This window comes from bacterium (assembly GCA_028820935.1).
GTDB lineage: Bacteria > Actinomycetota > Acidimicrobiia > Spongiisociales > Spongiisociaceae > Spongiisocius.
This window is the reverse complement of the sequence record JAPPHZ010000030.1, coordinates 113,646-159,898: the sequence shown is the minus strand read 5'-3', so window position 1 is coordinate 159,898 and position 46,253 is coordinate 113,646. Positions and strand designations below refer to the sequence as shown.

At 66.5% G+C, this 46,253-nt stretch carries 45 protein-coding genes and 1 pseudogene (1 of these 46 only partly in view); 14 read left to right on the top strand and 32 right to left on the bottom strand.

Translation table 11 applies throughout. From position 1 onward, the window contains the following. Together OXM57_08460 and OXM57_08455 are read left to right on the top strand one after the other, a co-directional pair. The coding region (locus OXM57_08460) for a sulfatase-like hydrolase/transferase (protein ID MDE0352710.1) at window positions 1-1,920 on the top strand (1,920 nt) is incomplete at its 5' end. 298 nt (window positions 1,921-2,218) lie between these two features. Then, complete coding sequence (locus OXM57_08455; protein ID MDE0352709.1) at window positions 2,219-4,117, top strand: ABC transporter substrate-binding protein; 1,899 nt, start codon at window positions 2,219-2,221, stop codon at window positions 4,115-4,117. Between the two features lie 135 nt (window positions 4,118-4,252). Here OXM57_08455 and OXM57_08450 read toward each other — a convergent pair whose 3' ends face one another. From OXM57_08450 to OXM57_08435, 4 genes are all read right to left on the bottom strand, one after another. Next, window positions 4,253-5,425 (bottom strand): ABC transporter permease, encoded by a 1,173-nt coding sequence (locus tag OXM57_08450; protein ID MDE0352708.1) that lies wholly within the window; start codon window positions 5,423-5,425, stop codon window positions 4,253-4,255. A gap of 25 nt (window positions 5,426-5,450) precedes the next feature. Next, window positions 5,451-6,617, bottom strand: a complete 1,167-nt coding sequence (locus tag OXM57_08445; GenBank protein ID MDE0352707.1) for an ABC transporter permease — start codon at window positions 6,615-6,617, stop codon at window positions 5,451-5,453. Continuing rightward, window positions 6,618-7,343, bottom strand: coding sequence for an ABC transporter ATP-binding protein (locus OXM57_08440; protein ID MDE0352706.1), 726 nt, complete (start codon window positions 7,341-7,343; stop codon window positions 6,618-6,620). A gap of 428 nt (window positions 7,344-7,771) precedes the next feature. Beyond that, complete coding sequence (locus tag OXM57_08435; GenBank protein MDE0352705.1) at window positions 7,772-9,085, bottom strand: amidase; 1,314 nt, start codon at window positions 9,083-9,085, stop codon at window positions 7,772-7,774. Window positions 9,086-9,244: 159 nt separating this feature from the next. Between OXM57_08435 and OXM57_08430 the strand changes: the two genes are divergently transcribed. Beyond that, window positions 9,245-10,081 (top strand): phytanoyl-CoA dioxygenase family protein, encoded by an 837-nt coding sequence (locus OXM57_08430; protein MDE0352704.1) that lies wholly within the window; start codon window positions 9,245-9,247, stop codon window positions 10,079-10,081. Window positions 10,082-10,164: 83 nt separating this feature from the next. On the opposite strand, the gene OXM57_08425 is transcribed toward OXM57_08430, so the two are convergent. Continuing rightward, window positions 10,165-10,410 (bottom strand): type II toxin-antitoxin system prevent-host-death family antitoxin, encoded by a 246-nt coding sequence (locus OXM57_08425; GenBank protein ID MDE0352703.1) that lies wholly within the window; start codon window positions 10,408-10,410, stop codon window positions 10,165-10,167. A 141-nt stretch (window positions 10,411-10,551) separates the two neighbouring features. Here OXM57_08425 and OXM57_08420 point away from each other — a divergent pair, with 141 nt between their 5' ends. Beyond that, entirely contained in the window at window positions 10,552-10,734 is a 183-nt protein-coding gene (locus OXM57_08420) for a hypothetical protein (protein MDE0352702.1), read from the top strand. A 432-nt stretch (window positions 10,735-11,166) separates the two neighbouring features. After that, a complete protein-coding gene (locus OXM57_08415; protein MDE0352701.1) occupies window positions 11,167-11,814 on the top strand; it encodes a pyridoxamine 5'-phosphate oxidase family protein in 648 nt (215 codons plus the stop codon). A 16-nt stretch (window positions 11,815-11,830) separates the two neighbouring features. On the opposite strand, the gene OXM57_08410 is transcribed toward OXM57_08415, so the two are convergent. The 9 genes and pseudogenes from OXM57_08410 to OXM57_08370 form a co-directional block, all read right to left on the bottom strand. Beyond that, the gene (locus OXM57_08410) at window positions 11,831-13,453 is read right to left on the bottom strand and encodes a gamma-glutamyltransferase family protein (protein ID MDE0352700.1); all 1,623 of its coding nucleotides are present in this window, start codon (window positions 13,451-13,453) and stop codon (window positions 11,831-11,833) included. Window positions 13,454-13,537: 84 nt separating this feature from the next. Then, window positions 13,538-15,016 (bottom strand): aminomethyl-transferring glycine dehydrogenase subunit GcvPB, encoded by a 1,479-nt coding sequence (gcvPB, locus tag OXM57_08405; protein ID MDE0352699.1) that lies wholly within the window; start codon window positions 15,014-15,016, stop codon window positions 13,538-13,540. Continuing rightward, window positions 15,013-16,377: an aminomethyl-transferring glycine dehydrogenase subunit GcvPA gene (gene gcvPA / locus OXM57_08400; GenBank protein MDE0352698.1), complete on the bottom strand. Its 1,365-nt coding sequence runs from the start codon at window positions 16,375-16,377 to the stop codon at window positions 15,013-15,015. The genes gcvPB and gcvPA overlap by 4 nt, the downstream gene beginning before the upstream one ends. A gap of 7 nt (window positions 16,378-16,384) precedes the next feature. After that, window positions 16,385-16,789 (bottom strand): glycine cleavage system protein GcvH, encoded by a 405-nt coding sequence (gene gcvH, locus OXM57_08395; protein ID MDE0352697.1) that lies wholly within the window; start codon window positions 16,787-16,789, stop codon window positions 16,385-16,387. Then, window positions 16,789-17,904 carry a glycine cleavage system aminomethyltransferase GcvT gene (gene gcvT / locus OXM57_08390; GenBank protein MDE0352696.1) on the bottom strand — a complete coding sequence of 372 codons (1,116 nt, stop codon included), beginning with the start codon at window positions 17,902-17,904 and terminating at the stop codon, window positions 16,789-16,791. Before gcvT ends, gcvH begins: the two co-directional genes overlap by 1 nt. Window positions 17,905-18,072: 168 nt before the next feature. Then, window positions 18,073-18,294 (bottom strand): annotated as a pseudogene (locus tag OXM57_08385) (isoprenylcysteine carboxyl methyltransferase). 15 nt (window positions 18,295-18,309) lie between these two features. After that, window positions 18,310-18,555: a hypothetical protein gene (locus OXM57_08380; GenBank protein ID MDE0352695.1), complete on the bottom strand. Its 246-nt coding sequence runs from the start codon at window positions 18,553-18,555 to the stop codon at window positions 18,310-18,312. Window positions 18,556-18,592: 37 nt separating this feature from the next. Then, on the bottom strand, window positions 18,593-19,813 hold the full coding sequence (locus tag OXM57_08375) for a CoA transferase (protein MDE0352694.1): 1,221 nt from the start codon (window positions 19,811-19,813) through the stop codon (window positions 18,593-18,595). A gap of 30 nt (window positions 19,814-19,843) precedes the next feature. Then, window positions 19,844-20,728 (bottom strand): fructose bisphosphate aldolase, encoded by an 885-nt coding sequence (locus tag OXM57_08370; protein MDE0352693.1) that lies wholly within the window; start codon window positions 20,726-20,728, stop codon window positions 19,844-19,846. 76 nt (window positions 20,729-20,804) lie between these two features. On the opposite strand from OXM57_08370, the gene OXM57_08365 reads away from it, so the two are divergent. Beyond that, window positions 20,805-22,097 carry a hypothetical protein gene (locus OXM57_08365; protein MDE0352692.1) on the top strand — a complete coding sequence of 431 codons (1,293 nt, stop codon included), beginning with the start codon at window positions 20,805-20,807 and terminating at the stop codon, window positions 22,095-22,097. Here OXM57_08365 and OXM57_08360 read toward each other — a convergent pair. Further along, window positions 22,094-23,623, bottom strand: a complete 1,530-nt coding sequence (locus OXM57_08360) for an ATP-dependent DNA ligase (protein MDE0352691.1) — start codon at window positions 23,621-23,623, stop codon at window positions 22,094-22,096. The genes OXM57_08365 and OXM57_08360 overlap by 4 nt on opposite strands. Before the next feature lie 332 nt (window positions 23,624-23,955). Here OXM57_08360 and OXM57_08355 point away from each other — a divergent pair, with 332 nt between their 5' ends. After that, window positions 23,956-24,459 (top strand): hypothetical protein, encoded by a 504-nt coding sequence (locus OXM57_08355; GenBank protein MDE0352690.1) that lies wholly within the window; start codon window positions 23,956-23,958, stop codon window positions 24,457-24,459. An 11-nt stretch (window positions 24,460-24,470) separates the two neighbouring features. On the opposite strand, the gene OXM57_08350 is transcribed toward OXM57_08355, so the two are convergent. Both OXM57_08350 and OXM57_08345 read right to left on the bottom strand, forming a co-directional pair. Further along, window positions 24,471-24,746 (bottom strand): hypothetical protein, encoded by a 276-nt coding sequence (locus OXM57_08350; protein MDE0352689.1) that lies wholly within the window; start codon window positions 24,744-24,746, stop codon window positions 24,471-24,473. 202 nt (window positions 24,747-24,948) lie between these two features. Further along, window positions 24,949-25,794 carry an LLM class F420-dependent oxidoreductase gene (locus OXM57_08345; GenBank protein ID MDE0352688.1) on the bottom strand — a complete coding sequence of 282 codons (846 nt, stop codon included), beginning with the start codon at window positions 25,792-25,794 and terminating at the stop codon, window positions 24,949-24,951. Window positions 25,795-25,935: 141 nt separating this feature from the next. Here OXM57_08345 and msrA point away from each other — a divergent pair, with 141 nt between their 5' ends. Both msrA and OXM57_08335 read left to right on the top strand, forming a co-directional pair. Further along, entirely contained in the window at window positions 25,936-26,580 is a 645-nt protein-coding gene (gene msrA, locus OXM57_08340; GenBank protein MDE0352687.1) for a peptide-methionine (S)-S-oxide reductase MsrA, read from the top strand. Continuing rightward, window positions 26,577-27,050: an FABP family protein gene (locus tag OXM57_08335; GenBank protein ID MDE0352686.1), complete on the top strand. Its 474-nt coding sequence runs from the start codon at window positions 26,577-26,579 to the stop codon at window positions 27,048-27,050. Before msrA ends, OXM57_08335 begins: the two co-directional genes overlap by 4 nt. A 20-nt stretch (window positions 27,051-27,070) precedes the next feature. Here the strand turns inward: OXM57_08335 and OXM57_08330 are convergent, their stop codons facing one another. Next, window positions 27,071-28,078 (bottom strand): proline racemase family protein, encoded by a 1,008-nt coding sequence (locus OXM57_08330; protein MDE0352685.1) that lies wholly within the window; start codon window positions 28,076-28,078, stop codon window positions 27,071-27,073. Window positions 28,079-28,157: 79 nt separating this feature from the next. On the opposite strand from OXM57_08330, the gene OXM57_08325 reads away from it, so the two are divergent. Both OXM57_08325 and OXM57_08320 read left to right on the top strand, forming a co-directional pair. Beyond that, entirely contained in the window at window positions 28,158-29,309 is a 1,152-nt protein-coding gene (locus tag OXM57_08325; GenBank protein ID MDE0352684.1) for a PLP-dependent aspartate aminotransferase family protein, read from the top strand. Window positions 29,310-29,678: 369 nt separating this feature from the next. Beyond that, the gene (locus OXM57_08320) at window positions 29,679-31,436 is read left to right on the top strand and encodes an acyl-CoA dehydrogenase (GenBank protein MDE0352683.1); all 1,758 of its coding nucleotides are present in this window, start codon (window positions 29,679-29,681) and stop codon (window positions 31,434-31,436) included. A gap of 39 nt (window positions 31,437-31,475) precedes the next feature. Here the strand turns inward: OXM57_08320 and OXM57_08315 are convergent, their stop codons facing one another. Beyond that, window positions 31,476-32,159: an enoyl-CoA hydratase/isomerase family protein gene (locus OXM57_08315; GenBank protein MDE0352682.1), complete on the bottom strand. Its 684-nt coding sequence runs from the start codon at window positions 32,157-32,159 to the stop codon at window positions 31,476-31,478. Window positions 32,160-32,253: 94 nt separating this feature from the next. On the opposite strand from OXM57_08315, the gene OXM57_08310 reads away from it, so the two are divergent. Together OXM57_08310 and OXM57_08305 are read left to right on the top strand one after the other, a co-directional pair. Continuing rightward, window positions 32,254-33,546 carry an O-acetylhomoserine aminocarboxypropyltransferase gene (locus OXM57_08310; protein ID MDE0352681.1) on the top strand — a complete coding sequence of 431 codons (1,293 nt, stop codon included), beginning with the start codon at window positions 32,254-32,256 and terminating at the stop codon, window positions 33,544-33,546. Window positions 33,547-33,552: 6 nt separating this feature from the next. Next, window positions 33,553-34,347: an alpha/beta hydrolase gene (locus tag OXM57_08305; GenBank protein MDE0352680.1), complete on the top strand. Its 795-nt coding sequence runs from the start codon at window positions 33,553-33,555 to the stop codon at window positions 34,345-34,347. 64 nt (window positions 34,348-34,411) lie between these two features. Here the strand turns inward: OXM57_08305 and OXM57_08300 are convergent, their stop codons facing one another. The 5 genes from OXM57_08300 to OXM57_08280 all read right to left on the bottom strand — a co-directional run bounded on the left by OXM57_08300 (window position 34,412) and on the right by OXM57_08280 (window position 38,118). Then, window positions 34,412-35,119: a ribonuclease HII gene (locus tag OXM57_08300; protein ID MDE0352679.1), complete on the bottom strand. Its 708-nt coding sequence runs from the start codon at window positions 35,117-35,119 to the stop codon at window positions 34,412-34,414. 62 nt (window positions 35,120-35,181) lie between these two features. Continuing rightward, the gene (locus OXM57_08295) at window positions 35,182-36,252 is read right to left on the bottom strand and encodes a spermidine/putrescine ABC transporter substrate-binding protein (GenBank protein MDE0352678.1); all 1,071 of its coding nucleotides are present in this window, start codon (window positions 36,250-36,252) and stop codon (window positions 35,182-35,184) included. Window positions 36,253-36,543: 291 nt separating this feature from the next. Beyond that, complete coding sequence (locus OXM57_08290; protein MDE0352677.1) at window positions 36,544-37,581, bottom strand: transporter substrate-binding domain-containing protein; 1,038 nt, start codon at window positions 37,579-37,581, stop codon at window positions 36,544-36,546. After that, the gene (locus tag OXM57_08285; GenBank protein MDE0352676.1) at window positions 37,566-37,889 is read right to left on the bottom strand and encodes a histidine triad nucleotide-binding protein; all 324 of its coding nucleotides are present in this window, start codon (window positions 37,887-37,889) and stop codon (window positions 37,566-37,568) included. The genes OXM57_08290 and OXM57_08285 overlap by 16 nt, the downstream gene beginning before the upstream one ends. Before the next feature lie 25 nt (window positions 37,890-37,914). Beyond that, window positions 37,915-38,118 (bottom strand): hypothetical protein, encoded by a 204-nt coding sequence (locus OXM57_08280; GenBank protein ID MDE0352675.1) that lies wholly within the window; start codon window positions 38,116-38,118, stop codon window positions 37,915-37,917. Window positions 38,119-38,193: 75 nt separating this feature from the next. Between OXM57_08280 and OXM57_08275 the strand changes: the two genes are divergently transcribed. Next, on the top strand, window positions 38,194-38,712 hold the full coding sequence (locus OXM57_08275; GenBank protein MDE0352674.1) for a hypothetical protein: 519 nt from the start codon (window positions 38,194-38,196) through the stop codon (window positions 38,710-38,712). Here OXM57_08275 and OXM57_08270 read toward each other — a convergent pair. The 8 genes from OXM57_08270 to OXM57_08235 form a co-directional block, all read right to left on the bottom strand. Continuing rightward, window positions 38,672-39,442: an SURF1 family protein gene (locus OXM57_08270; protein MDE0352673.1), complete on the bottom strand. Its 771-nt coding sequence runs from the start codon at window positions 39,440-39,442 to the stop codon at window positions 38,672-38,674. The two genes, OXM57_08275 and OXM57_08270, sit on opposite strands and share 41 nt — an antisense overlap. Window positions 39,443-39,548: 106 nt before the next feature. Further along, complete coding sequence (locus tag OXM57_08265; GenBank protein MDE0352672.1) at window positions 39,549-39,905, bottom strand: single-stranded DNA-binding protein; 357 nt, start codon at window positions 39,903-39,905, stop codon at window positions 39,549-39,551. Between the two features lie 114 nt (window positions 39,906-40,019). After that, window positions 40,020-40,649 (bottom strand): hypothetical protein, encoded by a 630-nt coding sequence (locus tag OXM57_08260; protein ID MDE0352671.1) that lies wholly within the window; start codon window positions 40,647-40,649, stop codon window positions 40,020-40,022. Between the two features lie 508 nt (window positions 40,650-41,157). Beyond that, entirely contained in the window at window positions 41,158-42,195 is a 1,038-nt protein-coding gene (gene recA / locus OXM57_08255; GenBank protein MDE0352670.1) for a recombinase RecA, read from the bottom strand. 297 nt (window positions 42,196-42,492) lie between these two features. After that, window positions 42,493-43,038, bottom strand: coding sequence for an RNA 2',3'-cyclic phosphodiesterase (gene thpR / locus OXM57_08250; protein ID MDE0352669.1), 546 nt, complete (start codon window positions 43,036-43,038; stop codon window positions 42,493-42,495). Next, entirely contained in the window at window positions 43,035-44,282 is a 1,248-nt protein-coding gene (locus OXM57_08245; protein MDE0352668.1) for a competence/damage-inducible protein A, read from the bottom strand. The genes thpR and OXM57_08245 overlap by 4 nt, the downstream gene beginning before the upstream one ends. Then, window positions 44,279-45,646, bottom strand: coding sequence for a 30S ribosomal protein S12 methylthiotransferase RimO (rimO, locus tag OXM57_08240; GenBank protein MDE0352667.1), 1,368 nt, complete (start codon window positions 45,644-45,646; stop codon window positions 44,279-44,281). The genes OXM57_08245 and rimO overlap by 4 nt, the downstream gene beginning before the upstream one ends. A 43-nt stretch (window positions 45,647-45,689) precedes the next feature. After that, a protein-coding gene (locus OXM57_08235) for a VanW family protein (protein ID MDE0352666.1) crosses the window boundary here: on the bottom strand, window positions 45,690-46,253 show its 3' end. It continues 966 nt past the right edge of the window; the window shows 564 of its 1,530 coding nt (coding positions 967-1,530); its start codon lies beyond the right edge, outside the window; the stop codon is at window positions 45,690-45,692.

The following is a 46,253-nucleotide window of genomic DNA, read 5'->3' as shown; positions in this document are numbered from 1 at the left end:
GCGGTGGGGAAGTGGCACCTGACACCCCGCTTCGAGCGCAATCAGGCAGGCCCGTTCGAGCATTGGCCCCTCGGTCTCGGCTTCGAGCGTTACTACGGCTTTCTCGGCGCGCTGACCGATCAGTGGAATCCACATCTCGTCTGCGACAACCGCTTCGTCGAACCGCCGCTCACCCCGGAGGAGGGCTACCACCTGACCGAGGACCTGGCGTCACAGGCGATCCGGCTCATGCAGGATCAGCAACAAGCAGCACCTGACAAGCCGTTCTTCCTGTACTTCGCCACCGCGGCTCCTCACTCACCTCATCAGGTCCCGGACATCTGGATCGAGCCCTACCGGGGACGGTTCGACGACGGGTGGGAGGCGGCGCGTTCTCGCACCTTCCTGAGGCAGAAGGAACTGGGCGTTGTACCGCCGGACACCACCAACACCGAGCGCCCCTCCTGGGTGGCCCCATGGGAGGATCTTCCGCTTGAGGAACGTCAACTCTATGCACGCATGATGGAGGTGTACGCCGGGTTCGTCACCCATACCGACGCCCAGATAGGGCGCCTCATGGGGTTTCTCGATGCAATGGGCATAGCGGACAACACCCTGGTGATGTTTCTGTCCGACAACGGCGCCAGCGCCGACGCAGGGCCCCACGGCATGGTTCGCCGCTACGGGCAAGGACCACGCAACGCCGACATCGACTCCATGGTGGGCCATCTCGACGACCTCGGGGGGATAGGGGTAGCGAGTGACTACGCCTGGGGGTGGGCCTGGGCCGGCAACACCCCGTTCCGGCTCTGGAAGCGATACACCTGGCTCGGCGGGGTCCGGACTCCCTTGGTCGTGAGGTGGCCGGCGGGCATCCCGGCCGAGCACAACGGCGACGTGCGCCAACAGTTCTGTCACGCCATCGACCTGATGCCGACGGCTCTCGAGGCGGCCGGAGCCGACCGTCCCGCCGTGCTCGACGGCGTCGGTCAGCAGCCCCTCCACGGAGAGAGCCTCCTGCCCACGTTCCGTGACATGGACGCCCGGATAGAGCGGACTCCCCAGTATTTCGAGATGTTGGGGTCCCGCGCCATCTACCACGAGGGCTGGAAGGCAACCACCGACCATGTCGGCAGCATGCTTCAGGCCGAGCGCGAACTCATCGAGGGCAGCGATGACTTCGAGTCGGACCGGTGGTCGCTATACAACCTGGAGGAGGACTTCTCGGAGGCGAACGACGTCGCGGGGGATTACCCAGAACGGTTGAGTGACCTCGTTGATCTCTGGTGGCGCGAAGCCGACCGGAATCAAGTCTTGCCGCTCATGGATGGTTTCTGGGACGCGAACCAGGCCGCGGCCATCGAGCCACCCCCGCATGTCGGCCGGCGTCGATACGTCTACCTGCCCGGGGGAGGGCCCATCCTCACCTCCGCTCTCGTGTCCAGCTTCCGCCTCGTCGCCGACATCGAAATAGGCGGAGATCGGAATGCCGCCGGAATCATTTGCTCTCAACGACTCGGCATGATGGACCACTTCACCGACCAAGGGTGGGCTCTCTACTTCCTGGACGGCCACCTTGTCGTGACCTTCAACCTACAAGGCACGCCAGAACGGCTCACGGTCAGCGAACCGATCCCAGCAGGCACGCACAAGCTCGAGCTCCTCCACACCGAGGGCTCGGCTGTGAACGACCACACCATCACTTTGGCATTGAATGGTCGAGAGGTGGGCGCCCTGGACCTGTCGGACAGCCCTCTAGCCACCCAGTTCCGACTAGGGCGGCTGCTAATCGGTCGGGACTACGGGACACCAGTGAGCGACGACTACCAGCCACCCTTTCCCTTCACGGGACACATTCAACGCGTCGTCTGCGACGACCTCAGCCAACCGGAGCCCGAAGACCTACGTGGACGAATTATCAGCGCCGTAGAGAATGACTGATTTGCTACAACCCGTGGTCACCTTCTGCGCTGCCTCTGCCATTCGCTCCGGTGTATCCTCGTGCGATTGATCGATTTTGCATGCGCAGGGCTGAAAGTGGGACGTCATTGGCAGTCTGGAGGATTCTGAGGTGTCAGAACACAATGTTGGCAAGTTGAGTGGAGTGGCGACTTATCGGGCTCGGTTAGGGTTATGTAGCGTTCTTGTTGGGCTGCTGGTCGTGGTCTCTGTTGCTTCGAGTGCGCAGGCGACAGGTGAAGAGTCCGGTGAAAACGGCAGCTCGTCTATGGATGGGACGGTGGTGGTAAAGCCCGGTGACACGCTGCGGAAGATCGCTATGGAACACCTCGGTGACGAGAACCGCTGGCCGGAGATCTACGCGATCAATGAGGGCGTCGTCCAAGCCGACGGTAGAGCACTGACTGATCCCGATCTCATACATATCGGTTGGGTACTGCGGATCAATCAAGCTGTGGGATCAGATAGTCGATCCGAACTTATAGCCCGGTTACACGAGAACGCCGAGCATTTTGAGTATTCCATAGGGGTACCTGGTGGCACGCTGACGATAGCGACCATTTCCGAGCCGCTCACGTTCAATCTGGCCCTCGCCAATGACACAGGCTCGACAGGAATACTCGGGTACCTTTTCGAGGGCCTGACCGATACGTCTTGGTTGACCAACCAGGTGGAACCGGGGTTGACTGAGGCTTGGGAGGTGTCGGACGACGGTCTGAAGTGGACCTTCAACCTCCGTACAGACGTGGCCTGGCATGACGGAGAGCCCTTCACCGCTCAAGACGTTGACTTCACGTTCAACCGCATCATTTACAACGACGATATCCCTGTTGGCGCGAGGTCCGTGTTCACATTCAGACACTTCGACGCCGCGAGCGGCGCGTGGGAGGAGTCGAGGATGATTGTCAAAGCACTGGACACACACACTGTCGAGTTCGTTCTTCCCAGACCGTTCGCGCCCTTCCTCCGGTCCCTGGGAACACCCATCTACCCGCGGCACATACTTGAGAAACACGTGGACGACGGCACCTTCTCCTCAGCCTGGGACATCGACACCCACCCTGCAGAGGTCATAGGGACCGGTCCCTTCCTCATCGAGGAATACCGCCCCGGCGACCGGGTCGTGCTCAAACGCAACCCGCACTACTGGATGAAAGACGAAGCAGGGAACAATCTTCCCTATCTCGATCAAGTCGTGCGTCTCATAGTTCCAGACCTTGAGGGCGAGCTAGCTAGCTTCCTGTCCGCCGAGTCCGATGTACACGGTGTATCCGGTGACGAGTTTGCCCGACTCGAGCCGCTCCAGGAGAGCCAGAACTTCACCATTCACCGGCGAGGACCCGGGTTCGGCACCACGTTCCTGGTATTCAATATGAACCCCGGCACGGATCCGGACACCGGCGGTCCTTACGTTGCGCCCAGAATGCTGGAATGGTTCAGAAACAAGCAGTTCCGCCAAGCTGTCGCCCACAGCATCGATAAGCGCACGATCATCGACGGGATCCAGCATGGCCTCGCCTATGAGCAATGGTCCCCGATAAGCCCCGCCGCCGGGGACTTCCACAACCCGGACGTCCGCAGGTACGAGCACGACATCGCAAAGGCCAACCAGATCCTCGACAGCATCGGTTGGACCGATACCAATGGCGACGGCATACGGGAGGACACCGACGGCAACGACATCGAGTTCAGTCTGGTGACCAACGCCGGTAACAGCGTCCGCGAAAGGGTCACAACACTGATCCAACAGGGCATGGAGGCGATAGGTCTCAGGGTGAACTACCGGCCGGTCGCCTTCGGTGACCTCGTCAAGCAGCTGACCGATTCCTATGACTGGGAGGCCGTCGTGATTGGCCTCAGCGGTGGTTCAGACCCCTACAGCGGGATCGACACCTGGCATAGCAGCGGTGGGCTTCACATGTGGCACCCCAACCAACCGCAACCGGAGACGGCATGGGAGGCGACAATCGATGACCTCTACATCGAGGGCAGCCGGGAGCTGGATCGTGAAAAGCGTGTGGACCTCTACCATCGAGCCCAGGAAATCATCGCCGAGAACGTGCCACTCATCTACACGACACTGGCCGAGCGTCTGACAGCGACGCGAAACGTCTTCGGTAACACAACACCAACCCTCTACGGTCTCTGGGACATTCGCTACCTCTACCGAACCGACTAGCAAGGCCGACCGAGACAACCGTTGGCTACGAAAGGGCAGGTTCCGGCTCGTAGTGGTCGTTGACGACACTCCCTCGTCTAACCGCAAACGGGTGCTGCTGAGATGGCAATCCGCTTGTGGTCGAGGATTCGGTGGTCAGGACACCCTGGGTGACAGGCGGAAGCGCACGAAGGCGATGGCCAGGAAACACACGCCGAAGGTGGCCAAGGCCGCCATCTCCAGGACCACGTCGCCTCCTTCGGCGCCGAAGAGCATCAGCTTGTTGAACGCCGAGTTCGCCCAGCCGTGCGGCGTGACTTTCGCGAGACTCTGCATCCACTCGGGCGTGATGAACAGGGGCCACCAGCAGCCGCCGATGGGGGCGAGCACCAGCGACGCCAGCACAGCCGCCGAGTTGGCGCTGGTCTGTGTGCGCACCAGGGCTGCCAGCATCACGCCGAACGCGGCCGAGGTGAGCACCATCAGCACGGAGATCAGGATGACGGCGGCAGGGGAGAAACCGAGGTCTATGCGGAAGGCGACGAGGCCGACTCCCCAGAGCACGGCGAGCTGCATCGCGCCCCGGTAGACGGAGCCCAGGTACTTTCCGGCCACCACCGACTCTCGCCGCGTACCGTTGGCCATGAGCCGCTCCATCGTGTGGTTCTCCCGCTCCCTCGTGATCGCCTCGGCGGCCAAGGCCGCGGCGAAGAACACGAACATCGTGAGGTAGCCGGGCACGGTGAAGTTGCCGGCGCTGAACGACTCCACGGGGCCGATCTGCTCGGTCTCGAAGCGGAGCAGGGTGCGGTCCTGCCCGAAAGCCACCATGTCCTGCGGCAACGCTTCCACCCCAGCAATCTGCACGATGGCCTGGACGGCCGTCCTCGTGTTGGAGGAGGCCGCGGTTACAGCGTTGGCGAACCCGACGAGCGCAGCTTCCGTTTCCGGGTCGCCGATCTGTGCAACGACCTCCAGCTTCGTGGGACGGCCTCCTACCAGACTGGAAGTGAAGTCGGGGGGAAACGCGACGAATCCTCCGATGTCCCCATCCTCGGTGGCCTGTACCGCCTTGCCGTACTCCATGACGATGAGGTCGACGGTGTTCTCCTCCGCGAGCCCCTCGATGATCTGGTGGCTGATCCCTTCCTCCTCCTGGGTGGCGACAGTGATCGAGAGCCGCTCGTCTCCGGGGCCGACGTTGCGCAGCGCAAGGGAGAAGGCGAGGACGAAGATGAGCGGGAAGAGCAGTGCGAACGCGAGTCCTAACCGGTCCTTCAGGAACACCCGCGTGTCCTTCGCGGCGATGATGAGCGACTGCCTCAGCACGATTCTCAAGTGCCCGTCCTCCCTTCTACGCCGTGCGGAAGGCGACGCGGGCTACGACGAAGCCGATCACTGCGATGCCTCCCAGGATGGCGGCTTCCGGTCCCTGCTCGGCCAGCCCGCCGCTGCCCGCGAGGATGTCGCCCATGGCGTCGATGGCGTACTTGTTCGGCGTGAGCCTGCTCAGGAACCCCAGCACCCCTGTCTCTCCCACGCTGATGAAGGTTCCGCCAAAGACGGTGAGGATCATGGTGAGGAAGACCGACCCCCACGACGCCTGTTCCTGGGTCCGTGCAAGGCCCGCGACCACCAGGCCTAGCGCGCTGACCGCCGCGGCGATCAGCAGGCTGAACACCACCACCTGCGCGAACGCGACGGCGCCGCCCACCCTGAGGACGGCAAAGGCCAGGGAGAGGAGTATCAGGGCCTGCACCATCGCCCTTCCGACGCTCGCGAGGAACTTGCCCGCGTAGAGCTGGTTCACCGAGAGCCGGGTTGTGAGGAGACGTTCCAGCGTCCCCGTATCGCGCTCCACAACAATCGATGCGGCCGAGATGGTGGCGGCGAACATCAGGAACATCGTCAGCACGCCCGGGATGAGCCTGTCCAGCGCGTTCTCTTCCTCGCCCACGGCCCGGATCTCGACCCCGATGGGGGAAACAACGGCGGCCCGTTCGATCAGGGTCCCGACCGTTGCCACGATCTGGGCCTCCGGGACGCCGCTGCCATCGAGCCGGCTGCGCACGAACTCGCGTATCTCGAACTCGGCAGCGACGTCCTGCGCGACGCCCTGCACGATCTGCGAGACGATCTGGCCCGTATCTCCCCCGGAGCCACGTCTTTTGAAGAGTACGGACGCCGGCTCGCCCGCCTCCAGTCGCTCCGAGAATCCGGCGGGGATGAACACCGCCGTCAGGATGCGGGAGCGGTCCAGGGCTTCGTCGGCGTCCGCTTCGGTGAGCATCTCCACCTCCAGCCCGTCGAAGGCGGAGACGCGGTCGATCAACTGGGCGGCAACTGGGCCGCCGTCCAGGTCCACAATGCTCGCCGTAGCGCTGAAGGACGCGCCCTGGCCGAAGACGCCGTACATCAGTGCGAAGAGGGCTATGGGGAGCGCTATGCCGAAGGCGAGGGCGCCACGGTCGGCGCCGAACCTCTTCAGCTCGATCCAGGCAAGAACTAGTGGGCGAAGCATTCAGTCGCGGAGACTGCGGCCCGTGAGGTTGAGGAAGACCTGCTCCAACGTGACCTCTTCGGGATCGCCGATTGTGGACCTAAGCCCTACGGGTGTGTCCAGCGCGATGAGCCGGCCGCGGTCCATCACGCCGATGTTGTCGCACAGCCGGTCGGCCTCCTCCATGTAGTGCGTGGTGTAGAGCACGGTCATGCCCTCGTCCCGGAGCCGGAGGATCGTCTCGAAGATGTGGTTGCGCGACTGCGGGTCGACACCCACGGTGGGCTCGTCCAGGAAGAGGAGCTGGGGCCTGCTCATCAGGGCCACCGCGATGTTGACCCGCCTCTTCATGCCCCCGGAGAACTTCCGCACGGCGTCCGACGCGCGGTCAGCCAATCCGACCAACTCCAGGTTCTCGGCGGCGGCCTCCTTTGCCTGCCTGCGACCGAGTCCCGCCATCCGCCCGAAAAAGACCAGATTGTCCCTGGCCGACAACTCCTCATAGAGGGCAAGCTCCTGGGGGCAGACGCCGATGATCCTCCGCACCTCGTCCGCCTCCCGCAGCACCGAGTGTCCACCGATCGTCACGTCGCCCGTGTCGGGCGCCAGCACGGTCGAGAGCATCCTGATCGTGGTCGTCTTGCCGGCGCCGTTGGGGCCGAGCAGCCCGAACACCTCCTGCCGTCCGATGGAGAAGGAGACGTCGTCGACTACCGGTGCGCCGTCGAAGCTCTTGCTAAGCCCCATAGCGGTGAGAAAAGCGGCGTCCTCGTGAGTCCGATCCGTCGTAAGCTTCCCGGCGACCATCCGCTGCGAGGTGTGACCGTCCGGCCTACGGCTATTCATCGGCGAAGAGGTGGCGAGAAAAGGGGATGCGATCAGTGCTCCCCATAGCGTGCCTCCGTAGTCGTCAGGGGCCTGGACACTGCCCGTAGTTCGTGGTGCAAAACCATCCTAGACCACCTGAGTTTGCTTCGCAAACTAGTTTGATTGAATGATCGGCGTCAGGCGTGTAGCCGGGGGAGAGATCCGCGACCATTAATCCGCGTGAGACGGGTCATGCGGCATCGAAACGTTGAGTCGGAGCATGGGGGCAGCAATACAAACCAATAGGAGAGCGCAGCCAAGCGACCCTGGTGTCGGATGTCCCATAATGCACGTTATGTAAAGCTGGCCTATGGGCTGGGGTCAGGAGGAGGTCTCCATGCCACGAGCCCGGTCCGTTCCAAGAACTCTCCGACGTCGAGCAGGAGCTCCTCCTCCCACCAGGGAGCGATCAGGTGCACCGCAGGAGGTGGCGTCCAGTCGTCGGCGAGGGGCAGCGAGATCGCCGGGCAGCCCAGCACGTTGACCGGGGACGTGAAGCCGCCCATCACGTCGCCGGTCCAGTGGCGCTTGCCCCCGACCACTATCCCGTCGACCCCGATCGTCTTGCGGTTGTGGCCTACCGTCGGCGTCAGGATCAGGTCGTATTCTGAGAAGATCCTCCGGACCGCCTGGACTAATCCGGCCTTCCATCGCAACGCCCGCGTGTACTCGTCGGTCGTGGTCTGTATCGCCGTCTCGACGCGCCCCCGGACTTCAGGTCCGTATGGCTTGTCGGGGTCGTCGATCCACTGCCGATGGACGGCGGCTGCCTCGGCCGAGGACAGCGCCATGCGGACCGGGTCCGGGACCAAGGCCTCGTGGCGCCGCGACTCGACCCTCGGGCCGGCCTCCCTGAGCCGGTCGCAGAACGTTTCGAACGCGGTCCTGATCTCATCCGATGTCGGCACCCACTCGAGCCAGCCTACGGGCAAGGCGACCCGGACCCGGTCGAGCGAGCGGAGCCTGCGGCCGGGCAGATCCCTGGGGTCGGACCAGGGGTCGCTCCGGTCGAACCCCTTCATTGCCCTGTACAGGAGGCGCGCGTCGCCGCAGGTGGTGGCCAGCGGTCCCACGGTGTCCATCGATCCGGCGTACGGGAACACCCCGGTGAGCGGGACGCGGCCGTGGGTCACCTTGAGGCCGACTACGCCGCACATGGCGGCCGGCACCCGTACCGAACCTCCGGTGTCCGTGCCGATGGCGGCCGGGGCCATCCCCGCCGCGACGGCTACGGCCGATCCCCCGGACGACCCGCCCGGCGACAGCGTGCGGTCCCAAGGGTTGCGAACCACCCCGAACCAGGGATTCTCGGAGGTGCCTCCGTACGCGAACTCGTCCAGCCCGGTACGGCCCATGATGATCGCCCCCGCGGCCTCCAAGCGTTCGACAACCGGGGCCGACACCTCAGCCTGGTGGCGGTAGAAGCCCGACCCGGCGGTCGTCACATGCCCGGCATGATCGATCAGGTCCTTCAGGGCAATCGGGACGCCCGCCAGCGAGCCGGCGCGGGACCCGGCGTCGACCAGGTCGGCCTGTCGCAGCGCGCCGACGGGGTCGAGTTCGGTGAAGGCATTGAGGTCCGGGTTCTTCGCCTCGGCGATCTCGAGGTAATTCTCGACCACCTCGCGGGCGGTCCTCCTGCCGTCGCGGACAGACCGGACTATGGACTCGGCGGGGCCTACCCCATTCTCCTCAAGTCTATCCCGCCCGGTACAACCGGACCGGACATCGTGGGAGACCCCATCGCTAGGATCAGGCGCGGTTGCCGAGAGGAAAACGTGATGTCCAAGCGCCTTACCGCCGACCAGGTGGCTCAGTACCGGCGAGACGGGTACATATGCCCGGTTCGGGTGATGGATGGGGCCCGTGCGGCCGGCTACCGGCGGCTGCTCGAGGATTTCGAATCCGAGCAGGGTGGGCCGGTGTCAGGGGCCCTTCGCAACAAGTGCCACCTGCTGTTCCTATGGGTCGACGAGTTGATGCGTGACGCGACGGTGCTCGATACGGTCGAGGACCTGATCGGCGAGAACATCCTGTGCTGGAACACTCTGTTCTGGATCAAGGAGCCCGAGACCAAGTCCTACGTGTCGTGGCACCAGGACCTCAACTACTGGGGGCTGGACACGGACGACCTGATAACGGTCTGGCTGGCGTTGTCACCCGCCACGCCCGAGAGCGGCTGCATGAGCGTCCTGCCGGGTAGCCACCGGGGCGAGTTCATGCCCCATAGCGACACGTTCCAAGAGGACAACATGCTGACCCGTGGCCAGGAGATAACGGTGGAGGTCGACGAGGCCGACACCGTCTCGATGCCGTTACGGCCCGGTGAGATCTCGATGCACAACGGCCGGCTGGCTCACGCCTCCTCCCCCAACACGTCCGGCGACCGCCGGATCGGGGTCTCGTTCCACTACATGCCGACCAGGACCCGCCAGATCATCGGCGACTGGGACAGCGCTGCGCTGGTCCGCGGCGAGGACACCCACCGGCACTTCACCCACACCCCTCGGCCCACCAGGGACTTCGACCCGGAAACGGTGAAGTTCCACAGCAAGGCCTCCGACGCGGTGCGCGACATCCTGTTCCATGGTGCCGACAAGGTACGGCAGACCCTCTGAGCCTCCGCTCCGACAGTGGGGCCTCGGCCCCTCCAGACGACCTCGATGGAGCCTTAGCAGGACGTGGGTGTCGAGTAACAGGCTTATGTGTCAGACTCGAACATGGCGGCTATGTCTCCGGCTCCCATGCGATCGAAGTCGTCGGGAACTGTGAAACGGCCCTCCAGGAACCCCACACGCCGCTTCGGTCCAGGCGCCGGAGCGTCGACCGCTATCACCTTGACCAGCGGGGTCCCTGCGCGTGCGATGACGAACGGCTCGCCATTCGCCGCGGCCGCAACGAGCCGCGACAAGTGTGTCTTGGCTTCATGCATGTTGACGATTCGCATACGGTGTCTCCTCAGCCAACTTAGTCCACAAGACTTAGTTCGAGCACCGGCATGTACGATGCTGTATACATAATGTATACTTAGACCATGAGTACTACAACAGTCCGGATAGACAGGGAGACTCACGCGCGCCTCGTGCGGATGAGTGAACGGGCTGGGGTGTCTCTCGGAGCGACCATCCGGGAGGCCGCCGAGGCGCTTAGTCGCCAACGGTTCGCCCATCGCGTGGCGGCCGAAGTCGAGGAACTCCGGAGGGACCGGGCAGCATGGTCCTCGTACCTGGCGCAGGCGGAGTCGACTTCCGTTGCCGATGGCCTCGATTGACGAACTCTGGCTCGTCAGTTTCGGCAACCCGTATCCAGGAGAGCCGGCATCGCACAGGCCCGCCCTGGTCATCGGTCCGCCGCCGACGTTCGGGACCGGGTTCCCGTTCGTCATCGTTGTTCCGCTGACGACCACGTATCGACGCCTTTCCCTCCATATCGAGGTCGAGCCGACACCTCAGACGGGTCTCGACCGCACGAGCTTCATCCAGTGCGAGCTCATTCGCTCGATCAACCGCAACAGACTCGTACGCCGCCTCGGCTCGGTAGCCCCCGACACCAGTCATCAGGTCAGAAGGATTATCCGAACGCTCCTGGACCACTCCTGACGCCGGCCCCGCTGCCACTACGCGGGCGCTGGCGCTACCCTCCCCCGGCCATGGACGACATTCAACCTCAGAACAGCCATGCACCGCCGTCTGCCCGCACGAGGGTGCGCCGCGGCCGGGAACGGGCCCGCTACGACCGGGCAGACGTGTTGGAGATCCTGGACGCCGGCGTCATAGCCCATGTCGGTGTGGCCACACCCGACGGGCCCCTCGTTCTCCCGATGGCTTACGGTCGCGACGAAGAGATGCTCTATCTGCACGGGGCTATCGCCAATCACCTCCTCGGCTCGGGTGATGAGCAGGAGATCTGTGCCACCGTAACGCACCTCGACGGGCTGGTGATGGCCCGCTCCCCCTTCCACAACTCGATGAACTACCGCTCGGTGGTGGTGCGGGGCCGCGGCCTACGGATCCGCGACGAGAGGCGGAAGCTCGAAGCCCTCAGGCTCATCACCGACCACGTAGTACCCCACTGGGACGATGTCCGCCCGCCGTCGCTGTCCGAGCTGCGCAAGACCCTGGTCCTGGAGCTCTCCCTGGTAGAAGCATCCGCGAAAGTGAGAACCGGGGATCCGATCGACGATCCCGAGGACATCGAAGGGCCTTCGTGGGCGGGGACGGTACCGATCACGACCCGCTTTGGCCGGGCGACACCGTCGGCAGACCTGGAGTCCGGCTCGGGCATCCCGGCACGCCTGACTGCGTTGACCGATCTGACGCTAGACGAACGCCCGCAGCCTCATCGCAGGTGATTTAGGAAAAGAGAGATCAGAGACCGATGGCGCAGCCGTCGCCTCTGGGATCGGAGCCGCCCCAGAGGACGCCGGTCTCCGGGTCGCGCACGATGATCTGCCCTTGGCCTACCACTCTTGTTCGCAGGCCGCCCGAAGCGGGACGGACGGGGTGCCCGAGTCGGGCCAAGGCGCTGATCGTGCCCTCCGGTATGGTGTCCTCGACCCAGATATTGCCATTGGGCGGGTCGTCGTAGATCGAGAAGCGAGGCTCTTCTATGGCACTCTGGGGATCCATGCCGCGGTCCACCAGATTGATCACCGCCTGGACATGTCCCTGGGGCTGATTCCACCCGCCCATCACCCCGAAGGGCCCCACGAGCGACCCATCGGGCCGGGTGAGCATGGCAGGAATGATGGTGTGGTAGGGGCGCTTCCCGCCCTCCAGGGCATTGGGGTGGTCCGGTTCTAGGACGAACCCGGCACCGCGGTTCTGCAGGCTGAATCCGCAGCTACGGGGCACGATGCCGCTTCCGAAGCCGTGATAGTTGCTGTTGATGAAGGAGCATGCGTTCCCCTCTCCGTCGACCGTGCATAGGTAGACGGTGTCGGAGCCGCCCGGCAGGTGTCCGGCGGTTGCGAACTCGATCGCGCCATCGGAGGAGATGAGCCGGCGACGCTTCGCCGCGTACCGTTTGCTGAGCATGGCAGTGACGGGGACGCGGGAGCGGGTGGGATCCGCGACGTAGGCCCGGGCGTCGGCGAAGGCCAGGCGGATCGCCTCGATGGTTGTGTGCAACGCTTCCGGCGACCTCGGTCGGGTCGAAGGGATGTCGAATCCCTCCAGGATGTTCAGAGCCATTAGCGCGGTGATGCCCTGGCCGTTGGGAGGACACTCGTAGATGGTGTAGCCACGGTAGGTGGTTGAGATCGGGTTGTCGAAGGATGAGCGGTGATCTCGGAGATCGTCGGCCGTCATGCAGCCGCCGTTCAGCTGCACAGCCTCTACGATGGCCCGCGCCGGCCACCCGCTATAGAAGGCATCGGCGCCGCCCTCCGCCACGGCGCGCATCACCCGGGCGATCGACGCGTTTGTCCACACCTCCCCTGGCCTCGGAGCACGGCCGTCCACCAGCAGATCGTGGCCGGCAGGTCCCTTGGCCCTCAAAAGATCTTCTTGCCCCTTCCAGCCGCCGCTGATGATGGGCGTCACCGGAAACCCGTCCTCGGCCAGCGCGATGGCCGGCGCCAGCACCTCAGCCACCGACATACGCCCGAAGCGCTCCACGGTGTCCACCCAGCCTGCGACCGTGCCGGGCACAGTTACCGCGTGGGGTCCCTGGGGATCGAAACCGGCCGGTCCCCCGGCAATTTCCGGTGTCAGAGCCTTGGGGCTCCGTCCGCTGCCGTTGACAGCATCGACCACGCCTCGGCCGGCGTCATAGAAGAGGGAGAAGCAGTCACCGCCGATGCCCGTGGAGCCCGGTTCGACTACCGCCAGCGCCGCGGCGGTCGCAACGGCGGCGTCGGCTGCATTGCCGCCCGACTGCAGAACCGAGATTCCGGCCAGGGTAGCCAGCGGCTGACTCGAGGCCACCACACCCCTCGTCGACAGGATCGGCGAGCGTCGGGACTCCCATCGGATCGGGTGCTCGAACACGCTCCCAGGCTACACAGTCGCGAAGCGCCGCCTTCGCGGAAGGCTGCTCCGAAGTCTGACTTTGGAACAGCCTGAAATGGGATCCTACGAGCCGTCCTGCCAGCGGAGTACGGGGCGGCGGGCGGCGGTGGCCTCGTCCAGGCGGCCTATGGGTGCGGTCCAGGGCGCGTGGTGCAGCGTGTCGGGATCGCTCTCGGCTTCCTCCGCCACCGAGATCAGGGCTTCGACCAGCGCTTCGATCGCCTCGGGAGGCTCGGATTCGGTGGGCTCGATCATCAGAGCCTCCTCGACGATCAACGGGAAGTAGACCGTCGGCGGATGGAAACCGTGGTCGATCAGGCGCTTGGCGATGTCGTAGGTTCGCACCCCGAGCTCCCGGCGCTGGCGGGAGCCGGAGAAAACCACCTCATGCAGCACCGGACGGTCGTACGGCAGGTCGTAATGGCCATGGAGCAGGGCGCGCACGTAGTTGGCGTTGAGCACGGCCTGGCCGGAGGCGGCGCGCAGGCCGTCGAGCCCCAACGCCCGCATGTACGCATAGGCCCGGACCAGGACGGCGGCGTTGCCCTGGAATTGCTGGAGCCGTCCGATGCTGCGCTCGGGCGCGACCAGGCGCACGAGACCGTCATCGCCTTCCTCCACCACCGGCGTCGGCAGGTAGGGAGCCAACTCCTCGGAGCACAATACGGGTCCGGCGCCCGGACCTCCGCCACCGTGAGGGGTGCTGAAGCTCTTGTGGAGGTTGAGGTGGACGACATCGAAGCCCAGGTCTCCGAAGCGCACGCGGCCCATGATCGCGTTGAAGTTCGCTCCGTCGCCGTACAGGTACCCACCGGCGTCGTGGATGAGTCGGGCGACCTCCTCGATGCCGCGCTCCCATAACCCGAGGGTGTTCGGCGCGGTGACCATGACCGCCGCCACGGTCTCGTCGAGCTCTCGCTCGATCGTGGCCCGATCGAGCGAGCCATCGGCGCCGGTCGGGATCTGCGTGACCTTGAATCCGGCCATCGCCGCGGTTGCCGGGTTGGTGCCGTGGGCCGAATCCGGAACGAGGATGCGGCGACGGGTTCCGAGCTCTCCCCGTTCCTCGAGGGCCCGAGCCACCATGAAAATACCCGCCAGCTCTCCGTGCGCGCCCGCCGCGGGAGCGAAGCTGACGTTTGGAAGGCCGGTGAGCTCTCCCAGACCGTTACCCAACTCCAATTGGATACGCAGAGTGCCCTGGACGTCCTCCGCCGGGGCCTGCGGATGTGCTCGTGCGAACCCGAAAAGGGACGCCACCGTGTCGTTGACCTTCGGGTTGTACTTCATGGTGCAGGAGCCCAGCGGGTACGTTCCCGAGTCGATGCCGTAGTTCCGAGCCGAAAGGGCCGTGTAGTAGCGCACCAGCCCTCCCTGGCTGAGCTCGGGAAGCCGCACGGAGTCACGCAGCAGGCGATCGTCCGGCAGAGGAGTCTCCTCTCCCGACCACGAGGGCACATCGACGGCTCGGCGGCCCGGTTCTCCGCGATCGAAGCTCAGGCGCGCTCCGAAGTCGGCTACGCCAGGTCCGGAGCCGCTCACGCCTTTCCCCCTATCTCCGCCAGCGCCCCGATCAACGCGTCGACGTGCGCATCGGGAGTCGCCTCCGTCACGGCGAACAGCAGGGCATCGCGTGTCTCGGGCTCCGGCCGCGCCGATACGTCGAGACCCGCTCCGATGCCGCGCTCGGCCAGCCGAGCGGCCAGGTCAGGGGCGGGGATGGGCCCTCGGACGAGGAACTCCTGGAACCAGGGCCCGCGTTCGGGTGTCTCGTAACCGGGCAGCGCCGCTATCCGGGAAGCGGCGTCGTGGGCGCGCTGGTAGCAGAGCACGGCGGAGTCACGCATACCGCTCGGGCCGAGCGCCTGGACGGTGATGGTGAAGGCAACCGCTATCAGGGCCTGAGCGGTGGACACGTTGGACGTGGCCCGCTCCCTCCGGATGAACTGCTCGCGGGCCTGCAATGTGAGCACGTATCCGGTGCGCTCCTCTCCCCTGCCGTTTCCATCTGCGAGTTCTCTGGTCCGTCCGACGATGCGACCCGGCATCTGCCTCAAGTACTTGGTGCGCGCCGCGAACAAACCGAGGGACGGCCCGCCGTAGTTGGGAGGACCGGCCAGATCACGGCCCTCGCCGGTCACGATGTCGGCGCCGGCATCGCCCGGCGCCCGTAGCAGGCCCAGCGCGAACGGATCGGCGACCGCCACGAACAGCGCCCCTACGGCATGGGCAGCATCGGCGAGCGGTTCGAGGTCCACGATGGTCCCGAGGAAATCCGGCTGCTGGGCTACCAGGCAGGCGTGCTCCTCACCGATCGCATCCGGCGACGGGACAGCATCCACGCCCAGCCCGGCGCCCCGTGCGTACGTGCGGACCACTTCGGCGGTTCCGGGATGGATCGGCTCGAGCAGTGCGACCGTCCTCCGCTTCGTGACTCGGGCCGCCATCAGGCAGGCTTCGGCGGTGGCGCTGGCCACGTCGTAGAGCCCGGCGTTGGAGACGTCCATGCCGGTCAGTTCGCACACGACCGACTGGTACTCGAACGCGGCCTGCAGGGTTCCCTGGCTGATCTCCGGCTGGTACGGCGTGTAGGAGGTGGCGAACTCGGAACGCCCGGTCAGGAATGCCGTGATAACCGGGATGGAACGCCGGTACGCTCCGGCGCCCAAGAAATCAGGTCGCCACGGGTCAGCATTGGCGCCGGCGAGTTCCTCCATCAACGCGATCAACTCCGGCTCCGGTAGCGCGGGCGGGAGGTAGATCGCCGGATCCCGCATCGCTGCGGGCAGGTCGGCGAACAACGCGCCTACGTCGGGGGCGCCGATCCGCTCCAGCATCCGCGCCCGATCCGCCTCCGTGGCCGGGATGTAGGGATGCGGTGAACCCGAGGACCGTGAGGACATCAGGGTCTCAATGCTCCTCGATCAACGCCCGGTAGGCGGAGGCGTCGAGCAGGTCTTCGAGCTGTGCCGCATCGGCCATGCGGACACGGATCATCCAGCCGTCTCCGTAGGGGGAGTCGTTAACCAACTCCGGCTGGTCTTCGAGGTCCCCGTTGGTGGCGACCACGACGCCATCCACCGGGGCGTAGAGGTCGGAGACGGTCTTGGCAGATTCGATCTCGCCGCAGGTCTCACCGGCGGAGACGCTGTCTCCCTCGGGGGGAAGGTCCAGGTACACCACGTCTCCTACATTGTCCTGGGCGAAGTCCGTGATGCCGATCGTGGCCTGGTCCGGATTCTCCTCGTCACGGCGCAGCCACTCGTGCTCCTCCGTGTAGAGAAGGTTGTCGGGAATCTCGTAATCGGCCTTCATCACTCCCTCGACTTTCGGTAGAACGGGCGGCGCACGACTTCGACCGGGAGCATACGGCCGCGTACGTCGACATCGAACCGGGTGCCGGTCTTCGCAAGCTTCACGGGAAGGTAGGCCATGCCGATGCCGAGACGCAAGCTCGGGCTGAAACTTCCGCTGGTGAGCCGGGCCACGGGCTCGCCGCCATCCTGAGCGTGTACGGCATAGCCCGCCCGCAGCACACCGCGCCCGCGCGCCTCGAGGTGGGCGAGGCGCCGCGTCCGGGGTCGGTCCCGGGCCTCGGCCAGCGCTTCGCGCCCTGTGAAGCGCGCCCCGTCATCGAGGGTCACGGCGAAGCCCAAGCCGGCATCGTAGGGGCTCGTCGCCGCGTCAAGATCGTTGCCGTAAAGGGGCAGCGCGGCCTCCAGGCGCAGCGTATCCCGGGCCCCGAGACCCGCGGGCGATGCCCCTCCCTCGATCAGGGCATCCCAAAGCGCCGCGGCGTGCGCGACCCCGACAATGCACTCGCCGCCGTCCTCGCCCGTATAACCGGTGCGGGCGAACATCACCTGCCCACCCTCCCAGTCGAGTTCCACGCACGACCGCATCTCGAGCCCTGCTACGGCGTCCCCGAGGACGCTGCCGAGAAGCGACATCGCGTCCGGGCCCTGTACGGCGAGCATCGCTGTCTCGGCAGTGATCTCGGAGGCGTCTTCGCCGAATACGGAGCGGAGCCTGTCGAAGTCCTGGTCGGCATTTGAAGCGTTGTGGACGACTGCCCATCGCTCACCGGCCAGCCGGTAGATGAACACGTCATCATCGATGCCGCCGGCCTCGTTGCAGTAGAGCGAGTAGTGGGCCTTGCCCGGCACCAGCCTGGTCACATCGAACGTGGTGACCGACCTGAGCAGTGGGCCTGCCTGCGAACCCTGCACCAGGGCCCGACCCAGATGAGATACATCGAAGACGCCGACCCCTTCGCGCACGGCATGGTGCTCGCCGACTATCCCCTGGTACTGGAGCGGCATCTCCCAGCCGGCGAAGGGTGCGAAGCGGGCGCCTAGGGCTTCGTGCCGGTCCCGCAGGGCTAGCTGTTTGAGCCTGCGTCCGGCGCCGGAAACGCCTTCTGCTGTCACACCCTGATCCTAGCCCTGCCCATCCCTGCCTCAGCCTCAAGCTCTCAGGCAAACCGAGACTTGCATCACACACGCCGCAGGAGAGCCGCACGACCCCTGCGGCGACCGGCCTAAACCGGCGCGGTGTCGCGAGCGCCTGGCAGGCTTGTCCAGATAGGTCACCACAGCTCAGGTCCGTTTCCAACACCGGCATCGCGGCAGCCAGCGGCCGACCCGTTCCACGTACGCCGCGTACTCCTCGCCGAATTCCCGGGCGAGGCGCGGCTCTTCGTAGCGCCGTATGAACAGCGAGAAGACCGCGAACAGCGCCACGGCGTACGCCACAAGGATCAGCGATGCGAACAGGACAGCCCAGCCCGCGATCACGGTCAGCACCGCCACGTACATGGGATTGCGGGTGTAACGCTAGAACCCCCGGGTCACGAGTCGGGTCGGTGCGTCGATCGGTGCAGGCGTTCCCTTTCCCGACATTGCGAAGTCCCACCCGCACCACAGGTACACGACTGCCCCCAGCGTGAGCAGGCAGAGAGCCAGTACGAAGGCTGCTCCCCCCGTTGCGCCTCGATCCGATGCGATGAGGAGAGGGATGAGAGTCGAGAACGTCCCGGGTACGACCACCGTGAACACCGCTGTCTTCGCCAGAACCCTCACGCTTCGACCGCCCTTCTAGCCCGGGTTCTTCCTGGCCTTAGCCTCGAGCAGGCCGACCGAAGGCACCTCGAAGGCGGGCCGCCTCGATGCGGGCATCGTCCCAACCCATCTCCCGCAGTACCGAACCGGTGTGCTCACCCGGCTCGGGGGCCGGACCGGTCGGGCGGAGGTCGGCGCCCTCCATCTCGAACGGCGTCGCCACCGTGCGGAACGTACCCGCGACAGGGTGCTCGATCTCGGGAAAGAGACCCAGGACTTCGGCTTGGCGGTCCGAGGCCACGTCGCTCAGGCTCGACGCCGGACCCCAGACCAGGCCCGCCTCGTCGAGGATCCCACCCCACTCCGCCAGGGTCCTGGTCTCGAACGCTCGATCGAGGCGCTCGACCACCAGATCCATGTTCTCGCGGCGGGAGTCCGCGTCGGCGAAGCGCTCGTCCTCGACCATGTCCTCGACACCCAGCGCCAGGCAGAGAGGTCGCCACATCGCACCCCCGGGCATGGTCAGGAACAGCCACCGATCGTCCGACGTCCGGTAGCGGTTGTTCAGGGCCGTGACCTCGGACGATCTCGACCGGTGCTCACGGTCCCGCCCGTCCACCAGGGTGGCGGCCAGCATGCTGGCCATGGTCCAGATCCCCATTGAAAGGAGGCTGGTGTCGACCACCTGGCCGCGGCCGGTCCGCTCGGCGGTCCGGAGACCCAGCAGTATCGCCGCCACCATCGCCATGGCTGTGGCGTGGTCACCCGGTCCCGTAGGCGGCTTGGGAGCGTCCCCGTCGGGCGGCGTCATGGCGTCGATCATGCCGCCGCGGGCGAAGAAGGCGGTCATGTCGAAGCCGGGCCGGTGCGCCTCGGGACCCCGGCTCCCGTACCCGCTCACCCGAGCCACCACCAACCTCGGGTTGACCGCCAGTAGATCAGACGGTTCCAGGCCGTACCTCACCAGCCGGAAGTTGAGCATGTTGGTAAGGAACACGTCGGCGAACCCTGCTAGCTCCAGCAACGCCTCCCGGCCCGCCTCGGTGTTGACCGCCAGCGTCACGGACCGCTTGCCCCGATTGCTCACCGTGAACGGATAATCCACCTCGGCGGCAGAACCGCCGACCTCGGGAGAACGGAGAAAGCCGCGTACCGGATCACCGGTCGGGGGCTCCACCTTGATGACATCGGCGCCCAGATCGGCCAGGACCGCACCTGCGGCGGGCGCGGCGATCCAGTTGGCCAACTCCACGACGCGTACGCCGGCCAGCGGCTTCATGTCCCGCGCATCTAGCTGGAGTCCATAGGGTCACGTAGCCGAAGCTTCGAACACGTTGTGCACCAGCCGGCCCAGTACCGCATCGAACTCCTCCTGCGACTGGTCCACCATCAAGCCCTCCAGGAGGGCCCGGCTGAAGCTCGCCACCATGCCGCGCTGCCGCGCCAGGCGCTCGCACGCCTCCACGTGGGCGTAGCCCCCGGAAAGGGCCGCCACCCGGACCACGTTGGGATGCTCGACCAGACCCAGGTACAGATCGTCCTGGCTCGGGAGGGTCAGCTTGAGCATCACGCCCGAGTTCCCCAGCCTGCCCAGCCGGGCCACGATGGCCTCGAGCAGCAGGTCCTCGGCTTCGGCCTTCTCCGGGCTGTCGATGTCCACCTCGGGCTCAAGGATCGGGATCATTCCGGCCTCCAGAATCCGCTCCCCCACCTCGAACTGCTGCTCCACGTTGGCCTCGATGCCTTCCCTATCCGCGAGCTTGATGACCGAGCGCATCTTGGTGCCGAAGACTGCGTTCTCCTGACCTTCGTCCAGCAGGTCGTCCAGGCCGGTCATCGGCTTCATGAGCTGGACGCCGTGCCGCTCCCCTTCCAAACCCTCGTCCACCTTCAGGAAGGGCACCACGCCCCTCTCCCGCCACAGGTAGCGGGCCGTGGGAACACCGTCGATCCGGCGGCGCATCGTGTCGGCGAACAGGATGGCACCGAAGACCCGGCTCCCCTCGAAACCGGGGCTGGTGATGACCCGGGTTCGCATGTCGTGGATCAGATCGAACATCTCGTCGGTGGTCGAGTAGGCGTCCTCCGGTACCCCGTACCTCGCCAGCGCCTTGGGCGAGCTACCCCCGCTCTGGTCCAGCGCGGCGATGAACCCTCTCTCTTCCTTAACCTTCTGCAACTGGTTTAAGTTCATATTCTCGTTCCAGATTGTCGACTCCTGAGCCTGCACGGGGCGGGGACGATCCGCCCGCGCTCGCTACGTTAATGGTATGAGCACCCGCCATCCGCCGCCCCGGTCGCCCTCGAAGATCTCCCGCGCCACCCGGGCCGTGGGCCGCAAGATCGAGGGGCAGTTCTCACGACACGGCTGGGCCTTCCGGCGGCTGGCCATCTCCCACGCCACCAACGTGACCGGAGACGCCCTCGTAGCCCTGGCCCTCGCCGACACGCTGTTCTTCTCGGTCCCCACCACCGAGGCTCGCGGCAACGTGGTCGCGTTCCTGCTCCTCACCCTGGCCCCATTCGCCGTGATCGGACCCCTCCTCGGCTCGCTGGTCCACCGTTTACCTCGCAGCCACCGGGCCGGCCTGGCCTTCGGATCGTTGGGGCGGGTGGTGCTGGTGGTCGCCATGATGCGAGCGGAAACCGACCTCGTGATGCTGTCGATGGTGTTCGGGATCCTGGTGTTGTCCCGGATCTACGGGATCAGCCGCAGCTCGATCCTGCCCACCGCGCTACCCGACCCGGCCGATCTGGTGGAGGCCAACGCCCGCCTTGCCCGGCTCGGAATCCTCGCCGGCGGCGCCGTCCTCCCGATCGGGTTGGGCGCCATCAATCTGTTGGGCAACGAGGCGGCCCTGGTGCTGGCAGCCTGCCTCTTCGCCTGGTCGGGCGTGACCGCTCTGGGTCTGCGGGTAGACCTCCGCCCGGCCGCCCGGGAACCGGGCGCGGCAGCGGTCCATGCCGCCCGCTCCCCCGCCTCCCGGCGGGCGGTCCGCCACGCCCGCATAGCCACCGCCATCGTCCGCCTACTGAACGGCTACCTCCTCCTCCTGGTGGCCTTCGTGTTCCGGGACAACGAGGCGGGGATAGTGGGATTCGGCAGCCTGCTACTCGCCGCCGGCGCCGGATTCGGCGTGGCATCGCTGCTGGCGCAGTTCCTGGCTCGGCGCCTTCGCGAGGAACCCATGGTGGTGGCGGCCCTGGCCCTGGAGGCGGCCGCGGCGTTCATCAGCGCCCACGTATTCGGCGTGTGGTCGGCGGCGGCCGTGGCGTTCTTCGCCGGGCTCGCCTGGGGAACGGCCAAGTTCGGGTACGACGGGCTGCTCCATGCCAGCGTCAGACCCGAGGAACGGGGCCGGACCTTCACCTACTCGGAGACCCTCTTCCAGCTCGCCTGGGTAGTGGGAGCCGTCATACCCGTACTGGTGCGCATCCCCGCCACGCTCGGGCTGATCCTGGCCGGATGCGCCGCGCTACTGGCCCAGGTGGTCCTGGTGAGCGCCCTGCTGATCTCGATGGCCGAGCCCGCCGATACGGACCCCTACGGCATCCATCGTTAGCTCCGCCTTCCGCGTTCCTCGAATATCCGCTGGATTTGCTGAATGGTGTCGGCCTGCTCGGGCGGCTTGTCGGGCCGGTACTGCTTGACTCGGGCGAAACGGAGGGCTACGCCGCCCGGATACACCGGGCTCGACTGGACCCCGTCGAAAGCCACCTCCACCACCACCTCAGGCTGGACGAACACGACATGGCGTTCCCGGCGGACCGCGATCTCGAGAAACCGCTCGGTCTGCCAGGCCAGCATCGCATCGGTCAGGCCCTTGAAGGTCTTGCCTACCATCACGAACCCGTCGCTCTCGGCGTCCCGGGCGCCCAGGTGAAGGTTGGAGAGCCGCCCGGTCCGGCGACCATGGCCCCATTCGGCGGCCAGCACCACCAGGTCCAGGTGATAGGCCGGCTTGACCTTGAGCCAGGCCGATCCCCTCCGGCCCGCCCGGTAGGTCGAGCCGATCGCCTTGACCATGATCCCCTCGTGGCGGCTCCGGCGGGCCTCCGACAAGGCGGCCTCGGCTTCCGCGACCCGGTCGGTGACCAGCCTGGGAACCAGGCACCCGGGAGGGACCAAGCCGTCGAGCACGGCGATGCGCCGGCCGAGGGGGAGGTCGATCAGGTCCTCGCCGTCGAGATGCAGGATGTCGAAGAAGTACGGGTACAGCGGCTTCCTGTCGCCTTCCTCATGGGTGCCGAAGTGGCTCATGATCTGCTCGAAACGCTCCGGCCGGCCCTCGACATCATGGGCCAGTACCTCACCGTCGAGCACCACGCTCGAGACGGGAAGGCCGGACACCACCTCGGCCACCAGCGGCAGCCGATCGGTGACGTCGTTGAGCCGCCGGCTGAAGACGGCCACCTGCGAACCGGCCCGGTGCGCCTGGATGCGGACGCCGTCGAGCTTCCACTCCACCGACGCCCGGCCGGACGATTCCATCGCATCCGCGGCCGATCCGGAGGTCGAGGCGAGCATGGGCCGGACCGGCCGCAACGGAACGATGCGCATGGTCCGCAGAGCCTCCTCTCCCTCCGTGAGGGCCGGAACGGCGATCGATCCGAGGTCACCTCCGAGCATGGCGGCCCGCCTCACCACCGCCGCATCGATGCCCGACGCCACCGCCACCGCGTCCATCATCAGGCCCTCGAGCGCGCCGTGCCGGAGCTCTCCGGTCAGCAGCCGCCTCAGGTAGTCCTGCTCGTCGGAGGTGGCCCTACCGAGCAGGGACTCGAGCAGGTCGGTACGGCGAGCCTGGGAACCGGAGCCCCTGATCCGCGGGATAGCGCCGATCACCTGATCGACCTCCACGATGTCGAGGATCGGTTCCGGCGCGGGATCGACCTTCGAAGTCCACAGCGCGGCCGGGCCTACGCCCACCCGTCCCTGCCGCGGCCTGCCGGAGAGGAAACCGACCAGGATCCGTATCTCGTCCGGCTCCGCCCGGGCCAGGAGATCGGCCAGTCCCGCCACCTTGGCGCGGCGCGCCCTCGTGCCCGCGATCTTCCGCGACGTAGCAACCACCTCGGCAAGTCTCAACCTGCGCCTCCGATCGCTCCACGGCCGGCCCGCAGCAGAATCTAGTGGTCTGTCTGTGGAATGGCGGTGTGGTATGGCGTCGGCAGCGGTGTTCCTCGCAAGGCCCGCTGACGAAGGCGTACCCGCAGCGGTACGTTGAGGAAGCGGAACGCAGCGACGGGACGCCGATGACCGCCAGAACACACCACGTTGTTTCACAGACAGACCACTGGTGGAGAAACGCCCGGGCTTAACATAGAGTCCTATTCCCAAGGGACATAACACCAGGCCCGCGGCCGGAGATAGATGAACATCCTTCCTGGCGGGCCGGCCAGAGTGAACGGGAGGCGCACATGAACCCGCAATCGATGATCATCGCCATCGGCTTGGTGGCACTCCTGATCGCCTATGCCGCCGTCCGTGATTCCCGGGACGGATGGTCGGGCACTGTCGGCCCGCTGAAGTGGTCCTTCTCCGGAAGCTGGTCTTCAAGCATCGCGGTCGTGCTGGCCCTGGTGCTGGTGCTGTTCGGGCTGGGGGCGCAGGCCAACACGCTGGCCGGCTTCGGCATACTGTCGGTGCTGGCGCCGCTGATCTACAAGGGGATCGGTGGATCCGAGGGAGCCTCCAAACCGGTCTTCTTCATCGTCTCCGCGATCATGACCTGGTCCACGCTGGTCATCCTCTACACGGCCGCCACCGTGGTTCCCAACCTGACGAGTACGTTGCCGATCCTCCCGGTCCTGGTCATCAACGCCGCCCTCGTCCTCGCCCTTCTCGGAGCAGTGATCAACAGCGTCCGCAACCTGGCCGCGGCGGCTTCGGGCGACGGCTCGGAGGCCTGGATCCTGCCCTAAGTCGACCAGGCTCAGCTGGCGAAGGGCGAGTCCCCGCTACCCAGCACCGACAACTGGCGCTGCTTGCCCGACACCGGGCCCGGGAGTATCAGCGCGGACGCCCGGAAGGAACCGGGTACCTCCAGATCGACCATCATGGTCTTGCCGTCGAGCGCTCCCCCACTCCACACGGTCATGATGCCACCCCAGCGGTGGCCCGGATGGTCGATGGGACCCAGCGACGCCTCGGCCACATCCAGGATGTTCCCACCCTCGCCGATGACCCGCACGTAACCCTGGTAACTCACCTACGCATCCTCACCCTGCTCGCTTGCAGTCGCGACATCGTACTCACCCCGGCGGCAGCCTATTGGCCATGGGACCGTAGCTCTCCCGATGGAACCCCCCAAGCTCACCGAGCAAGCTCCCGAAACCGATGGCTCTTCCCTCAATTACCGCCGCTCCGGGCCGGAACCAGGCGCAGCCGACCTGCGGCCGGTTGGAGCGGGGCTAGTTGTCGATCAGATGACGATGCTGGTCGAGGAGCGGCACGACGATGTCAGCGGGCGCGGGGGGCAGGAAGATGGTCACCCGGGACACCCCCAAGGCTTCGTACCCCTTCCATAGCTCAGGGTCCGGCTGCGAGCCGTAGACGCCGATCTCCACTTCCGACGGATCCCTCCCGGCCTTCTCCAGCAGCCCGTGCAACGTGGCGATGTCCCCGGCCAGGTTCTGCGGGTGCACAGGCATCCAGCCGTCGCAGTACTCGGCCACCGCAGCCAGCGCCATGGGGCCACCTCCGCTTCCCATGACGATAGGGGGATGCGGCTTCTGGTAGGGCTTGGGCCACGCCCAACTCTCCTCCAGGCTGATCATCTCTCCGTGGTAGGAGACCCGGTCCTGGGTCCACAGAGCCTTCATCAGCGCGACCTTCTCCCGGACCAGCCTGTGCCTAGTACGAGCATCGATGGCGTGGCTAGCCATCTCCTCGCGGTTCCAGCCGAATCCGATCCCGAACTCGAAGCGTCCTTCGGAGATGATGTCCAGCGACGCCACCTCCTTGGCCAGCCAGATCGGATCCCGTTGCGCCACCAGGGCGATGCCGGTGCCGATCTTCAGCCGATCGGTGGTAGCAGCGATCGCAGCCAGCGCCACGAACGAGTCATGGGTGTGCCAGTACTCCTCAGGCAACGGCGGAGCATTCTTCCGCCCGCCCCAGGGGGTGGCCCGGCTGGTCGGGATATGGCTGTGCTCCGCAACCCACAGCGACTCGTACCCCCGAGCCTCCAACTCCTCCCCCATCTGAACGGGCTGGATCGAGTAGTCGGTAAGGAATATATTCACCCCGACGCGCACCGTGCACACCTCCAAGTCGATTCCGATCCCGGACCACGTGGCAGGAGGGTCTGGATCAGCAGGTGCCCGATGAGGGCTCCGGGCGTGCAGGCTAGCAACGGCCCGCAGGTAGGATTCCGGTATGCGACGAGGGTGGGGTTGATGTTCCGGACTTCCAAGAACCTGATGACCTCGGCGGAGTCGGCTCTGCCGGGCCGGGATGCCCCGGTCCTCGAGCCACGCCCCCATTTCGTGCACGGTCGAACCATCGTTCCGCCGTTTCCGGACGGCATGGAGATCGCCTACTTCGGCATGGGGTGCTTCTGGGGGGTCGAACGCATCTACTGGCAGATTCCCGGGGTGTTCACGACCGCCGCCGGTTACCAGGGTGGGTTCACCCCGAATCCGACCTACCGGGAGGTCTGCAGCGGATACACGGGCCACACCGAAGCGGTGATAGTGGTGTTCGATCCGCAGGCCGTCTCGTACGGAGAGCTGTTGAAGCGGTTCTGGGAGGAACACGACCCGACTCAGGGCATGCGCCAGGGAAACGATCGGGGCACGCAGTACCGGTCGGCGATCTACTGGACATCCGACGCCCAGCGCGAGCTGGCCTCCCAGACCAAGGAGGCCTACGAGCGGGACCTGGCCGATCGGGGCTTCGGGCCGGTAACCACCGAGATCCGGTCGGCGCCCCCCTTCTACCACGCCGAGGACTACCACCAGCAGTACCTGGCGAAGATTCCCAACGGCTACTGCGGCCTGAAGGGAACCGGAGTGTCCTGCCGGGTACCCGCGCCTCGGTGAGCCGAGCGCATCCCGACCTGGACTCGCTGGCCTTCCTGGTCGGGACATGGCGAGGTGGAGGCAACGGCCGGTACCCCACCATCGAACCCTTCGAGTACCTCGAGGAGGCCGTATACACCCCGGGGCCCGGCAAGCCGTTCATCGCCTACCGGCAAAGGACCAGGCGAGCCGGAGCAGCAGGCGAACCGCTCCACTCCGAGTCGGGCTATATCCGGCCCGGGGGTCCGGACGGCGCCGAGTTGGTAGTCGCCCAACCGACCGGGATCGTCGAGGTCCACACCGGGGAGATCGATGGCCGCCAGGTGCACTTCCGGTCCAAGGACGTCAGGCTGAGCTCGACCGCGGTCGAGGTGTCCCGGGTGGAGCGTCGCATCAGGGTGGTGGGAGACACCATGCGGTACCGGGTGTGGATGGCCGCGGTCGGCCAACCCCTTCAAGTTCATCTCGAAGCCGAACTCACCCGGGTCTAGGCCGGGTCTGGGACCGACCGCTACCGAACCAGGAAGCCGTGCCGGAAGGGGTCGTCCGGCTCCAAGACGAACGACGCCGCGCCCGTATAGAAGGCCCTTCCGCTTACCTCCACCGTGACCGCCGGCAGGTCGCCGACCATGCCCTCCGCCACCACACGGCCGGTCATGGTCGCTCCGGTGACGCTCTCGAAAACACGCTCCTCCCCGGGACGTACCTGCCCGCGAGCGTGGCCGAGGGCCATCCGGGCAGTCACTCCGGACCCGGTCGGGCTCCGATCCACCTGAGAATCGGCGAAGACGCAGACGTTGGCCGAGACAGGTCCACGATCCCGTCCGTCGGTCAGGACAGAACCGTAGAGAAAACCCAGGTCGCCGGCATCGGGATGGGCGAGTTCGACACTTTCCCGCACCGCTCCGGACAGTGCGTCGGCGGCCCTGACCAGTTCCGAGACCGGGGACCCCGGCACCTCCAGCCCGAACCGGCCGGCGTCGGCCACGGCGTAGAAGGCGCCCCCGTACGCGACGTCGCACAACACCGCACCATAACCTTCTACATCTACTTTAAGATCGAGGGAGTGGGCGAACGCGGGCACACTCTCGAAACCGACCGCTCCGGCATTGGCCCCGTCCACCTCGACGCGGACCGCCACCGGCCCGCAGGGGCACTGGATCACCATCCTGGTCTCGGGCGCCACCTTCGGAACCAGTCCCCTGTCCACCGCATACCTTCCCAGCGCTATGACGGCATGCCCGCACATGGTGGAGTAACCCGCGTTGTGCATGAACAGCACCGCGAGGTCGGCATCAGGAAGGTCGGGCTCCACCGGAATCACCCCGTACATGTCGAAGTGGCCACGCGGTTCGTGCATGAGAGCCGTGCGCAGGTGATCGAGTTCCGCACGGACGTAGCGGCGCTTGTCCAGGATGGTGGCCCCAGGGATGGGCGGGTACCCGGACTCCACGATCCGGACCGGCTCCCCGCCGGTATGCATCTCGGTGGTCGTGATCGTGTGTGCCCTGTTGATCATCCCGGATGGGCGATGGTACCCGCCCGCGGCCGGGCTATCCCGCACGTCGGGGTAACCTGTCAACCGTCCTAGGAGGCCGATGGGGTTCAGAACAGACCAGATACATGCCGGCGTGACGCCTGACCCGTCCAGTGGCGCCATCCTCACGCCCATCCACCAGTCGACCACCTTCGTGCAACCGTCCGTGGACGACTACATGGCCACGGGCTACTCGTACTCCCGCTCAGCCAACCCCACCGTCACGGCCCTTCAGGCGCGAATCGCCAAGCTGGAGGGCGGGATCGGCGCAGCGGCGTTCTCGACCGGTATGGCCGCCACCAACGCCGTCTTCATGGCGCTCCTCAACGCCGGGGATCACGCCGTGGTCAGCGATGTCGCCTACGGGGGCACCTACCGCCTCGCCACCAAGGTGTTCGCCCGATTCGGGGTGGACTTCACCTTCGCCGACACATCCGATCTCGATGCGGTGAGGGCCGCGGTCAACGAGCGGACCAGGCTCGTCTTCACCGAGACACCCGCCAACCCGACCCTCAAGTACACGGATATCGCCGGGGTCTCCGAGATCGCCGCCTCGATGGGTATTCCCCACGCGGTGGACAACACCTTCCTGACCCCCTATTTCCAGCGCCCGCTCGAACTCGGCGCCGACCTGGTGGTGCACTCCACGACCAAGTACTTCGACGGTCACAACGCCACCGTGGGCGGAGCGGTGGTGTGCCGGACGGAGGCTCTGCTGGAGTCGGTGGCTTTCGTGCAGAACGCCGCCGGCCTCATCATGTCGCCCATGGTGGCCTGGCTGACGCTCCAAGGGAGCAAGACCCTCAGCGAGCGCATGGACCGCCAGTCGGCCAATGCCATGGCCGTAGCCGAGTTCCTGGAGGGCCACCCCAAGGTGACCTACGTCTCCTACCCGGGGCTCGCCTCGTTCCCCCAGCACGAACTGGCCACCGAGCAAGCATCCGGGTACGGCGCCATGGGATGGTTCGAGGTCGAGGGCGGCGTGGAGGCCGCCAAGTCGTTGATGGGATCGGTCCGGGTGTGGACCCTGGCCGAGAACCTGGGGTCGGTGGAGTCGCTGATCACCCATCCGGTCACCATGACGCACGCAGATGTGGAGAAGGCGGAGCGTCGCCGGGTCGGCATAACCGACGGGCTGGTGCGCATCTCCGTCGGCCTCGAGGACGTAGAGGACCTGATCGAGGACCTTGCCCAAGGGCTGGAGCGGCTTTAACCCGGCCACCTCACCAGCAACGGCCCATAAACCGAGAACGCGAAAAACCGGTGCTCCGCACCGGGCCCTCCCCCGCCACCACCGCCGTTGCTGCTTGGAGCGTGGTCGACCAAACCCGGGTGATTGCCGGGAATCGGCCTTCGCTCCATGAAGCTCGTATGTTCCCTCGGACCGGCAAAGCCAATGGCGTAGTTCATGTACCGGTTGTCAGTGCTTGGCAGTGGGCAACGTACGGCGGAGGTGGGACGGATTCAACCCCCTCTTGCCGGAACGCGAAAAAATTCTGGTGCCTTCGAACCGGATCCCGCGCTCTCCTCGGCCGATGGACACCGGACGAAAGCCGCTCGTGCGGACCTAGAATCGCGGTCCATGTCCGGCTACGTGGCCCCGCTCCGAGATGTCCGCTTCGCCCTCGAACACATCGCCGGCCTCGATCACGTCCTCGGCCTCGAACCCTTCCGGCACGCCGAGCCGGACGTGGTGGGCTCGCTGCTCGAAGAGTGCGCCCGCTTCGTCCAAGACCTGGTGGCGCCCCTCAACCGGATTGGGGACATGGAGGGGTCTACGATCGAGGACGGCCAGGTGGTCACCCCACCTGGTTTCCAGGAAGCCTACAAGGCCTACGTCAACGCCGGATGGGGAACGATCGGCGCACCGGCCCGGTGGGGTGGCGCCGACATGCCCCGCATCCTGGGAGTGGCCGTCGAGGAGCTCTTCACCTCTGCATGCCTGTCGTTCAGCACCGGTCCGCTGCTGACCTCCAGCGCCATCACCGCTCTCGCCGCCCACGGGACCGATGAGCAGAGAGACCTATACCTGCCCAAGCTGATCACCGGCGAGTGGTCGGCGACGATGAACCTCACCGAGCCTCATGCCGGATCCGATGTGGGCGCCCTGGACACCAGGGCCCATCCTGCCGGGGACGGCACGTACCGATTGGCCGGCACCAAGATCTTCATCACCTACGGCGACCACGACATGGCGAGCAACGTCATCCATCTGGTACTCGCCCGCATCGCCGGGTCCCCGCCCGGCACCAAGGGCGTCTCCATGTTCATCGTGCCCAAGTTGCTGCCGGACGCGAGCGGCGAACCGGGCGAGCGCAACGATGTCAAAGTGGTGTCTCTGGAGCACAAGCTGGGCATCAAGGCCACCCCTACCTGTGTGATGGTCTACGGCGAGGACCGGGGCGGCGCGGTCGGCTACCTCCTGGGAGGCCCCGATGAAGGCATGCGGAACATGTTCACGATGATGAACACCGCCCGGGTATCGGTGGGCATCCAAGGCATGGCCGTGGCGGAGCGGGCCTACCAGCAGGCGGCCGCCTACGCCAGAGAGCGGCGGCAAGGACGTGCGGTAGGCGCCACCGAGCCGATGTCGCCGATCATCGACCACCCTGACGTGCGCCGCATGCTGATGACCATGCGGTCCTACACGGAGGCCATGCGATCCCTGATCTACCGAGCGGCCATGCACCAGGACCTGGCCCATGCCGCGCCGGACGAGGATCAGCGCCGCCGCCACGCCGAGTGCCTGGCTCTCCTCACCCCCATCGTCAAGTCGTGGTGCACCGAGATCGGTGTGGAGGTGGCCTCGATCGGGATCCAGGTACACGGGGGTATGGGCTACATCGAGGAGACCGGCGCCGCCCAGCACTGGCGGGACGCCCGCATCACCCCGATCTACGAGGGAACCAACGGCATCCAGGCCATCGACCTGGTGACGCGCAAACTACCCATCGACGGCGGCCGGCTCGTCGGGTCGTACATCCGGTCGTTGTGGCCTTCCGTGACCTCCCTGCGCGAAGTCGGGTGGGATGGCGCGGCGGACAGCCTCGCCGCGGCTCTCTCCGGACTCGAGGATGCCACCGGCCGGCTGCTCGCCGAGAGCGACCGGCCCAACCGGGTGCTGGCCGGCGCCAGCCCCTACTGCCTCATGTTCGGGGGTGTGGCGGCGGGAGCGTTGATGGCGGAGGCCGGCGCGGCCGCAGTCGCCGCGGGAGACCGCCGGAAGCAGGCCACCTGCCGCTTCTATGTCGAACAACTGCTACCGCTCAGCACGGCCCTTCACGGCGCCGCTACCGGTGGGGACGAGATCCTGTTCGACATCGGTGCCGCCGACCTTTGATCCGGACCTGACCAGCGGGTGCGGTGTCCACGACGCGGCTCAGAACCCGGAGCGGGAGGGCGTCATGATCTCTACCGCTTCGGCGATGCTCCGCTTCACGGCCTGGAGTGGTTGAACCGGCTTGTCGCACAAGGTCTCCACCAGCTCCCGGACTGCTTCGTCGAGTTCTCCGGGAGGGACCACCCTGGTCAGGAATCCGGCTGCCTTGGCCTCCTGAGCGGTGAAGGGACGGCAGGTCATCGCCAATTCCCGGGCCAGGGAGGGCCCCAGCTCGCGAACCAACCGGGCAGCACCGCCCCAGCGAACCGGGACTCCCAGGTCGACCTCCGGAAGGGCGAAGTAGGTGTCCTCGGCGGCGACCCGCAGATCGCAAGCCGACGCCAGCACCACGCCACCCCCCACGACCGCCCCCCTCAGGACGGCCACGGTGACCGCAGGGATGGCGTCGAACGCGTCCATGACGGTCTGGCCGCCGTGGACGATCGCCCGGACCGGGAATCCGCAGTCCGGCTCCAGCATGCGCAGGTCGAGTCCCGAAGAGAACGCCCGGCCCCTACCCCGCAGCAGCACCACCTTGAGCGAGTCCCCCCGGGCCGACACCTCCGCCGCCGCCCTGGCCAGTTCGGTCAGCGTGGACACCGCCAGGGAGTTCAGGGTGTCAGGCCGCTCGATGGTGATCGTGGCCTGGAAATCGCCGCTATAGCTGATCGATACTTCGTCCATGCGGCTCCTGACACCTCCTGCCCGAGACCACCCTGCCCACCTTCCGACCGGCGGGCCGGCAGCGTTAGGCTCTGTTCCCCGGATAGGAGAGCCGGTGGTTGATCCCAAACTATTGAACTTCGACACGCTGAGCGTGCACGCCGGGCATCATCCCGATTCCGACCATGGCGCCCGCGCCATCCCAATTTATCAAACCACCTCCTACGTGTTCCGCGATGTAGAGCATGCGGCCGGCCTGTTCAATCTGGAACGGCAGGGCCACATCTACAGCCGGATCTCGAACCCGACCGTGGCCGCCCTGGAGGAGAGGCTGGCGGCGCTCGAGGGTGGGGTCGGGGCGATTGCCACCGCCTCGGGCATGTCCGCTCTGTTCCTGGCCATCGCCACCCTCATGGGCGCCGGCGACCACATCGCCTCCTCCTCATCCCTGTACGGAGGATCCAACAACCTGCTGGCCACCACCCTCCCCCGCTTCGGGATCCGGACCACGTTCGTGGATCCGCGGGACACCGACGGATTCCGGGACGCGATACGCCCCGAGACCCGGCTGGTGTACGGCGAGACGCTGGGCAACCCGGGCCTGGAGATCATGGATGTGGAGGCAGTGGCAGCCATCGCGCACGAGGCCCGGGTGCCCTTCATGCTCGACAACACGTTTGCCACTCCCTACCTGTTCCGTCCCTTCGAGTGGGGCGTCGACATTTCCTATCACTCCGTGACCAAGTTCATCGGTGGGCACGGGCTGGCCGTGGGCGGAGCGCTGGTCGACAGCGGACGGTTCGACTGGGAGGCCTCGGGCAAGTTCCCGACCCTCACGGAGCCCTATCCCAGCTACCACGGCCTCCGGTTCACCGAGGAGTTCGGAACGCAGGCCTTCATCATCCGCGGGCGGGTGGAAGGCCTGCGGGACTTCGGCGCGCCCCTGGCCCCGCAGAACGCCTTCTACATCCTCCAGGGCATGGAGACCCTGACTATCCGGATGCAGAGACACGTCGCCAACACCCGTGTGGTGCTGGACTTCCTCACCGGACGGGACGAGGTGGCCTGGATCACCCACCCCGACCTGCCCGAGCACCCCGACCACGCTCGGGCGGCCCGGTTGATGCCTGACGGGTGCGGCGCCATTCTGGCCTTCGGCATCAAGGGTGGGCGGGAGGCCGGCCGACGGTTCATCGAGCGCCTCCGCATCTTCTCGCACCTGGCGAACGTCGGAGATGCCAAGTCACTGGTGATCCACCCGGCATCGACCACCCATTCGACCATGAGTGCCGACCAGTTGGCCACGGCCGGGGTCGGAGAGGACCTGATCCGGCTCTCGGTGGGCCTGGAGGATCCGGACGACCTCTTGGACGACCTGGCTGCCGCCCTGCGAGCCTCCCAGCGGTAGGTCGGCGTGGAACTGGCCGTCCGGGGCTCCAGAGTCTCCGCCACCACCGGCGGTCGGGACCTCGACCGGGAGTCGCCGCTCCTCGTGTTCATCCACGGAGCGGCACTGGACAAGACCACCTGGCAGCTCCAGACTCGCTATTTCGCGCACCACGGCTTCTCGGTCCTGGCAGTGGACCTTCCCGGTCACGGCTCCTCTGACGGCCCGGCGCTCGGCGCCATCGAGGACTATGCCGACTGGGCGGCGGAGTTGGTGGATGCCGCGGGATTCGGCGAGGCCCACCTGGTGGGTCATTCGATGGGCGCGCTGATCGCCCTCGAAGCGGCGGCGCGCCATCCCCATCGAGTTTCCACGCTCACCATGTGCGGCGGCGCAGCTGCCATCCGGGTTCATCCCGGTCTGCTGGCCGCCTCCGAGCAGGGACAGCACCTGGCATACGAGTTGTTGTCCTCCTGGGGTCACGGCAAACCCTTCCACCTAGGCGGCCACCAGACGCCCGGCTTGTGGATGATGGGCGGCACCATCCGGCTGTGGGAGCGGGCACCCGCCGGGGTCCTGGCTTCGGACCTCCGCGCCTGCAATGACTACGCCCGCGGCGCCGAGGCCGCTGACCGTGTCCGGTGCCCGGCCCTTCTCATCCGCGGCTCGCTGGACATCATGACGCCGTCCCGGGCGGCGGCGCCTCTCCGGGAACGATTGGTCGTCCTACAGGAAGTCACCATCGAAGGCGCGGGCCATATCATGATGGTCGAGCAACCCGACCAGGTGATAGACGCCATCGCCGGTTTCCTGCCAGGCTGAGGTTCTCGATAAAGGTCCGGCTTCCGCCGCCTGCTACGACCTTCTACCTGAGGGACAAGGTGTGTCAGCCGGCGTCGAAAAGCACGCCTTGGGGGTCCGGTCTGACGTAACGTGGGATCCCTGTCCAGGGCATGTGGTCCATGAACACCCAGCTCCGGCGGTGGATGGCGGACGGACCCCATGCCTGCAGGGCGGCCTTGTGGGTCGGGCATGGGTAGCCCTTGTTGCTCTCGAAGCCGTAGTTCGGATAGTGGGCCGCGAGGCTGCGCATCATCCGGTCCCGCGTCACCTTGGCGAGGATCGAGGCGGCCGATATGGAAAGGGAGGTCGCATCCCCCCGGACCAGCCTGATGGTTCTCGCCCCACCCACGAAGTCCCAGCGACCGTCGACCAGGATGCGGTCGGGGGTCAGACCCAACCCGTCGAGCGCGCGGCGGGCGGCCAGGCGTTGGGCTTCCGACATGCCCAGCCGATCACACTCCTGGTGGTCGGCGTGGCCGGTCGACCACCGGACACACCAGCCGGCCACGCGATCGAACAAGGCCTCCCGCTCGGTTTCGGTGAGCATCTTGGAGTCGCGTAGCTTGTAGATGCGCCGGTCCTTCGGGATCACGGCTGCTCCAACCGTCAAGGGACCCGCCCAGGCACCCCTTCCGACCTCGTCCACACCCACGACCACCTCGTGTCCCACCTCCCAGAGCCGCCTCTCGACCCGAAGATTGGGGACCCGCTTCTTAAGAACCGGTCGGAGCTTGGGAACGGTGTTGGCCATCGGTTCAGACTACAAGCCTCCCGCCGCCGGACCGGCCCTTCACCGCGTCTCGCGGCATCCTCCTACTCCACCACCAGCGCGAACTCCTCCGCGTACAGGAGGTCCAGTTCCTCCGTGTATTCGAGGAGCACCAGCCGCTCCCGGGCCTGGAGCGTCGGATAGAGCGTCCGGTTGGCGGCGGTCTCGGGCATCAGGTACGAGAGCGACGCCGTGTTCGCGGTGGCCTCCCCGATATGGTCGGCCACGACCGCTCCCGTCCGAGGCTCGAGTAGGAAGTCGATGAAGGAATGGGCGCTGCACGGATGCTGGGACGTGACGGGAACGGCCATCGACTCCAACCAGATGGCGGCCCCTTCCTGGGGTATGACGTAGAGGAAGTCGTCCGAGTCGGGGGCAAGGGCCGCCAGGAAGTCATCCGACCGGCCTTGGGCAAGGTCGAGCCCCCCATCGGCCAACCTGGCTGCGTAGTCGTCAGAATCGAACCCCCTCAAGTGGGCCTTCGCCTCCGCCACCACCCGGCCGGCTTCCCGCACCTGGTCCCGGTTCGCCGAGTTCGGCGAGTATCCGAGGTAGAACATGGCGGCGGCCATGACGTGGCGGGGATCATCAAGGAGTGAGACCCGACCCGCGTAAATCCAAGCCTGGGAGAGATCGAAGATGAGCCCCCAGTTGGTTTCGGCGGTGTCGGGCACCACGTTGACATTCAAACCGATCCCGACCGTGCCCCAGACGAGCGGCACCGTGTAGAAGCCCTCGGTATCCGAATCCGGTCGGATGAGCTGGGTGTCGAGGTTCACCCGACCCGGCAAGGCAATCGGGTCGAGAGCGTGGAGCTGGCCTCCCCGCCAGAGAATCGCAGCCAGGTCCTGGCTGAGAATCACCACATCGAACGGGTCGGCACCTGCGGTCACGCGGGAGAGCATCTCGTCGTCGGTCTCGTAGAACAGCTCCTTGACGTCCACCGCGTAGCGCCGCTCGAACCGGTCGATGACCTGCGGTGCCATCTGCCCGGCGCGGCTGAGCAGAACCACCTCACCGTCGATCTGCCCGGACGCGCAGACCGGGGAAGGCACCTCCTCGGTCTGGTCGGATCCGAACCCGCAAGCCACCAGCGACGGGATGAGCAACGCCACAACCGCTTGGCGCCAGCGCCGGACCGGTCCGAGAACGCGAAAATCGCCGCGCCAAACCGGCGCTCCGCACCGGGCCCTCCCCCACCACCACCTTTCCTTTTTGGAGCGTGGTCGGCCATGCCCGGCTGGATGCCGGGATGAAGGCCCTTCGCTCCTAGAAGCTGAATGTTCCCTCGGGTCGGTCGAGCCAATTGGGAGAGCTCTCGACCGGCGCAGGTGCTTGGCGATAGGCAATGTATGGCGAGGGTGTGACAGTTTCAACCCCCATTCGGTAATGCTCACGATCTGTCCTCAGGACCGATCATCCCAGCGGGCGGCCCGCTCGAGGAAGACCAGAGGATCGGCCAGCCACTCGGCCAGTCCGATCCGACCCCCGTCGGTCAGCCAGGCGATGGCCACGTTGATCTGTTGCAACAGCCGGGTGTCGCCTATGTCGACCACGAATCCCCCTCGTTCCGGGCGGGAGTCGAGGGCGGTCACCACGAAGGCATCATCCGAAGAGGCCGCCGCGAGCGTGTTGCCCACGGTACCTCGGGCTATGGCGTCGATCGTGCCGTCGGCCAATGCGGCCAGGAGCTCCGGCTCCCCGACCTCCGCGCCGGGCTCTTCCCCCAGGTAGAGAATCTGCGGCCGGTCGGGATCGGCCGCGATGAGGCGCTTGCGGGCCGCCAACTCCGGTGAGGCACGGGCGGCGCTGATGGCGAGGTAACGGTCCGTCTCGACCGTTACCCAACCGGATGGCGTCTCGATGCGGGTACCGGCCGCCAGGCCTCCGTCCTCGTCGGCCACCCCCAGAAGCTGGAGCAACCTGGCCTCCCCGGTCGTATTGGGGAGGACTCCCACGACATCCGTGGGTAGGAGCGCCTCGTGATCGGGCAAACGGCGGGCGTCTTCGGCGCGAACCAGGAGTGACTGGGTGAAATCGATGTGGCCGTCGGTGAACGCCACGACCGCCTTGCCGGACTTGTCACGGGTGCGAGCCTCGAGGATGGTGATGCCCCCGCCGGCAAGATCGAACTCGGCGCCGGCCGCCCTCAGCCAGATGTCGGTCCATTGGGGGATGGCGGTCCGGTTGAACCGGAGGCCATAACCCTCGATCGCCTCGACAGCGGTCAGAAGGTCGGCTTCGTAGCCGACGTGAACGTTGAAGTCGGGCGAGGCGGGATCGGCGTCCGCCGACGAGCTGACCGGCTCGAAGAAGGCGTAGAAGCCCACCTCGACAACACGATCCCCACTCCCTGCCGAGCAGCCTGACCCGGCCAGCGTGAGGAGGACCGCCAGCGCCATGAGGAGGCCACCGGCCGGGCGCCGGGTCAGCCGGGGGGCCAACTCAGCCGTCGGCCACCCAGGACGTGGAAGTGGAGATGATCGACCGACTGTCCCCCTTCCTCGCCGATATTGGTCACCACTCGGTAGCCCGACTCGGCCACGCCCTCCTGTTCCGCAACGGCCGCGCACACGCTCAGGAGATGGCCGACGAGAGCCTGATCGTCCGCTGCGGCGTGGGCGAGGCTTTGAACGTGCCGGCGTGGGATGACCAGTACATGGACCGGCGCCTGGGGAGCTATGTCTCGGAAGGCGACGGCAAGCTCGTCCTCGTAGACGATGTCGGCAGGAATCTCTCCCCTCAGGATCATTCCGAATACCGTGTCGTTGTGCTGCTCAGCCACGCGCCATCGCTTCCTTCCACTGGTCCACGGGCATCCGTTCGCCCTCCTCCACCAACATGACCGGAATGGTGCCCTCGATCCGGTAGCGCATCCTGGTCTCCGGATCGGTCGAGACAAGAGCGCCGTCTATCTCCTTGAGAGATGCCTTGCTGAGAGGGCACACCAGGATGTCCAACAGCAGCGGATCGATTGCCATGGGTCTGAGTATCGCACGTCTCGGACGGGGTACGGTTGGCTCGGGCCGTCACACCTGCCACCATGCAGCCGGATCATGAGTAACGACATCGCTCATCGGGTGCAGGACACCCTGGCGGCCCTCCGAGCCGACTTCACGGTCATCGACATCGACCCGGCGTTCACCCACACGGCGGACTTCTGCGCCCGGTACGGCTACTCCCCGGAGCAATCGGCCAACGCCATCGTGGTGGCTTCGAAGCGTCCGTTGGGGCACAACGCTGTCTGCCTGGCAACCGCCACCACCCGACTCGACGTGAACCGGCGCGTCCGTGGCCTCCTCGGGGTCCGGAAGCTGTCCTTCGCCCCGGCCGAGTTGACGATGGACCTGACCGGCATGGAGATCGGCGGGGTGACCCCCTTCGGGCTTCCGGATGACCTTCCGGTCTATGTGGACGCCCGGATCATGTCGCTGGACGAGATAATCGTGGGCGGGGGAAACCGCTCCACCAAGATCTCCGTCAACCCGGAGGTGTTCGTCCGGATGCCGTCGGTCAGCGTCATCGAGGACCTGGCTAATCCCCTGCCCGAGCCTTCCGCCGGCGGCCCGGCCTGAGCTCTCTACGCATCAGGGCCACGTAGCCGATGACGGCGACGGCGCCGAACGAGAACCACTGCACGGCGTAGGACAGGTGGGATCCTTCGCCGGCCTCGGGTAGAGGGACGGGGATGGGAAGGCGGTCCGCATCGTCCGGCTCGACCAGCTGTATCCAGAACGGCAGCAGCGTCGACTCCACCTGCTGCTGTATCCGGTCGATGTCGATCCGGGCCACGGTGTCGAGCAGTCCGGGGGGCTCTGCCCGGCCCAGCGCGGGTCTCTCCTGGTCGGCCCGGACCAGGCCGGTCAACTCGATCTGCCCCGACTCGCCGTAAGCATCCGCAATCGGGCCGATCTCGGAGCCGATGGGGAACCAGCCGACGTTCACCAGGACGGCGGCCCCGTCGTCCAACTCCATCGCATAGACACCGTGCACCCCGGCCTGCCCCCTGACGACCTGGGAACGGACCAGCACCCGGCCCCGGTCGGTCAGCCTTCCCGTGGCAGTCACTCTCGTGTGCTCGTAGTCGGCCGGGTCGACCTCTATCCCCTGCTCCGGCCGGAGTCCGGCTCTCAGGTCCTCGAGCGGGATCGGCTCGCGGGCCAACCTGGCGATCAGGACGGCGTTGGACGCCCGCCGCTCCTCCAGACGGCTCAGCTGCCAGAACCCCAGGAATACGCAGGCGACCGCCACCACGACCACCAGGACCGAGAAGACAATCCATCGGGGACGAACTGCAATCCGCACATTTCCATTATCCCGTTCCGGAGTGCATAGCCCGCAATCGATACCGCCGCTGTCCCTGGTGGCCGTTGCGTGTGCGGTCCCTCCGCCTGCGTTGCAGGCGCCTGACTCAGGCGGTCGACCTGATCTCGCCGAGCACGACCTCGGTCGCTACCACCTCGACCCGGCTGTGCCGGCCCTCCGCGTCGGTCCAGAAGCGTCGATGCACCTGCCCGACCACGTCGACGGGAGTGCCGCGCTCGGCCTCGATGACCGCCGCATCGGGTTCCCAGACCGTTACCGGGATGACGTCGGTCCTGGTTCTCGGAGCGGACAGGCGGATCGTCACCAGCAGGCGGGCCAGTGACGCCCCAGATCCGAAGACCCGATGCTCCGGTGCGGTGGTCAGCACGCCTCTCAGGACAACCTCGTTGCGGTCGTGCCGCTGCGTGTCCTCGGGCTTGGCTGGATTGTTGCTCTTGACCATGAGTTTGGCTCCTTCGCCTCAGGGAGAAGTGCGATAGGTAGAGCAATGTATGGGGTGGGTGTGACAGGAATACGTATGACTAACTAAATCAGCGGTACAGATAGGTGATCCGGGCTAGCTCCGTCCCGACCTGGCTTCCTCCACCTGCCGGATCAACTCCTCTAGTCCGGGCATCTCCGGATCCGCCCGGCGGATCGCCTCGGTCAACTGGGCGGCCGGGTCCGTCTCCCCCATCGCCAAGGCGGCCCGGGCAGCCACGAACCAGCACCGCCTCTCGTACGGTTGGGCATCTCTGGAAAGGCGATCCGGTCCGGTGATCGTCCACGCCTCGGCGGCCCTCCCCGTGTCGAGCAGGTACGAGGCGTAGACGACCCTCGCCTCGGCCTCGGTGGGACGGTTGCCGCCGAGTTCCACGAAGCGGCCCCACGTCACTTCGACATCGCGGTCGCGCTCCAATGCGCGGAGAGAATCCATCTCGACCGGCATGTGGGTGGTGTCCCCGGTCAGTCTCCGGTAGGCGCGCAACTCGGCCAGGGCCTCGTCCCACTCCTCGCACCGGTAGGAGCTGAGCCCGAGCAACTCGCGGATCGTGGATGACCGCGGGCTGAGCTGCTTGGCCTCCATCAGCTTGCGGCGTGCGGCCGGGAATGCCTCGTTCCCGTAGGAGTCGACCGCTTCCGATAGCAGCAGCAGAGCGGCATCCCGGCGATCCTTCCGGGTGGCCCGGTGGATCTCATCTCGCATCCAACGCGGCAGGTTACGAACGCCCACTCCGGCGTGGGGGGGCTTGCGATCCGGCCGCCGCCCGCCTGTGTCCCGCTCCGACCGGCCGGGGCGCCCCGCCGGATTACGTTCGCTCCGGGAGCGGGAACCTGATCCGGAGCGAGCGGATCTCGGACCCTTCGACCGGGGCGCAGAAGCCCGCCCGGACTTGGACCCTCGACCCGGCACCGGCTTTGATCCCCGCTTGGGACCCGGCCCGCCCCTACGCCGGGAGGACGAGCTTCCCGGACGCCCGGATCGCCCGCCTGGTCCCGGACCGCGGCGTTTCCCCTTGCTCCCTTGCCGGCCGGGCCCGCTAGGACGTGAGGAACGGCGAGGAGGCCCGGATCCTGATCGGTCTCGACGGCGGTTGGTCACGACTGGCCCCTTTCCGGGCACTCGGAGTTACGCGGCACGGGCTCACCATGGGTTCCGAAGTGAGCCCGTGCTGATCAGGAAGGCTAACGAAGATCGTGGACTTCGTAGACCACTAATCGGACCCGACTTCGACAGCTTCCGTCCCGGCTTCCTCGGGGTCTGTGATCCCGACCGCTGCCAGGACCTTCGCCTCGAGCACCATCGCCAGGTCGGGATTCTCACGCAAGAACCTCTTCGCCTTCTCGCGGCCTTGTCCCAGCTGGTCACCCTCGAACGTGTACCAGGCGCCGCTCTTCCTGACGATCCCGACGGTCACCGCCACGTCGAGAAGGCTGCCCTCGCGGGAGATGCCCTGCCCGAACATGATGTCGAACTCGGCCATGCGGAAAGGAGGCGCCAGCTTGTTCTTGACCACCTTCACCCGCGTCCGGTTGCCGATCTGTTCCCTACCGTCCTTGATCGCTTCGATGCGACGGATGTCCAGGCGCACGCTCGAATAGAACTTCAGGGCCCGGCCACCGGGCGTGACCTCCGGGGAGCCGAACATCACTCCGATCTTCTCGCGGAGCTGGTTGATGAAGACGGCGGTGGTCATCGATCGGTTGACGTTGGCGGTCAGCTTGCGCAGGGCCTGGGACATCAGCCGGGCCTGGAGGCCCACATGGGTGTCGCCCATCTCCCCCTCGATCTCGGCCCTGGGCACCAGCGCGGCCACCGAGTCGATCACCAACACATCGAGAGCGCCGGAGCGGATCAGCGTATCGGCGATTTCCAGGGCCTGCTCGCCTGTGTCGGGCTGGGAGATCAGGAGCTCGTCGATATCCACGCCGACCGCCTTCGCATAGACGGGGTCAAGGGCATGCTCGGCGTCCACGAAGGCGGCCAGCCCTCCGTTGCGCTGGGCCTCGGCCACGATATGCAGGGCGAGGGTGGTCTTCCCGCTCGATTCGGGACCGTACACCTCGACGATACGGCCCCTGGGTACTCCCCCGATCCCCAGGGCCAGGTCGAGGGACAGCGCCCCGGTGGAGATATGGGCGATCTTCTGGTGGGCGGTCGAACCGAGTCGCATGATGGATCCCTTGCCGAACTGCCGCTCGATCTGCGACATGGCCGAGTCCAGAGCCTGCGTCCGTTCCTTGTTCTTCATCGGTTACTCCTTCGTGTCATCGAGCCGACGGGTTCGTGCCGGGCCTGTACCAAGACCAAAGGTAAGGAGAGGCTGTGACAGAAACCGCCGGTCCTCCCGCTTCGGCCGGGCAGGACCCGGAATTCCGACCCGATATACACCAATTACACCTGCCGAACTACAGTCGTGTTATCCACAGCCAAGGTTAGTGGATCTTCCACAGACAGACCACCGCACTTCCGGGATGACACGAACACATGTTCGTATCCTACACGGTGAGCAAGCGGAAGGCCGGCATTTCCGGCCAACCACCCCGGCTCAGGCCAGCGAGAACCTCTCCAACGGGTGGTAGGTGGTGCGGGGACCCTCGGTGCGGCTCAGGTAGAACACCACCTCGCCGGCGCGGGCGGGAATCCCGGCAGGAGCGGCGACAACCGCACGGAGGTCTGCGGGGGGCCGGATCCTCGCCAGGGTGAGATGAGCCCGAAAGGGACGTTCCTCGTGACCGAAACCGGCCGACGCCACCGCCTCATCGACCACCGAGGCCAGCACGGACAGCCTGCCCTCGTCGCGCTCCAGCCCGGCCCACGCCACCGTCGCCTTGCGCGGCCTCGGAAAGACCCCGAACCCGCCGATCCGGTACGGGAAGGCCGGGCCGAGATCGGCGGCGTCAAGCGCCGCCATGATCCGCTCCTTCCCGACCTGGTCGGCCCGCCCCACGAACCGCAAGGTCACGTGGAACTTCTCCGGCTGCACCGGCCGGCCGGGCAGGTTCAGAGTGTCACGCCAATCCCGCACGGCGAGGCGGATCTCCGAAGGGATGGACAGCGCCACGAAGCAGCGCACCGGGGATCCGGCGCTCACTCCTCCCACCACTCGCCCAGGATGCCGAGCCGGGCCAGCTGGAGAACCGTGGTGGTTGCATAGGCGCGGACCCTCTCCCGGTCTCCGGGCATCCGCAGGAGCTGCGATCGGGTGTCGAGAGGAGTGCGCACCGCCACGGCAACCGTCCCCGGTGGATGGCCCAGGTAGTCCGGACCGGCCACGCCGGTGGTGGCGACCACCACGTCGACGTCCAGGACCGCGGACGCTCCCTCCGCCATCGCCTCCGCGGTCTCGGGCCCGATCACCCCATGGGCTTCGATGATCTCCGGAGGCACGCCCAGGATGTCCCGCTTCACATCGGTGGCGTAGGCGATGACGCTTCCCCGGAACACCTCCGATGCCCCCGGAAGGAGGCTCAGCCGGGCGGCCACCATCCCGGAGGTGACCGACTCGGCCGTGCCGATGGTCCATCCTCTCACCCGCAACTCGTCGAGGAGGATCTCTTCGAGCGTCTCCTCGTCGGTAGCGAAGACCGACTCCCCCAGCCGCCGGCGCACCTGCTGCTCGAGCGGTCCGATGAGCTCCCCGGCCTCCTTCTCGGACCCCGCCTTGGCCGACAGGCGTACCTTCACCTCACCGGCCGAGGCGAGGAAAGCCACCGACGGGTTGGACGAGGCGTGGTACAGGTCATCGAGCAGCACCGCCACCGCCGACTCTCCGAGACCCCAGGTGCGCAGTACCCGGCTCACCAGGATCTCCCCGGCGCCGGTGGCCTTGCGGAGCCGGGGCAGGACATGGTCGTCGAGCATCATGTACAACTCGGCGGGAACTCCCGGAAGGGCGAACAACAGCACCCCGTCGTGCTCCAGGAACAGGCCGGGAGCGGTCCCACGGGGATTGGGGAGCTGTTCTCCACCCTCCGGATACTCGGCCTGGCAGAGGTTGCTCTCGGGAAACGGCCGGCCCAGGTGATCCCAGAAGGACCTCAGTCGGGCGGCCTGCTCCTCGCTGAACAGCATCCGGCGCCCGGTCGCCTCGGAGATGGCGTCCCGGGTGATGTCGTCCTGGGTAGGCCCTAGGCCGCCGGTGATGATCAGGGCGTCGGCCCGTGAGAAAGCGGTCCGGATGGCATCCACCATGCGGTCGTGGTTGTCGCCCACCACCACCTGGTAATGGGCGTCCAGACCCAGTTCCGCGAAACGCTCCCCCAGGTAGGCGGCGTTGGTGTTGACCGTCTGGCCCAGCAGGAGCTCGGTCCCGACCGCCAGCACTTCGACGATCACTTCGCCCTCCCCGACCCGACCGGATCCTCGATGGCCCGGGAGCGGACCTCACCGGTGAGGTCGGTCTCGTAGCTGCCGGTTATCTCGACCTCCAGCCACTCGCCGGGGCTTCCGTAGTCCAGGCAGATCATCCCGTCGATATCAGGCGCCTCCCGGTAGGAACGCCCCACGGGCACTCCGTCCTCCACCTGGTCCACCAGCACCTTATGCCGCCTCCCCACCTGCTCGGCGTTGCGCCGGGCCGTGATCCCCTCCTGGACCCGGCTCAGCTCCCGCACCCGGTCGGTGACCTCGTCCGGATCGATCCGTCCCGGCAGGTCGACGGCCGCCGTGCCCGCCTCGGGCGAGTAGGGGAAGAATCCGGCCCAGTCGAGTTCGGCCTCGCCCAGGAAGTCGATCAGCTCGTCCACATCCTCATCGGTCTCGCCCGGGTAGCCGACGACGAACGAGGACCTCAGCGCAGCATCCGGATCCGCATCCCGGATCCGGGTGATGAGACGCAGGTGGCTGGCGGTGCTCCCGGGACGGCGCATCGACCGGAGGAGCCGGCGGGACGCGTGCTGGAGGCTGAGGTCGAAGTAGGGCGCCAGCCTGGGGTTGGTGACCATCTCCTCGATCAGGGGAGGTCGGATCTCGGTGGGGTACAGGTAGAGCAGGCGGATCCGGACCAGCTCATCGACATCGGAGACGAACCGGAGCAGGTCGACGATGGTGTCACGGGTCGCCACCCCGATGTCACGCCCGTAGGCGGCCAGATCCTGGGCGACCAGGACGATCTCCGACACACCCGCCCGGCACAGCCCACCGATCTCGTCCCTGATAGAGGTGGGACGCCGGGAGCGTTGGGGGCCCCGTATGAGCGGTATGGCGCAGAAGGCGCAGGTCTTGTCGCATCCTTCGGCGACCTTCACGTACGCGTAGGGGAAGACCGGGGTGGGCCGGTGCGCCAGATCGAGGATGTCCATCGGTGAGCGCCGTGGACCTATCCGGACCGGCGACCAATCGGTCATCGAGTCGAGCATGCCCACCAGCTCGCCGTAGCGGTCCAGGCCGACCACCGCATCGACCCCGGTCAGCGCCTCCTCCAGCTCGGTTCCGAAGCGTTGCGCCATGCAGCCCATCACCACCAGCCGGGCGCCTTCTGCCCGGGCGTCCTCCAGATCGAGGATGGTCTCGACCGACTCGGCTCTGGCAGCCTCGATGAACGCGCAGGTGTTGACCATCACCACATCCGCCTCCTCGGGAGACCCGGCAGAGCGGTAGCCGGCTTGGTGGAGCATGGCGGAGACCTTGTCGGAATCGACCTGGTTCTTGGAGCAGCCAAGGGTGGTTATGTGGATGCTGGGGCTGGTACTCGACCTCACGGGCGGGAAGTCTAGGAGGGTGGCTGGATTGCCCCGCGGCCGCTCAGAACGGTTGCGGGCCCGCCTCTCCGTTCTCCTCCTCCTCGGCCGGTTGCTCCACGGGGGGACAAGTGTTGCTGATCACGCAGGGATGGGCCTCGATAATGGCGCGGACCGGTCTGTAACTGACCCACCACGACTGATCCCTATCCCGGCCATTGACGGTCACGGTCCGGTCGACGCGCACAGTCCAGCCTTTTCGAGCCGGCTCGATCACGATCGACTCACCGATCCGCAGATCCGGGTTGGAGATATATCTGGTCGAGGGCGGGTCGACGTAGCCGTAGGGACGGGAGACCTGGCCGGTAACCACGCGGGCGTCCGGACCGCCTTGCGTCACCACGTCCAGGGTGTGCCAACCGTCCTTCCACTCCCCCATCACCGCCCTGCCGTCGTTGTCCCCGTACAGTTTCACCGTCAGGGAGGTGTCCGTGTAGTCGCTCACCACCAGGACCGGGCTCCCGGTGTCGTTCCGGAACACCAGGTCGATGTAGGGGTAGTAGAGGGTTCCCTCGATACCGGGCGGGTAGCGCGGGAAGTACACGCTGTGAGCCCGGGAGTAGCTACC

Coding starts and splice junctions, on each gene's coding strand:
- OXM57_08420 (MDE0352702.1), top strand. CDS start 10,552: ATGAGTGAACGGGCTGGGGTGTCTCTCGGAGCGACCATCCGGGAGGCC.
- OXM57_08445 (MDE0352707.1), bottom strand. CDS start 6,617: ATGCTTCGCCCACTAGTTCTTGCCTGGATCGAGCTGAAGAGGTTCGGC.
- OXM57_08430 (MDE0352704.1), top strand. CDS start 9,245: ATGTCCAAGCGCCTTACCGCCGACCAGGTGGCTCAGTACCGGCGAGAC.
- OXM57_08365 (MDE0352692.1), top strand. CDS start 20,805: ATGAGCACCCGCCATCCGCCGCCCCGGTCGCCCTCGAAGATCTCCCGC.
- OXM57_08265 (MDE0352672.1), bottom strand. CDS start 39,905: ATGGTCAAGAGCAACAATCCAGCCAAGCCCGAGGACACGCAGCGGCAC.
- gcvH (MDE0352697.1), bottom strand. CDS start 16,789: ATGAAGGCCGATTACGAGATTCCCGACAACCTTCTCTACACGGAGGAG.
- OXM57_08315 (MDE0352682.1), bottom strand. CDS start 32,159: ATGGACGAAGTATCGATCAGCTATAGCGGCGATTTCCAGGCCACGATC.
- OXM57_08425 (MDE0352703.1), bottom strand. CDS start 10,410: ATGCGAATCGTCAACATGCATGAAGCCAAGACACACTTGTCGCGGCTC.
- OXM57_08375 (MDE0352694.1), bottom strand. CDS start 19,813: ATGAAGCCGCTGGCCGGCGTACGCGTCGTGGAGTTGGCCAACTGGATC.
- OXM57_08355 (MDE0352690.1), top strand. CDS start 23,956: ATGAACCCGCAATCGATGATCATCGCCATCGGCTTGGTGGCACTCCTG.
- OXM57_08300 (MDE0352679.1), bottom strand. CDS start 35,119: ATGGCCAACACCGTTCCCAAGCTCCGACCGGTTCTTAAGAAGCGGGTC.
- OXM57_08280 (MDE0352675.1), bottom strand. CDS start 38,118: ATGGCAATCGATCCGCTGCTGTTGGACATCCTGGTGTGCCCTCTCAGC.
- OXM57_08320 (MDE0352683.1), top strand. CDS start 29,679: ATGTCCGGCTACGTGGCCCCGCTCCGAGATGTCCGCTTCGCCCTCGAA.
- OXM57_08440 (MDE0352706.1), bottom strand. CDS start 7,343: ATGGGGCTTAGCAAGAGCTTCGACGGCGCACCGGTAGTCGACGACGTC.
- OXM57_08330 (MDE0352685.1), bottom strand. CDS start 28,078: ATGATCAACAGGGCACACACGATCACGACCACCGAGATGCATACCGGC.
- gcvPA (MDE0352698.1), bottom strand. CDS start 16,377: ATGTCCTCACGGTCCTCGGGTTCACCGCATCCCTACATCCCGGCCACG.
- OXM57_08370 (MDE0352693.1), bottom strand. CDS start 20,728: ATGAACTTAAACCAGTTGCAGAAGGTTAAGGAAGAGAGAGGGTTCATC.
- OXM57_08275 (MDE0352674.1), top strand. CDS start 38,194: ATGAGTAACGACATCGCTCATCGGGTGCAGGACACCCTGGCGGCCCTC.
- OXM57_08260 (MDE0352671.1), bottom strand. CDS start 40,649: ATGCGAGATGAGATCCACCGGGCCACCCGGAAGGATCGCCGGGATGCC.
- msrA (MDE0352687.1), top strand. CDS start 25,936: ATGTTCCGGACTTCCAAGAACCTGATGACCTCGGCGGAGTCGGCTCTG.
- OXM57_08285 (MDE0352676.1), bottom strand. CDS start 37,889: ATGATCCTGAGGGGAGAGATTCCTGCCGACATCGTCTACGAGGACGAG.
- OXM57_08325 (MDE0352684.1), top strand. CDS start 28,158: ATGGGGTTCAGAACAGACCAGATACATGCCGGCGTGACGCCTGACCCG.
- recA (MDE0352670.1), bottom strand. CDS start 42,195: ATGAAGAACAAGGAACGGACGCAGGCTCTGGACTCGGCCATGTCGCAG.